Genomic DNA, 55374 nt, shown 5'->3' with positions numbered 1-55374 from the left:
AAGTTGAACGTGATGATCGAGTACGGCGTGGTCGGTGGCCGTTGCGGTTGCCGCAGCGAGCAGGAAGTCATCGCACTGGCCCAGGCGATCAACGCGCAACCGGCGCTGGCCCTGACCGGCATCGAAGGTTACGAAGGGGTGATCCACGGTGATCACGCGGTCAGCGGCATTCGCGAATTTGCTGCGTCGCTGGTGCGGCTGGCGGTGCAGTTGCAGGACAGCGGCGCGTTTGCCATTGCCAAGCCGATCATCACTGCCTCGGGTTCGGCGTGGTACGACCTGATCGCCGAGTCGTTTGAGACGCAGAATGCGAGCGGACGCTTCCTCAGCGTGCTGCGCCCGGGCAGTTATGTCGCCCATGACCATGGCATCTACAAGGATGCGCAATGCTGCGTGCTGGATCGTCGCAGTGATCTGCACGAAGGCCTGCGTCCGGCGCTGGAAGTCTGGGCCCACGTGCAATCGCTGCCGGAGCCGGGTTTTGCGGTGATCGCCCTCGGCAAGCGCGACGTGGCATTCGATGCCGGTTTGCCGGTGCCGTTGCTGCGCTACAAGGCCGGCGTTGTGCCGGCGGTCGGCGACGATGTCGGCACGTGCAAGGTGACGGCGGTGATGGACCAGCATGCGTTCATGAGTGTGGCGCCGGGGGTTGAGTTGCGGGTCGGCGATATCATTTCCTTCGGCACCTCGCACCCGTGTCTGACCTTCGACAAGTGGCGGGTGGGGTTGTTGGTGGATGAGCAGTTGGCGGTGGTCGAGAACATGGAGACTTGTTTCTAAGGCTTGAGACCGCGTTGCGGCGATTCGCTGGCAAGCCAGCTCCCACAGGAATCTCATGAGTTGTGAAGATTGTGTGGGAGCTGGCTTGCCAGCGAAGAGGCCAGATCAAACACCACCGAATCAGCAGAGACGCCACCCGATGACCACCCTCAGCCCCCTGGGCCCGAACACCCCGCGCATCGCCCTGATCGGCGAATGCATGATCGAACTCCAGCACCGCGCCGACGGCAGCCTGCAGCAAAGCTTCGGCGGCGATACCTTGAACACGGCGGTGTATCTGTCCCGCGCCCTCGGCGACAGCGCCCAGGTCGATTACGTCACTGCGCTGGGCGATGACAGCTTCAGCGACGCCATGTGCCAGAGCTGGGCCGATGAAGGCATTGGCCTTGATCTCGTGCAGCGTCTGCCCGGTCGTTTGCCGGGCCTGTACTGCATTCAGACCGACGCCAACGGCGAGCGACGTTTCCTCTACTGGCGCAATGAGGCGGCGGTGCGCGATTGCTTTACCACTCCGGCGGCGGAGCCGATTCTTGCAGCGCTGCCGGATTACGACGTGCTGTATTTCAGCGGCATCACCCTCGCTGTGCTTGGCGCCAATGGCCGTGAGCGTTTGATCCAGACCCTCATCGAAGCCCGGCAGCGCGATGCGCGGATCGTCTTCGATAACAACTATCGGCCACGTTTGTGGGCGTCACAGGAAGAGGCGCGGGCGGCCTATCGCAGTGTGTTGCCGCATGTCGATCTGGCATTGCTGACCGTCGATGACGAGCAGGCGCTGTTCCACTTTGCCGATTGCGACACGGTGTTTGAGGCGTACGCGCAGATCGGCACGCCGGAAGTGGTGCTCAAACGTGGCGCCGAGGCGTGCCTGATTCGTTGTGATGGCGAGGCGTTCGAAGTGCCGGCGCAGCAGGTCGAGAAGGTCGTGGATACTACGGCGGCGGGGGATTCGTTCAGTGCGGCGTATCTGGCCAGGCGTTTGCTGGGTGGCAGTCCGGTGGAAGCGGCGCAGGCTGGGCATTGGCTGGCGAGTAGGGTGATTCAGGTGCCGGGAGCCCTGATCCCCAGATAATCGGCGAATGGCCGATTGCTGCGCAATCGGTTCGCGGGCAAGCCCGCTCCCACAGGGTACGCATTCCAAACTGTGGGAGCGAGCTTGCTCGCGAAGAGGCCCTGAGGCCAAGCACTCAATCGCGGAAAAACACCTGCACCAGGTGATAGCCAAACTTGCTCTTGATCGGTCCGTGCACTGTGCGCAACGGTTTCTTGAAAATCACCGCATCAATCGCGCCGACCATCTGGCCCGGCCGCACTTCACCCAGATCGCCGCCGCGCTTGCCGGACGGGCAGGTCGAGTATTTCTTCGCCAGCACATCAAACGCTTCGCCCTTGGCAATGCGTTGTTTGAGCTGTTCGGCCTCTTCGGCGGTTTTCACCAGAATGTGGCGGGCTTGGGCTTTCATCGTGCGATACCTGTAACGGGGTGACGGCGGGGCGCGGGATTATGCCTCAAGTGACGGCGTTTGGTTGATCATCTCGCGGATCTTGTTCGCCAGCACTTCAATCGAAAACGGCTTGGCCACCATGTCCATGCCGTCCTCGAGAAAACCCTGACGCTCGGCGGCTTTCTGCGCATAACCGGTCATGAACAGCACCTTCAGTCCCGGGCGATGCTGGCGGGCGATTTCCGCCAGTTGCCGGCCGTTCATCCCCGGCAGACCAACGTCGGTCACCAGCAAGTCCACACGCAACTCCGATTCCAGCAGCGGCAGGGCGGCGCTGGCATCGGCCGCTTCGTGGGCGAGGTAACCCAGCTCCTTGAGCAGGTCGAGCACCAGCATGCGCACCGCCGGGTCATCTTCGACCACGACCACGGTTTCCCCGCAAGTGGCCGTCGGCGCTGCACTGAGGGTTTCCACGACTGGCCGTTCGGGCTCCAGCAGGTTCAGGCGCGGCAAGTACAGGCGCACACAGGTGCCCTGATTCGGCAAACTGTCGAGGCTGACATGGCCACCCGATTGCTGGGCGAAGCCATAAATCATCGACAGCCCGAGACCCGTACCCTGACCAATCGGTTTGGTGGTGAAGAACGGATCGAAGGCCTTGGCGCGCACTGATGGCGTCATGCCGGTGCCGTTGTCGCTGACCGCCAGCATCAGGTACTCGCCGGCCTTGACCGGTTCGAGGGTGGTGATGTCGTTGCCGTCGAGGTAGACGTTGGCGGTTTCGATCAGCAGTTCGCCGCCGTCGGGCATGGCGTCGCGGGCATTGATCACCAGGTTGAGCAGGGCGTTTTCCAGTTGGCTGACGTCGGTGCTGATCGGCCACACATCGTCGGCCAGGCGCAGCGTGAGTTCGATCGGGTCACCCTTGGTGCGGCGGATCAAATCTTCCAGCGAATGAATCAGTTCGTTGACGTTGAGGGTCTTGCGATCCAGCGACTGCCGACGGGAGAACGCCAGCAGGCGATGGGTCAGGGCGGCTGCACGGTTGGCCGACGACACCGCCGCTTCGGTGAAACGGCCGATTTCCTCGGCGCGGCCGTCGGCGATGTAACGCTGCATCAGGTCGAGGCTGCCGATGATCCCGGTGAGCATGTTGTTGAAGTCGTGGGCGATACCGCCGGTGAGCTGGCCGACCGCTTCCATTTTCTGCGCATGGCGCAACGCATCTTCGGCGCGCTCGCGTTCGAACATCTCGTTCTGCAGGCGCTGATTGGCCTGGGCCAGTTGTTCGGTACGGGCGCTGACTCGTTCCTCAAGGGTTTCATTGAGGTTGCGCAGTGCCTCTTCGGTCTTTTTCCGTTCACTCTCGTCGATCACGAAAATATAGAAACCGTTGACTGAGCCATCGGCGCCGTGGCGCGGCAGGTAATTCATCAGCGCATGACGGCTGCTGCCGTCACGGTGCGGGGTGTACAGGCTGAACGAGCAGGGACGCCCGGCCAGCGCCTCGGCGATGTACGGCGCGCGCAGGAAATAGGCTTCTTCGCCGATCACTTCGCGAATGGTGCGGCCATACAATTCCTGAGGCGTGAGGCCGTACCAGTCCAGATACGCGGCGTTGTTCAAGCGGAAGCGCTCTTCGTGGTCGACGTAACTGATGAGGATCGGCATCGCGTTGATGATCAGCTGCAATTCGGTCTGGCTCTGACGCAGCGCCTGCTCGGTGTGTTTGCGCTCGGTCAGGTCCAGCGCGGCGCCGAGGAAACGCACGGGTCGCCCGTGGTGGTCCTTGTAACAGCGGCCACGGGCAAACACCCAGCGCAGTTCGCCGTCGGCTTTGAGCAGCCTGTATTCCTCGGCGTATTCGGTACCGTGGGTAATGCAATGCTTGATGCTGCGGGCGATCAACGCGCGGTCTTCGGGGTGCACCCCTTGCAGGTAATCGCTGATCGGCAGTTGACTGGCCAGCGCCGGATCAATGCCGTGCAGTTGGGCGAAATGGGCATCGGCGATGAAGCGGTCTTCACCGATGTCCCAGTCCCAGGTGCCGACGGCATCGGTAGCGGCCAGCGCCAGTTGCAGGCGTTCCTCGGTGTCGCGCTGGGCCTTGAGGCTTTCTTCGGAACGACGTTGCAGTTCAAGGGCGATACGCCGGCGCTCATTGGTTTCGATGGCCGTGACCAGAATTCCGGCCACTTGCGCATCTTCATCGCGGATGGGGCTGTAAGTCAGGTCCAGCCAGAAGTCGGACTCCTTTCCTTCGCGTTGCAGGGTAAATCGCCGTTCGCTGTAGGTGCGCACCTGGCCTTGTAGGACGGCTCGATAAATCGGGTCGGTAAAGTCCTGAAGTTCTGGCCATATCAGGTGCGCCGGCTGTCCGAAAGCGTGCGGATGCTTGCTGCCGGCGAGCATCGCGAAGCCATTGTTGTAGATCTGCGTGAGCTGCGGCCCCCACAACAGCAGCATTGGCATCGGCGAGTGAATCACTATATCCACCGCGGTGCGCAGGCTTTGCGGCCAAGTGCCGGCGGCGCCCAGCGGAGTGCGGGCCCAGTCGATACGGGCGATCAGGGCTTGAGCGTCATCGGGGGTGGGTGCTGCGTTCATCACATCTATCCTGAGCGTCGGTCAGTGCGTTGGCATCTACTATTCTTGCACTTGCGGTAGACGCTGTATGACCCGTTACGTCACGACAGCGGGTCATTTCTGTTCATTGAATGCTTCGCGGGTGCTTATTGCCATGGAAATCGATGCACTGTTGCTCCGTCTGTCGAGCCAGCACGGCTCGGATCTGTTTCTGTCCACGGGAGCGCCACCCAGTGCGCGTATCGATGGCGTGCTGACGCCGTTCAGCGAGCAGCCATTCAAACCCGGTGAGGTCGAGGCCATCGCCAACTCCCTGATGGACGCCGAGCAGCGGCGTGAGTTCGATCGGGAACTGGAAATGAACCTGGCGATTTCCCGCACCGGTGTCGGACGTTTTCGCCTGAACATCTTCAAGCAACGCAACGATGTGTCAATCGTGATCCGCAACGTCAAACTCGATATCCCGCGCTTCGAAGACCTCAAACTGCCGCCGGTGCTGATGGATACAGTGATGCTCAAACAAGGGCTGATCCTGTTCGTGGGCGCCACCGACTCCGGCAAGTCGACCTCGCTGGCCGCACTGATCGACCATCGCAATCGCCACAGCAGCGGGCACATCATCACCATTGAAGACCCGGTGGAGTATATCCATCGACACAAGCGCTCGATCATCAATCAACGCGAAGTCGGCGTCGATACCCGCAGTTTCCATGCGGCGCTGAAAAACACCCTGCGCCAGGCCCCGGACGTGGTGCTGATCGGTGAAATCCGTGACCGCGAAACCATGGAGCATGCGCTGACATTTGCCGACACCGGGCACCTGGTGCTATCGACGCTGCATGCGCACAACGCCAATCAGGCGCTGGACCGCATCGTCAATCTGTTCCCCGAAGAGCGCCGCCCGCAGTTGCTGCACGCGCTGGGCAACAATCTCAAGGCGTTCGTCTCGCAACGGCTGGTGCGCACATTGGACGGTCAGCGCCGCGCCGCGGTCGAAGTGATGCTCGGCACGCCGACCATTGCCGACTTGATCCGCCGCAACGAATTGGGCGAACTCAAAGGCATCATGGAGAAGTCCGGCGAGGTCGGCATGCAGACCTTCGACGCGGCGCTGTATGCGCTGGTGGTGGAGGGCGTGATCAATGAGGACGAAGCGCTTAAGCATGCCGATTCACAAAACAATCTGCGCCTGCGTTTGAAACTGCATGCCGAAGCGGGCCCGGCGCCCGCGCCCACCACATCAGGCGACTGGGGCTTGATGGATTAACACCTCACCCCTGTGGGAACGAGCTTGCTCGCGAAAGCGGTGTATCAGTCACATTACTATCGACTGCCGGGTGGCATTCGCGAGCAAGCTCGCTCCCACAGGAGGAACGTTTAGTCCGACAGCTCCGGGCGATTGCGAAACTGCTCCAGCGCTTCAGGATTGGCCAGCGCATCAGTGTTCTTCACCGGTTCGCCATGCACCACATTGCGCACCGCAAGTTCGACCACTTTGCCACTGATGGTGCGCGGAATATCGGTCACCGCGACGATCTTCGCCGGCACATGACGCGGTGTGGTATTGGCGCGGATCACCTGGCGGATCTGTAGTTGCAGGTTGTCATCGAGCGTCACGCCCTCCTGCACACGCACAAACAGCACCACGCGCACATCGTCCTGCCATTGCTGCCCGATCGCCACGCTGTCCAGCACCTGCGGGACTTTCTCGACCTGACGATAAATTTCCGCCGTACCGATGCGCACGCCGCCGGGGTTGAGCACGGCGTCGGAGCGACCGTGGATCAGCATCCCGCCGTGGGTCAATTGTTCGGCGTAATCGCCTTGGGCCCAGACGCCGGGGAACAGGCTGAAATAGGATTTGCGCAGCTTTTCGCCGTCAGGGTCGTGCCACAGACCGACGGGCATGGCCGGGAAGTGCCGGGTGCAGACCAGTTCACCTTTTTCGCCGACCACTGCAACGCCGGCGTCGTTCCACACTTCAACCGCCATGCCCAGGCTCTTGCCCATGATTTCGCCGCGGCGCACGGGCGACAGCGGGTTGCCGTTGACGAAGCACGAGACCACATCGGTGCCGCCGGACATCGACGCCAGGCACACGTCGCGCTTGAAGTCGCGGTAGACGAAGTCATAGCTCTGCGGCGACAGCGCGGAGCCCGTGCAGAGCAAGGTCTTCAGGCTACTCAGATCATGGCTTTGCACAGGCTTCAAACCACTGCTTTCCAGTGTCGCGAGAAACTTGGGGCTGGTGCCGAACACGCTGATGCGCTCGTCGTCGATCAGATCCAGCAGTCGCTCATGGCCGGGGTGAAACGGCGAGCCGTCATACAACACTACCGCGCTGCCGACCGCGAGAGCCGAGACCAGCCAGTTCCACATCATCCAGCCGCAAGTGGTGTAGTAGAACAATCGGTCACCGGGGCCGAGATCGACGTGCAGGCCATGCTCCTTGGCATGCTGCAACAGCACGCCGCCGGTGCTGTGCACGATGCATTTCGGTACGCCGGTGGTGCCGCTGGAATACAGCACGTACAGCGGGTGATTGAACGGCACCGGGACAAACCGCGGTTCGCCGCCGGGTTGGTAGAAGTCGTTCCACAACGTCACGTTGGCACGGGTGTGGAAATCCTCGGCACGGGTCTGCGCGCGAGCGTAGGGCACGATGATCAACTGCTGCAGCGATGGCAGTTGCGCGAGGATTTCGTTGACCTTGGTGGTTTGATCAATGTCTTTGCCGGCGTAACGGTAGCCGGCGCAAGTGATCAACACTTTGGGTTCGATCTGGCCGAAGCGGTCGATCACGCCGTGGGTGCCGAAGTCCGGCGACGAGCACGACCAGATCGCCCCGAGGCTGGTGGTCGCGAGCATCGCCACCAGGGTCTGCCAGGTGTTGGGCATGCACGCGGCCACTCGGTCGCCGAGGCTGACACCGGCGGCTTGCAGGCTGGCCTGAAAACCGGCGACGTGCTCGGCGAGTTCGGCCCAGGTCAGTTGTTCGCGCTGACCGTTTTCCGCCACGGCGATCACCGCAACTGCATCGTCACGACGGCGCAGCAAGTGTTCGGCAAAGTTCAGGGTCGCGCCGGGGAACCATTCGGCACTGGGCATTTGCGCGCCTTCACGCAGGACGGCGTCGGGTCGGGTGTGAAAGCGGATATCGAAGAAATCGACGATCGCCTGCCAGAACGCTTCGCGCTGATCCACGCTCCAGCGGTGCAGATCGGTGTAGCTGCTCAGCGCCAGACCATGACGCTGATTGATATCGCGGCGGAACTGATCCATGCGCGATTGGGCGATACGCTCGGCATCGGGTTGCCAGAGGAGGTCGGACATTGGTTTGCCTCTTGTTTTATTGTTCAAGCACACAGGTCAGCGTGCAGCACTTAATTCTGTGGCGAGGGAGCTTGCTCCCGATCGGCTGCGCAGCAGTCGTAAATTGCCGCGGGCGGCTTCGCCACCCAGCGGGAGCAAGCTCCCTCGCCACAGGGGGCTTGCGCTGTTTACTGCGCCAACCAGCCCCCATCAATATTCCACGCCGCCCCCCGCACCTGACTGCCAGCCTCACTGCACAGAAACAACACCAGTTCCCCCAGATGCTGCGGTGTGACGAATTCCAGCGACGGCTGTTTTTCCGCCAGCAAATCATGCTGCGCCTGCTGCGGATCAACGCCTTTGGCGGCGCGGTCATCGATCTGTTTCTGCACCAGCGGCGTCAACACCCAACCCGGGCAGATCGCGTTGCAGGTCACATTGCTGGTGGCCGTTTCCAACCCGACCACTTTGGTCAAACCGATTACCCCATGCTTGGCCGCCACATACGCAGCCTTACCGGTCGAACCCACCTGACCGTGTACCGAGGCAATGTTGACGATCCGCCCCCAACCCTTGGCGCGCATGCCCGGCAGACTCAGGCGGGTGCTGTGAAACACCGAGGACAGGTTGATCGCGATGATCGAATCCCAGCGCTCCACCGGAAATTCCTCCACGGCCGCCACATGCTGAATCCCGGCGTTGTTGACCAGAATGTCGACGCCGCCGAATTCGCGTTCGGCGTAAGCGATCATGTCGGCAATCTGCGCCGGATCGCTGACGTCCGCCGGGTGGTGACCGACCTTGCCGCCGAACTGGCCGACCTCGGCGATCACGCTCGAGGCATCACCGAAACCGTTGAGAATCAGGTTGGCGCCGGCCTTGGCCAGGCTCAGGGCGATGCCCAGACCGATGCCGCTGGTAGAACCGGTAACCAGTGCGGTCTTGCCCGAAAGAGTCGTCATGAATACCTCACACAATGCCAGTGGCGTAGAAAGTACCGATCACTACGAAGACCGCGAGGGTCTTGATCAGCGTAATACAGAAAATGTCTTTATAGGCTTCGCGGTGGGTCAGGCCAGTGACTGCCAGCAAGGTGATCACCGCGCCGTTATGCGGCAAGGTGTCCATGCCGCCGCTGGCCATCGCGGCCACGCGGTGCAGCACTTCCAGCGGAATGTTCGCCGCGTGCGCCGCGGCGATGAACTGCTCGGACATCGCCGCCAGCGCAATGCTCATGCCACCCGATGCCGAACCGGTGATACCCGCCAACAAGGTCACGGTAATCGCTTCGTTGACCAGTGGATTGGGGATTTGCTTGAGCCAGTCGGCCAGCACCAGGAACCCCGGCAACGAGGCGATTACCGCACCGAAACCGTATTCCGAGGCGGTGTTCATCGCCGCCAGCAATGCGCCGCTGACCGCACTTTTGCTGCCTTCGGCGAGTTTGCTGCGGATCGCCTTGAAGCCGAACACCAGCACCATCAGGATACCGATCAGCAATGCCGCCTGCACCGCCCAGATTGCGGTGAGCTTGGCGATTTCCGTGGTTACCGGCGTGGCCATGCCGGGCAGCGCGAGGCTGTGGGTCTTGCCGTACCACTGCGGAATCCACTGGGTGAACAGCAGGTTCATGATGCCCACCGCCAGCAGCGGTGAGAGGGCGATCCATGGATTCGGCAGTTTCAGGTCTTCGGCGGTTTCCGGTTCGTTACGCAGTTCGGTGCCATAGCCCTCACCAGCCCGCTGGGCCTTGTTGCGTTGGCGCTGCAAGAACAGCATGCCGACGCAGAACACGAAAATCGTGCCGATCACGCCCAGCCACGGCGCGGCCCATGCGGTGGTGTTGAAGAACGTGCTGGGGATGATGTTCTGAATCTGCGGCGTACCGGGCAGGGCGTCCATGGTGAACGAGAACGCGCCGAGGGCGATGGTCGCCGGGATCAGGCGCTTGGGGATGTTGCTCTGGCGGAACATTTCCGCGGCAAACGGATACACCGCGAATACCACCACGAACAACGACACGCCGCCGTAGGTGAGCAGGGCGCAGACCAGCACGATCACCAGCATCGCCTGACGGGTGCCGAGCAAGCGAATCGCTGCGGCCACGATCGAACGGGAGAACCCCGACAACTCGATCAACTTGCCGAACACGGCGCCAAGCAGAAACACCGGGAAGTACAGCTTGATGAAGCCGACCATTTTCTCCATGAACACCCCGGTGAAGGCAGGGGCGACGGCGGAGGGGTCGGTCAGCAGGACAGCGCCGAGGGCGGCAATCGGGGCGAAGAGAATGACGCTGTAGCCACGGTAGGCGGCGAGCATCAGCAGCGCAAGGGCTGCCAAGGCAATGATCACACTCATGGAGTGTCTCCAGGGATTGTTATTTTTGTGGGTGTTGCGGGTGCAGGAGAGGCGTTAGCGAGATCTGTGCCAGATATTCAACTTGTTGAAATATAAGGTTTTTATAGAGTTTTTCGATCAGCTATTCGAAGCAATGTCTCGATAGTGAGACTTTTTTTGAGGCGAAAAGATCGCAGCCTTCGGCAGCTCCTACATGGGATTTTCGTATCAACCCCGTAGGAGCTGCCGAAGGCTGCGATCTTTTGATCTTGAAGTGAATATCTCGCTAGCGAGACTCAATCTCTTTATTGAGACTCGGCGATGCCCAAGGCCAGCATCTTCTTGTACAGCGTCGACCGCCCCAGCCCCAGACGAGCCGCCGCCTCCGGCACCTTGCCCGCACATTGCGCGAGCGCCGACTGGATCAGTTGCCGGTCAAACCGCTGCCGCGCCTGGGCAAAACTCTCTTCCGCCAACGGCTCCAGCGTCGGCACCGATGGGCGCTCCACCGGGGTAAAGGTGCCAATGGCCGCGCGAATATCCTCGTCGGTGAGGACCAGGTCATCGCTGAGCAGCGCTGCGCGTTCCAGCACGTTGCGCAATTCACGAATGTTTCCCGGCCACGCATGTTGTCCAAGCAACTCCAGCGCTGTACGGCTCAGCTCATGCTGGCTGCGTAACTCTTCAAGGATCGCTTCGCTGAGCGCCGGCAAGTCATCGAGACGTTCGCGCAGCGGCGGAACATGGATCGGCAGCACATTGAGGCGGTAATACAGGTCGGCGCGGAACTCACCGCGCTTGATCGCCGCTTGCAGATCGGTCGACGTCGCTGCGATCACCCGTACATCGCTCTGGATCACGTCGTTGGAGCCAACCGGTTCGAATTCCTTTTCCTGCAATACCCGCAGCAGTTTGCTTTGCAGCGGTAACGGCATGTCGCCAATCTCGTCGAGAAACAGCGTCCCGCCCTGAGCAATCTGCAACTTGCCGGTACGCCCCTTGCGATCAGCGCCGGTAAACGCGCCAGGTGCAGTGCCGAAGAACTCGGCTTCCAGCAGCGCTTCGGGAATCGCCGCGCTGTTGATGCTGACGAACGCCTTGTGCGCCCGGGGCGAGGCGCTGTGAATCGCCTGGGCCAGCAGCTCTTTACCAGTGCCGGTCTCACCGAGCAGCAACACCGGGGATTCGGCGCTGGCACTGCGCCGGGCGCGGCGTTTGACGTCGAGGCTGGCGCTGCTGGTGCCGATGAAATGGGCGAAGTTGTATTTGGTCTGCCGGGCCCGCAGCAGCGAGCGGGTTGAGGCCAGCTCTTCCTGCATGCTCAGGTAGCGCTTGAGCATCGGCGACAGCGTGCGCAACTCATCGAACAGGGCAAAACCGATAGCGCCAATCACCGCGCCGGCGTCGTCGTGGATCGGCAGGCGCATGACCACCAACGGCTCTTTTGGCGTGTCCTGCATATCCAGCAGAATGGGGCGGCCGGTACGCACCACTTCACGCAGCAGGCTGCCGGGGATCACGCTTTCGCAGGGTTTGCCGATGGCTTTTTTCGCCGACTCCAGCCCAAAACGCCGGGCATAGCGCTCGTTCATCCAGACGATATTGGCATCGCGATCGACAATCACCGTGCCTTCGCTGGACTGCTCGATGATCTCGAACAGCGAGCGGATCGCCAGCGTGCGCACGCGTTGGTAGTCCTTGAGGCTTTCGGTGGTGTTCATGGGTGAGTTGATCCGGAGTTTGGGTTGTCTGTTCGGGCCTCCTCGCTGGCAAGCCAGCTCCCACAGGTTTCTCTGGGGTACCCCATATTTGGGTACAACCCGAATCCCTGTGGGAGCTGGCTTGCCAGCGAAGGTCGCGACCCGGTATCAAGGCAAGCGCCGATTATGCCTACCCCGGATGCGCCGCTGCCAACAGCTCTTTGGTGTAAGGGTGCTGCGGCGAGTCGAACACTTCGTGACTGGCGCCGCGCTCGACCACCTTGCCGTCCTTGATCACGATCATGTCGTGCGCCAGCGCCCGTACCACCGCCAGATCGTGACTGATGAACAGGTAGGTCAGGCCGTGTTTTTCCTGAAGGTCGCGCAGCAGGGCGACCACCTGCTTCTGTACGGTCCGATCGAGCGCCGAGGTCGGCTCATCGAGCAGGATCAGCGCCGGCTTCAGCACCAGGGCCCGGGCGATAGCGATGCGCTGGCGTTGACCGCCGGAAAATTCGTGCGGATAGCGATGACGACTTTCCGGATCGAGACCTACTTCCTTGAGCACGCGGATCACCTGGGCATCGCACTCTTCGGCGCTGGACTGACAATGCACCTCCAGCCCCTCGCTGATGATCTGCGCCACCGACATCCGTGGGCTGAGACTGCCGAACGGGTCCTGGAACACTACCTGCATCTGCCGGCGCCACGGCCGCAACTGCTTCTGGTCGAGGCCATCAAGGGCGGTGCCCTGAAAGCGAATGCTGCCCTCGGAATCGAGCAGCCGCAGAATCGCCTGGCCCAGGGTCGATTTCCCCGAGCCGGATTCGCCGACAATGCCCAGGGTCTTGCCGCGCTGGATATTCAGGCTGATGCCGTCCACTGCACGCAGGTATTGCTTGCGCTGGAACAGCCCGCCACCGACGACGAACTCGACGCGCAGATCATCCACCTCCAGCACGTTCTCGCGTTCGTCCCGGGGCAGGGCTTCGCCTTCCGGCTCGGCGTTGAGCAGCACGCAGCTGTAGGGATGCTTTGGCTCGGTAAACAGGGTTTCGCACGGCGCCTGCTCGACGATTTCACCCGCCTTCATCACGCACACCCGTTGCGCGATGCTGCGCACCAGATTGAGGTCGTGACTGATCAGCAGCAGCGACATGCCCAAGCGCTGCTGCAAGGATTTGAGCAGCAGCAGGATCTTGCGCTGCACCGTCACATCCAGTGCCGTGGTTGGCTCGTCGGCAATCAGCAGTTCCGGCTCGCAGGCCAGGGCCATGGCGATCATCACCCGTTGCCGCTGACCACCGGACAGCTGATGCGGATAGGCTTTGAGGCGCTCTTTGGGTTTTTGAATACCCACCAGTTCCAGCAGTTCCAGAATGCGTAGTTGCGCTGCTTTACCGCCCAGGCCGCGATGCACCAGCAGCGTTTCGCCGATCTGTTTTTCAATGGTGTGCAGCGGATTGAGCGAGGTCATCGGTTCCTGAAAGATCATCGCGATGCGGTTGCCGCGCAGTTCCCGCAGCACCTTCGGATCGGCACCGAGCAGTTCCTGGCCGCGATAGCGAATGCTGCCAGTGGTTTGCGCATCACTTTCGGGGAGCAATTGCAGAATCGAATGTGCGGTCACCGACTTGCCCGAGCCCGATTCACCTACCAGTGCCAGGCACTCGCCGGGGCGAATGTCCAGGCACAGGTTGCGCACTGCCGGCTGGCCATGGAAGGCGACATTGAGGTCACGGATTTCGATCAGGTTATCAGTCATGGTCACACTTCAGGATCGAGGGTCGAACGCGTCACGTAACGCTTCGCCGATGAACACCAGTAAAGAAAGAATCAGCGCCAGGGTGAAAAACGCCGTCAGCCCGAGCCACGGTGCTTGCAGGTTCTGTTTGCCCTGACCGATCAGTTCGCCCAGCGAAGCGCTGCCGGCGGGCATGCCGAAACCAAGGAAGTCGAGGGCGGTGAGGGTGGAAATCGCTCCGGTCAGAATGAACGGCAGGTAACTCAGCGTTGCGTTCATCGCATTGGGCAGGATGTGCCGGACAATCACCTTGCGGTCGCTCAGGCCCAGGGCGCGAGCGGCTTTGACGTATTCCAGGTTGCGCCCGCGCAGAAACTCGGCGCGCACCACATCCACCAGCGCCAGCCAGGAAAACAGCGCCATGATCCCCAGCAGCCACCAGAAATTCGGCTCGACGAAACCCGACAGGATAATCAGCAGATACAACACCGGTAACCCGGTCCAGACTTCCAGCAGGCGTTGCCCGAGCAAATCGACCCAGCCGCCGTAATAGCCTTGCAGGGCCCCGGCGGCAATCCCGATCAGTGCACTGATGGCGGTGAGCATCAAGGCAAACAGGATCGACACCCGGGCGCCGAAAATCACCCGCGCCAACACATCGCGCGCTTGATCGTCAGTGCCCAGCCAGTTGACCTTGGAAGGCGGGCTCGGCGCAGGTTGATTGAGGTCGTAGTTGGGCGTGTCGTCGCTGAACGGAATCGGCGGAAACAGCAGCCAGCCACCGTCCTTGCGGATCAGGTTCTGCACGTAATCACTGCGATAATCGGCCTGGAACGGCAGCTGGCCGCCAAATTCCTGCTCGGTGTAACGCTTGAACACCGGGAAGTAGAGCTGGCCCTGATAGCTGACCACCAACGGTTTGTCGTTGGCGATCAGTTCACCGCCCAGCGTTACCACGAACAGTCCGATGAACAGCCACAGCGACCACCAGCCTCGGCGGTTTTTCTTGAAGCGTGCGAAACGGCGTCGGCCCAGGGGCGAGAGCTTGAACATCAGGCGTTCCTCGCGGCGAAGTCGATACGCGGATCGACCAGGGTGTAGCACAGGTCGCCGATCAGTTTTATCAAGAGTCCGAACAGGGTGAAGATGAACAGCGAACCGAATACGACCGGGTAGTCTCGGGAAACCGCCGCTTCGTAACTCATGCGGCCGAGGCCGTCGAGGGAGAAGATCACTTCGATCAGCAGCGATCCGGCAAAGAACACACTGATGAACGCCTGTGGAATCCCCGAGACCACCAGCAGCATCGCGTTGCGAAACACGTGACCGTAGAGCACGCGGCGCTCGCTCAGGCCTTTGGCGCGGGCGGTGACCACATACTGGCGGGTGATTTCATTGAGGAACGAGTTCTTGGTGAGGATCGTCAGCGTGGCGAAACCGCCGATCACCAGCGCCGTCACCGGCAACACCAGGTGCCAGAAATAATCGGCAATCTTGCCCAGGGTCGACAGCGATTCGAAGTTGTCCGAGACCAGTCCGCGCACCGGAAACCAGTTCAGCGAGGTGCCGCCGGCAAACACCACGATCAGAAACATCGCAAACAGAAACGCCGGCATCGCATAGCCGATGATGATCGCGGTGCTGCTCCAGATATCGAAATGGCTGCCGTGATGCACGGCCTTGCGAATGCCCAGCGGGATCGACACCAGATAGGTGATCAGTGTCGCCCACAGGCCGAGGGAAATGGTCACCGGCATTTTTTCCAGAATCAGATCGGTGACGGTGGCGCCGCGGAAAAAGCTTTTGCCGAAGTCCAGCTGCGCGTAGTTCTTCAGCATCAGCCACAAGCGTTCATGCGCCGGCTTGTCGAAACCGTACTGTTTTTCGATGTCCTTGATCAGTTGCGGGTCGAGGCCACGGCTGGCACGCGAAGTGCTGCTCATGGTCTCGCTGGCACTGCCGCCGACGCTCGTTCCGCCGATGCCTTGCAGATGCGCGATGGCCTGTTCGACCGGGCCGCCGGGGGCCGCCTGGATGATCACGAAATTCACCAGCAGGATGATCACCAGCGTCGGAATGATCAGCAGCAAGCGCCGCAGAATGTAAGCCCACATCAGTGCGGTCCTCCGGGTCTGCCACGACCGATTTTTTCGGCGGTCATCTGCTGGTTGGTCAGCGGCGTGCTGCTGATTTCCCACCAACTCTCGATGGCTTCGTCATTGCTGGCTTGTGTCGCCGGCATGCCGAACCGGTTCCACCAGACGGTAGAGGTGCCCGGCGGATAATAGTTGGGAATCCAGTAGTAGTTCCATTGCAACACCCGATCCAGCGCGTGGGCGTAGTGCAGCATGTCGCTCTGGGTCGAGGCGCGGATCAGGCCGTTGATCAAGGTGTCGACTGCGGGATTCTTCAGCACCATGTAGTTGTTGGCGCCGGGGTCGTTGGCCGAAATCGAGCCGAAGTAGTTCAGCAACTCGCCCCCCGGAGATGTGCTGACCGGGTAGCCGGTGACGATCATGTCGTAGTCGCGGCTCATCAGGCGATTGACGTATTGCGAGGAGTCGATGCGGCGGATATTCAGGTCGATGCCGATCTGTTTCAGCGTGCGTTTGTAAGGCAGCAGCAGGCGATCCATGCCGTTCTGGCTGACCAGAAAGGTGAAACTCAGCGGTTCGCCCTCGGCGTTGACCAGTTGGTCGCCATCGGGGTTCCAGCCTGCCTGTTCGAGCAACTCCAGAGCCTGCAACTGTTTATCGCGGATCAAGCCGCTACCGTCGGTTTTCGGCGCCTCGAAGACCTGGGTGAAGACCTCGTCGGGAACCTGCCCGCGCAGCGGCTCAAGGATTTTCAGCTCCGCCGCATCCGGCAGCTCGCGGGCGGCCAGGGCGGTGTTGGAGAAATAGCTCTGCTGGCGGATGTACATGTTGCGCATCATCTGCCGGTTGCTCCACTCGAAATCCCAGAGCATCGCCAGTGCCTGACGCACCCGACGATCCTGGAACATCGGTTTCTGCAGGTTAAACACGAAGCCCTGTGCCGATTGCGGGGCCTCGGTGGCCAGGTGGGCTTTCTGCAAGCGGCCGTCACTCAGCGCCGGGCTGTCGTAACCGATCGAATAGCCGGTGGCGGAAAACTCGCGATTGTAATCATAGGCGCCGCCGCGCAGCACCTGGCGTGCGACATCGGTGTCGCCGAAATACTCGATGCTGAAGTGATCGAAGTTGTACAGGCCGCGACTGACCGGCAGGTCCTTGCCCCACCAGTCGGGATTGCGCTCGAATGTGATGCTGCGCCCGGAGTCGACCTTGCCCACCCGATACGGGCCGCTGCCCAGCGGCGGTTCATAGCCGCCGCCACCGGCGAAGTCGCGGGTTTTCCACCAATGCTCGGGAAACACCGGCAGGGTGGCGATGTCCAGCGGCAAGGTGCGGTTCTCGTTGCTCTTGAAGTCGAAGCGCACGGTCAGCGGCGCTTCCACTTCGACACCTTTGACATCGGCGAACTGCGTGCGATAGCGCAGGCTGCCCTGGGTCATCAGCAAGTCATAGGTGTAGCGTACGTCTTCGGCTGTGATCGGCTGGCCGTCGGCGAAACGCGCCTTGGGGTTGATGAAGAAGCGCAGGGACAGGCCGTCCTCCGCGCGTTCCATTTTTTGTGCCACCAGGCCATAGACGGTGTAAGGCTCGTCCATCGAACGCTGGGCCAGCGGCGAATAGAGCATGCCGTCAATCTGGGTGACGCCAATGCCCTTATCGATATAAGGCAGGATGTGATCGAAATGCCCGATCTCAATCGCCGAGCGGCGCATGGTGCCGCCCTTGGGCGCCTGCGGGTTGGTGTAGTCGAAGTGGCTGAAACCGGCCGGGTATTTGGCCGGTTCGCCATAGACGGTCAACGCGTGTTGCGGAGTGGCGTCCACGCCGGCGGCGCCCAACAGCAGGGCCACGGCAGTGAACAGCAGATAAGGGAAAGCCAGTCGCATTGTCAGCCTTAAAGCCGGGTGATCGATAAGCGCAATTTGTACGCGAGCGGCGCGTCAGTCGCCAGCCGTAACCTGTAACCAAAACACAACGGCCCACCAGAAGGCGGGCCGTTGGGGCAGCAATCAGGCGACGGATCAGTCCTGGCGGCTGGTGACTTCGAGCAAGTGATAACCGAACTGGGTCTTCACCGGGCCTTGCACGACGTTGATCGGCGCGCTGAAGACCACGGTGTCGAACTCCTTGACCATCTGGCCAGGACCGAAAGAACCCAGGTCGCCGCCCTGACGACTGGACGGGCAGGTGGAGTTGGCCTTGGCGACTTCGGCGAAATCAGCACCGCCTTCGATCTGGGCCTTGAGTTCGTTGCACTTGTCTTCGCTGGAAACCAGGATGTGGCGGGCAGTGGCTTTAGCCATGGGGAAAATCTCCAATCTATTTCAGTAAAGTGTGGAGCCTACCGGAATCAGTAAGCGATTTCTTGGCAAAGTTCCGCTCGGTGCGCTGGCGCACGCTTACAGCTGCGCAGCCCGCAGGCGAGCAGCATGCTCGACGTAGAGGGCGATCGGATCCTGGCCGGTTTTTTTCACTCCGTCGGGGCGACGCAGACTGCCCAGGTGGCTGAAAGGATAGTCGGAACGGATGACCCGGCCCAGATGGGAACTGTAGCGTCCCACGAAGCCATCGTTCTGCCCGGCCTCTGCGACAAAATGCTCTGATAATCCCCGGCAGACGATATGCACCGGATCAAGTGCCTGCAATAAGTTGTCCTGCAGCGTGCCGCTCCAGGAATAGTAGTGAACGTCATTGACCCGCTCCGCACCCTGGCCGCCCCAGCTGGAAGGCAGACCTTGCGGATACTTTCTGTTGAATTGCCCAACACCTGCGGTCGTCAGGGCATTGAGTGCGGCGACAGCGTTCTGCGGCAGGCCCGGTTGCCCGCTGAGCAGCGAGAGGAAGCGGGCAAACTGTGTTGCAGCGTGCTCCGCCACCTGCTCCGGCAGGCCACCCGGTATCAGGGCCTGGCGTAAGGCGTCAGCCAGTTCCGAACCGTGATTGGGGCCACTTACCGACGTGACCGAGGCGACTTTCTCCGGTGCCAGCGCAGCGGCGTAACGGCACGCCAGCGCGCCCTGGCTATGCCCGATCAGGTTGACCTTGCCGGCTCCTGTTCCTCGCAGAACGCTTTCGATCTGGAACATCAATTGCTGGCCGCGTACTTCGTTGTCATGGGTCGCAGACAGCTGCGGCACAAACACTTGGCCGCCTGCTTCCCTCAGCGCTTGCTTGACATCATGAAAAAGCTCGAAATGGCCGATACGGTCAAACCCGAACAGGCCATGGACCAAAAGGATGGGGTAGCGGGTTGTCGCATTCCGTTGCATGTTTCTGCCTCTTTCTGCAGATGCTTGTCAGTGGTTGGTGCGTGCCACTGTAAAACAGGCCTGCGGGTCGGCGATGTCTGAAAGCTCCTCGGTACTGAAAGGAAACTGGACTAAAAGCGGTACGAATATTCGCTTCTGCTTGAGGGGGTAGTCGGAACATTTGGCAATCTTTTGAGCGGTATCGCTTGATTCTGCTTCGTATGCCTACGTCATGCGGTGCATTTACCCTCCTGATGGGAGGCATTGTGCTGACTTCTGGCGATTGCTGGATGGTGTTCAATGGAGTTCGTTCGACGCTGCCTTCATGGCGGCGTTTTATCCAAGGAATGGAGCTACGAATGTCTATATACGAAGTCAACGGCGACGCCTCTGTGGCGCCCGCGTCAAATACCTCTCCCGTAGCGGATGACTCCGGTGGACGCGGTCTTCTGAGTTTGAAGGTGGACGGCGAGAACTTCGAGTTCTGCTATCGACCTGCGTCTGCACCGGCACCCGCTCCAGTCTCGTGGCTGCCTGCGCCCATGATTGAAGTTATGGAGGGCGGAATGCTTGATCCTACACTGAACCAGGCATTCGTCAGGGTTGCGCCTTACCCGAACATGGTGTGCGGCGACAAACTTGTGCTGCACTGGCAAGGGCTGGATGACGAAGGCTTGTCCTACATCCACGAAATCACTCGCACGGTCAGTGAAGGCCAGGTGGGGCAGGAACTTGTCTTTGTCGTGAAGGGATTGCACATAGCAGCGCTGGAGCGTGGCTCACTGGAGGTTTTCTGGACGCTGTACAGCGTCGCGCTGCCGGAGCCGCTGTCATCCAGGCGCTTGCAGCTGGATGTGGGCGATCCGGAACCCGATCTGCTGGCGCCGATCCTTGAAGACACGGTGGGTGGGACGCTTGATCCGGACCGTGTTCCGCAAGGGACTGGCGTGATCGTGCGACCTTACGCCCGGATGGCTGTCGGGGACCGGGTCATCCTGTCCTGGCAAGGTGATGAAGGACTGCCGGTCATCAATGATGTATTGCTCGTAGAACAGTTTGCAGTGAGCGAAGCGCTGTCTTTCTGGATCCCCGCGCATTGCATCGCCCCGCATCGTATGCACGAGGTGAGCGTCAGCTACCGAGTGGAGTCAGGCTCGGCTCAGGTAAGGCAATCTGCAAACCTGCGCGTTCTGATCGCACCCTTGATGCGAGGTGATCTCGCAGCTCCGCAGGTACTGGAGGCGCAAGACGGCGAGCTGGAGGTAGTGGATGCCGAGGATGGCATTACCGTAGTGATCGACAATGCCCAGGCTGAGGAGGGGGAGCTGGTTTACTTGAAATGTGATGGTGAGTATTTCAGTCATCGCGATGATCGGGATATCACCCGGGAAACCGCAGGCCAGCCCGTGGTATTCATCGTGCCTTACCGTTTCTGGCGAGAGCATCGGGAAACTGTGGTGCAGGTGTCGTATTCGGTGGAACGGCTGGATGATGTCAGCCAGGCCTCTGAGGTGACCCGTATCCGGGTGCGGGCATAACCTGTGGTGAAAGCTGAACGATGATTCAGCCTTTGCGGGATTTTGACAATCCCGCAAAGGCTGTTCAGCTCATCAGGCTCGAAGACGTTCGGCTGCGTTCGATAGCAACAGCTCTGTCGCACTGAACCCAAGGCAACCATCGGTCACCGACACGCCGTAACGCAGGGCGGGGCCTAGAGGCTGGCAGCCTTCGAACAGGTGGGACTCAATCATCATCCCGATCAAGGAACGATCCCCCTGCAGACGCTGTTCGAGCACCGCATTGAACACCTCGGGCTGGCGCAGAGGATCCTTGCCGCTGTTGGCGTGGCTGCAGTCAACCATGATCCGCGCCGGAATCTTCAGGCGTTTCAAGTCGGCACGGACCTGGGCAATGCTTTCGTGGCCGTAGTTCGGGCCGTGATGGCCACCACGCAGCACCATATGCGTGTCAGGGTTGCCCGGGGTCTGAATGATCGCCGGGTGCCCCTGGCTGTCGACACCAAAGTGTCGATGCGGGTGGGCTGCTGAGCGCATGGCATCGACAGCTACAGCGACGCCGCCGTCAGTGCCGTTCTTGAAGCCGACGGGCATGTTCAGACCACTGGCCATTTCCCGGTGGATCTGCGATTCGGTGGTGCGTGCACCGATGGCAACCCAACTGAGCAGGTCGTCGAAGTAGCCGGCGGCCATGGGCTGCAGGAGTTCGGTAGCGACAGGCAAGCCCAGGCGGATCATCTCGATCATCAATTCGCGCGACAGGGTCAGGCCCGCAGCCATGTCGTCGCTGCCATCCAGATGCGGGTCGTAGGCCAGACCTTTCCAGCCGACGGTGGTCCGTGGTTTTTCGACGTAAGCGCGCATCACCAGCAGCATCTCGTCGCTGACTTGATGTGCGAGGCGGGAAAGCTTTTCGGCGTATTCGAGTGCGGAGCGCGGGTCATGAATCGAGCAAGGGCCGACGACGACCAGCAGGCGATGGTCTTCGCCATTGAGAATCGCGCGGACCGCCTGGCGGTGGGCTGCGACTTGCTGGGCGAGGGCATTGCTCAGGGGCAATTGCTGTTTGAGTTGCAACGCGCTGGACAGACGCAGGGTCAGCGCTTCGTTGGCAGAATCGAGGGTGGACAGTGGCAGAGCAGAAACAGACGAGTTCATATTCAGGATTCCTGGGCTGGTGGCGGGTGCTTCCCGCTCACTCGGCCCTACTGGGGTGTTCGACAATTGGCCGTATTGGCTGCGTGTGTGTGCTTGCCACCTGTGGGTGACCGATCGGAGGCGGCAGGCTGTCCCGAGCGGAGGCTGCTAAATCGCCAGGCGCTAAAAGTGTCGTAACGGTAATAAGTGGCGTAGTTCATGTCGTAATTCCTCAAAGTGTCTGGTGTGTTGCTGAAAAAGTTGGGGCCTGAAAAAACAAAACCCCCGGTCGGGAGGCCGACCGGGGGTGAGAATTCTCTGGTAGGCGACCCGTTTTCATGGGCGCCGTTTGGGTATCAGGCGCGCCAGTGGCTAAACCAATACCCAAAATAAAAGCTGGCAGGAGCACAAGCGTCATTCACCCGCGCAGCCGCAACCGAGCGCAAGGCGCTGGCGGAACGAAGCTGTGAGAGGGCATTGAGCATGGTTTGTCTCCAATGGATGCGCCGAGCTTACTCGAGGCCCATGCGCCTGAGCAATCAGAAATTGCTATCGCGCCTACATGACATTTCCTATTGCTTGAGTGCCGCAGGCGTTGTGACACACTGCGTATTTGGCACAATCCCAAGGATGAATAATGTCAACGTTCACCATCGCTGCAGCTCAATCGTTCTCCGTTGCCGGTGATCTGGCGGCGAACATCGCCCGTCATTTGCGCTTCATGGCCGTGGCAGCGGAGCAGGGCGTCGAGTTGCTGGTGTTTCCGGAGCTGTCGCTGACAGGTTACGAAGGCCAGATGGCTGCAGACATGGCAATCGATCCGCAGGATTCGGTGCTGCAACCCTTGCGCGATTGCGCGCGCGAGCTGGGTCTCATAGCGGTGGTCGGGATGCCGATTCGCCTGAAGGGTAGCTCCAAGGTATGGATCGGCGCGCTGACGTTAGGCAGGGATGGTTCTCTCGAGGTGTACAGCAAACAACATCTGCACAGTGGCGAAGAGCTGTTCTATGCCACAGGTGCTGGTGGTTCGTCCTTGCGCATAGGCAACGATACCGTCGCGCTGGCGGTCTGCGCTGATTTTTCCCACGCCAGCCACGCGGCAGCGGCTGCCGTTGCTGGCGCCGACCTGTACGCAGCAGGCGTGCTGATTGGCGAGAAAGGCTATGACGTGGATAGCGCGATATTGCAGGGCTACGCCCATAAGCACTCGATGGCGGTTCTGATGGCCAATCACGCCGGGCTCACGGGTGGATGGCAATCGGCGGGTCGCAGTGCCGTCTGGTCTGAAGACGGCACGCTGGTTGCCGCCGCGCCAGGGCCTGGTGAGCTGTTGGTCGTTGCGCGACGTGATGCCGGCGCATGGCAGGGGCGGGTAGTTCCGGTGGTGGCGGGGCAATGACCTACCAATTGCGTCGCGCCGAACTGGCTGATCGGGTATTTGCCCGAGAGCTGACGTGCCAGAACATGCTGCGCTATTACATTGGCCACGATCTGCTGTGGCAGGACCAAGCGTTCGAGGTTGCCTGGGATGGACGGGACAATTGGCTGATCATTCTTGGCCAGATTCCTGTGGGATTTTTCAGCCTCAGTCGCGATCGCCGGGCGTTGTATATCCGCGAGCTGCAAATAGTCGAGGCGTTTCGCGGGCAGGGGGCTGGATCCTGGGCGATTGATCAGGTTATCGCCATAGCCCGCGCTGAAGGACTGCCGGCGCTGCGTCTGACCGTATTCAAAAATAATCCTGCGCAAAGCCTGTATAAGAGAAAAGGCTTGAATGTGTGTGGTGAGGACGAGTGTTTCCTGAGGATGCAGCTTGATTTCGGTACACCTGTGCTCTGAAACCCACGGCTGGCAAGCCTTCAATGATGAATTGAAACTTTTTAAATGACGCTTGCCGCTAGGTCTGTCTGGCACTTTTTGCTAAGGTGTCCGGCATCCCAATAAGACCATATCGCGAGGTGTCTGCTTGATTAGGGTGCTAGTGGTCGATGACCATGATCTCGTTCGTACAGGCATTACACGTATGCTGGCCGATATCGATGGCTTGCAGGTGGTTGGACAGGCCGAGTCCGGGGAAGAGTCCCTGATCAAGGCCCGTGAGTTGAAACCCGATGTGGTCCTGATGGACGTAAAAATGCCCGGTATCGGTGGTCTCGAGGCCACGCGCAAGCTGTTGCGCAGCCATCCGGACATCAAGGTTGTCGCTGTCACGGTGTGTGAGGAGGATCCATTCCCTACACGTCTGTTGCAGGCAGGTGCCGCCGGCTACCTGACCAAGGGCGCGGGTCTGCCGGAAATGGTTCAGGCCATCCGCTTGGTGTTTGCCGGCCAGCGTTACATCAGCCCGCAGATTGCCCAGCAACTGGCGATCAAATCGTTCCAGCCAACCAATGACTCACCGTTCGATGCCTTGTCCGAACGGGAAATCCAGATTGCGTTGATGATTGTCGGCTGCCAGAAGGTGCAGATCATCTCCGACAAGCTCTGTCTGTCGCCAAAAACCGTGAATACCTATCGCTACCGGATCTTCGAAAAACTGTCGATCAGCAGCGATGTCGAGTTGACGTTGCTGGCCGTGCGCCACGGCATGGTTGACGCCAGCGCCTGATCATGACTGAAATATTCGATTCCGGCGCCTTCCTGGCGACTGTCAGCGGGCGTCCCGGCGTCTATCGCATGTTCGACAACGAGGCACGCCTGCTGTATGTCGGCAAGGCCAAGAACCTCAAGAAGCGACTGGCCAGCTATTTCCGCAAGACCGGACTGGCGCCGAAGACCGCTGCGCTGGTCGGGCGTATCGCACAGGTCGAAACGACCATTACCGCCAATGAAACCGAGGCGTTGCTGCTTGAGCAGACGCTGATCAAGGAGTGGCGGCCGCCGTACAACATTCTGTTGCGCGACGATAAGTCCTATCCCTATGTATTTCTGTCTGACGGCCAGTTCCCACGGCTGAGCATCCATCGTGGCGCGAAGAAGGCGAAGGGCAAGTATTTCGGCCCGTATCCGAGCGCCGGGGCCATTCGAGAAAGCCTCAGCCTGCTGCAAAAGACCTTTTTCGTCCGGCAGTGTGAGGACAGTTACTACAAGAACCGTACGCGCCCTTGTCTTCAGTATCAGATCAAACGCTGCAAGGCACCTTGTGTCGGTTTGGTTGAGCCGGAAGTTTATGCCGAGGATGTGCGCCACTCGGTGATGTTTCTTGAAGGGCGCAGTCACGCGCTGACCAATGAGCTGTCAACGGCGATGGAAGAGGCGGCGATCAATCTCGAGTTCGAACGCGCCGCCGAGTTGCGTGACCAGATTGCCTTGCTGCGCCGGGTCCAGGATCAGCAAAGCATGGAAGGCGGTACCGGCGACATCGATGTCATCGCAGCCTTCGTCAACCCGGGCGGTGCGTGCGTTCATTTGATCAGCGTGCGCGGCGGGCGTGTGCTGGGCAGCAAAAACTTCTTTCCACAGGTGGGTATTGAAGAGGAGGTTGCCGAAGTCATGGCGGCGTTCCTCGGCCAGTACTATATCAGCAGCCCGGAACGCGACTTGCCGAGCGAACTGATCGTCAACGTCGTGCCCGAAGACGCCACGGCCCTGATCGACGCCATCCACGAGTTGCGTGGTCGCGAGCTGAGCATCAGCCACCGGGTGCGTGGCACGCGGGCGCGCTGGCAGCAGTTGGCGGTCACCAATGCCGAGCAAGCGCTGGGTGCGCGCCTGGCCAACCGTCAACACACGGCTGCGCGCTTCGACGCGCTGGCAGAAGTACTGAACCTGGATGAACCACCGCAGCGCCTCGAATGCTATGACATCAGCCACTCCAGTGGCGAGGCGACTGTCGCCTCTTGCGTCGTGTTTGGTCCGGAAGGTGCGATCAAATCCGACTATCGTCGTTACAACATCGAGGGCGTCACAGCGGGCGATGACTATGCGGCCATGCATCAGGCCCTGACCCGGCGCTTCAGCAAGCTGAAGGACGGGGAGGGCAAACTGCCGGATATTCTGCTGGTGGACGGCGGCAAGGGACAATTGTCGATGGCCCGCGACGTGCTCAACGAATTGGCGGTGCCGGACCTGATCCTGCTGGGTGTGGCCAAGGGCGCAACCCGCAAGGCAGGGTTCGAAACTTTGTATCTTAATGATGCCGCCCATGAGTTCACTTTGCGTGGCGACTCACCCGCGTTGCACCTGATCCAGCAGATTCGCGACGAGGCACACCGGTTCGCGATCACTGGCCACCGTGCGCGGCGCGGCAAAACCCGCCGTACGTCGACGCTGGAAGGTGTTGCAGGTGTAGGGCCGACCCGGCGTCGGGACTTGTTGAAACATTTTGGTGGATTGCAGGAGCTGTCTCGTGCAAGCATCGAAGAGATCGCCAAAGCACCGGGGATCAGTAAAAAGCTCGCAGAGTCGATTTATGCAAACCTGCATAGCGAGTAGAATGCCAACTCACCTCGTAGCCAGTTGTGCCGATGAATATCCCGAATCTGATTACCGTTCTACGCGTCCTGCTCATCCCGATCTTCATTTTGCTGTTTTATCTGCCTTATCAGTGGAGCTACATGGCCTCCGCCTCGGTGTTCGCCTTTGCGGCGGCCACTGACTGGCTCGACGGCTATCTGGCTCGTCGCCTGGAGCAAAGCACGCCGTTCGGAGCCTTTCTCGATCCGGTTGCCGATAAGCTGATGGTGGCTGTCGCTTTGGTACTGCTGGTTCAGGAACACGGCAATTTGTGGCTGACACTTCCCGCAGCCGTCATCATTGGCCGTGAGATTGTCGTATCGGCCTTGCGTGAATGGATGGCCGAACTGGGTGCCCGCGCGCATGTAGCAGTGTCCAATCTCGGCAAGTGGAAAACCGCAGCGCAGATGCTGGCGCTGGTGATCCTGCTGGCCAATCCAAGAGACTTCAGTTTCTGGGTCTTGCTGGGTTATGCCTTGTTGATGATCTCGGCAGGCCTGACGTTGTGGTCGATGGTTCAATACTTGCGGGCCGCCTGGCCGCATCTGAAAACCGACGTTGAAAAGAAATAAAACTTTTTTGAATCAAAGGGTTGACGGGGCATCTGAAATCTATAGAATGCGCCACACCAAGCGGGAATAGCTCAGTTGGTAGAGCACGACCTTGCCAAGGTCGGGGTCGCGAGTTCGAGTCTCGTTTCCCGCTCCAAGTTTGTACGCGGTTGTTGTGGTGCTACTAAACAGCAATCGTTTGAGGCCGAGTAGCAAAATGGTTATGCAGCGGATTGCAAATCCGCCTACGCCGGTTCGATTCCGACCTCGGCCTCCACTCTAAACAAGCTCCGTAGATCCATGATTTACGGAGCTTTTTTATTTCCAGTGCGCTGCAAGATTTAGTCTTGAAATCAACCACTGTGAACTTGCTTCACCGGGACGTGATGTATATATTTCCCGCTCTGCTTTACAAGGCTTAACGCTGTCGGGTTTGCTGATCGACTGCTTTGAGCACTACACCGCGCTACCGCCCGAATGGCGAAACTGGTAGACGCATGGGACTTAAAATCCCCCGCTCGTAAGGGCGTGCCGGTTCGATTCCGGCTTCGGGCACCATCTAAAATCAAGGGTTTGCGGGCGAAAGCTGATGCAAGCCCTTGTTTGTTTTCAGATCGCCATTTTTAAATGGCTTCTCGCCAATTCTTCCGTTTCCCTTTTCCTCCTGTGTGCAAAGACCGTTGGTCACTTCTTGATGCAATCAATCCTGCGAGCGTCTACGTTTGTGGCTTGGTCGAAGATATCAACAGTCATTGAGTGAACATTTGAGCTTGACCCGATGGCGTTGATATCAGGATGGATCTTGATCAAGGCGCGGTGCATCGCTCAGGCGATGGGCATTCGGACGGCCTGTCTGTCACGCCAGACCCGCCATTTTTGACGTGTTAAGGAGAACACCGATGGCAATCAATCAAGTGCACGCAGCAACCGATAAAACCGCTCTCGTCGAAGCCGAGGTGTACCGTTGGTACAATCTCTTCTTTCCGTGGTCGCGCGGTATGTCTTCCCGGTCGGAAGGCGCCATCAAACCCCTGTACGACGCGTTGGCGAATGACTTTCGTGTGGTACTCACCGATGGACAGATCATGAGTCGAGCGGATTATTGGGAGCGACTTTGGGGGTTGTACGGCGAGCGTGCTGGAAGCCCTGAATCGCACATCACCAACCTCTCGATCACAGCGCTTCCAGGGGACTGCTTCCTGGCCGTCTTCGACCTTGTCAAAGACGGCATCACCAAGAAGAAAGTCGATTCGGCGCTTATGCGCCTCGACCAGACCTCGCCATCCGGAATTTCATGGGTTTACGTGCATGAAAGCGAGCACGAAAGGGCTCTTGCGTAAGTCACTTGAGTTCTACTCTTGTGGCTGAAAAGCCTGGATGTTTTTAATGTTGGCAAAAAATCAGGCCCAGCCCCGTGCTGGGCTTTTTTGTATCTGCTGTTTGGTCAGAAAACAACAAGCCCAGGCATGCCCGGGCCGGTTTAGGGAATACATTCAGCGCGAATCAACCTCTTTTGCAGCCTGGGCGTTTAATCGTTCCTTGCGCCTGCGCAGCCAACTGAAGAATGCATGAGCCGGGTGTAAAAACGCCGCACCTGCGCATAGCAGCAAGATGATGAAAATGGCAATCAGCGGGAGGCTTTCGTGCGAGAACATGGTGGGGTACTCCTGTAGGCACTATGTTGGAACCCGCAGGCTAGACGCTTCTAGCCATGCTTGCGATGAACGTATATTCATCCTCGGGCGCTTGAACTGTGCTACGGAGGGTTCACCAAAATGATCAAGTCCAGAGGTGCGCAGGCACCGGCCTCAGCTGAGGCCAGCGCCGTGCGTGGAGTGATTACGCAGATGTGTTTTCAGCTGCGTTTCGGCAGTTTCCAGTTCGGGCGGATGAAATGGCAGGTGTAACCATTCGGTATCCGCTCCAGATAGTCCTGGTGCTCGGGTTCCGCTTCCCAGAAGGGGCCCGCCGGTTCGATTTCAGTGACCACGCGCCCCGGCCACAGCCCGGATGCATCGACATCGGCAGCGGTGTCTTCAGCAATGTCGCGTTGCTGTTCGTTAAGGTAGTAAATCGCCGAGCGATAACTGGGGCCGAGATCGTTGCCTTGTCGGTTGGGAGTGCTGGGATCGTGGATCTGGAAGAAGAACTCAAGGATTTGCCGGTAACTGATCACGGCAGGGTCGAAGACGATTTCGATGGCCTCGGCGTGGTTGCCGTGGTTGCGGTAGGTCGCATTCGGCACATCGCCACCGCTGTAGCCGACTCGCGTCTGCAGCACCCCGGGATAGCGTCGCAGCAGGTCCTGCATGCCCCAGAAGCAGCCCCCGGCGAGAATCGCGGTTTCGGTTTTTCCGGTCATGATCGTTTTTGCCTCTCGGTGACGGTGGATACGGGTTCTGGTTATGAGGGCGCGTTGGCTATTTGCAAGCTTGACTCAGGGTGAAGGGCTGCTCGAAACGGTGTTTTCAATAAAATGCCCTGACGATAAGGTCAGGGCATTGAGGGTTTCGAGCGGTGAACTCGTGGCAATTCGCGCTGAGTGATGGACGAAAACCAAGACATCAAGCGATTACACAAACGCTTGCCCGAAAAAGCCCCGTGGCAGGCGTTGCGGACCCGCCAGAGCGGTCAAGCGTGCGATCCATTCCGAGCGCCAGTTCGATGCACCATGATCAGCCTGTGTGTGGCGCGCTGCGCGCCGAGCAGCATTGCGCTGGGTTTTGCGCGCATTTTTGTAGGCATCGGTATTTCGGCAGCTGCGGCATTTAACGCGATTGAGTTCCTGGCTCGAGGCAAGGTTATTGCCTTTGTGACCACAAGCCAGGTGTCCGTCTACTTTGAAATGGATAACCATGGATCAGTCTCCTGGTGACGTGTACAGGTTATGACCTGCCACGACTGCAGGTGTTCGCCGGATCGGCCAGGCGGTACGCGTTGAGACTGTCGTTATTGCCATCCGGTCATCTGAAACGAGGCAGAGGCCGCTCGACGGGTTGCAACGAAGACAGCGTACTGCGAATCAGCGGCGTATCTTTTTCGATGTCGTTCAGGCGATCGCGTATGCGCAGGGCGGTCGGATGGCCGCCTTGATGATCGACCCAGTCGGCAATTTCCTTGCAGGCCGCAGCCAGGCGCGCCTGACGGGAGTCGAGCAGGGTGAGGAGGGTGGTGATGGACTCTTTTTCGGACATGGAGCACCTCCGTTCAGACAAACCGTTGAGAGGCAGCAAAAAGCCCGCGGGCTGCGAGCTCTCTGCCGTTGGGGCGCTGGTCCGTCAGCTGCTTTGAGTATAGACCCCGCCTGTCAATTACATCAGCCGGCCGATTGTCGCGCCGGTCGCGGCGAGCTGGCCGCATTGAGCCTTTGGCATTCGCGCCGGGCATCTTCCTCAAGATCATAGCCGTCACCGATGAAGCCTCCGGTTCGGGTGTCATTGATCCGAAACCAGCTGCTGGATTCGGCAGGTTCATGCTGACTTTCCCCGGCGCGGCGGCCGTGAATGATGATCTTGTTGCAGCGCTTCACGACAAAGATGTCTTCCATGGCGTCACCACAGCAAATAGGTGTCAGATCAACTATAGAAGCCTTGGCCAATCGTGCAAAAAATAGCCAGTCAGTTCGTCGGTTGCAGCCACTCGGTGGCGCGCCAATCCAGGCGATGCGTCGGCTTCAACGCCTGTAGAAACTCTGGAACCTGGGAAACCGCGATTGATTGCTCGGCTACCAGCGCGATCAAGACGCGTCGATCATTTGCTCGAGAAACATCGCCAGCGCCACTTCCTCAGCGCGCAGGCCTTTGCGCACCCTCGGGCGTGGCAGTTCGGCCAGCGCACCGAGCAGGAAGCGCTCGACCACGGCGGGATGGATGTAGCATTTGCGGCACACCGCCGGGGTGTTGCCCAGCTGTTTGGACACGCTCTTGACCATCTCCACCACATGCCGTTTCGCCTCGGCTTCGGACTCCCATTGCAGTTCGCGCAATACCGCCAGGGCCAGCGCGCTGCCGGCCCAGGTGCGGTAATCCTTGGCGGTGAAGTCGGCACCGGTGAGGGTTTGCAGGTAGCTATTGACGTCGTGGGAGCTGACGGTGTGCCGCTCACCATTTTCATCCAGATACTGAAACAGATTCTGTCCCGGGATTTCCAGGCAGCGCTTGATGATGCGCGCCAGGCGACGATCCTTGACGGTGATCTGGTGTTCAATGCCGCTTTTACCGCGAAACTGGAACAGGATCGCGCTGCCGTTGACCTCAACATGCCGGCTGCGCAGGGTGGTCAGGCCATAGGAGCGGTTGTCCCGCGCGTACTGGGTGTTGCCGACGCGGATCAGTGTGGCGTCGAGCAACGTGATGACCGTGGCCATGACCTTGTCGCGGCTGAAGCCGGGTGCGTCGAGCAGGGTTTCAAGCTGTTTACGCAACTTCGGCAGCGCCAGGCCGAACTCCCGCAGGCGCGAGTACTTGTCGGCGTCGCGCACCTCGCGCCAGCGCGGGTGATAGCGATACTGCTTGCGGCCCCGGGCATCGCGGCCGGTGGCCTGCAAGTGGCCACGCGGATCGGCGCAGATCCACACGTCGGTGTAGGCCGGCGGCACTGCCAGCGCGTTGATCCGCTTGATCTCATCGGGGTCGTTGATGCGTTGTCCGGCCGGATCGAAGTAGGCGAATTTGCCACGCAGTTTTTTACGGCGGATGCCGGGTTGGGTATCGTCGACGTAATGCAGGTCGGGCGGTAAGACGTCGGCTATTGCGGTGTCGGGCATGGCGGTGTCCTTGGCGAATCGCTCTGTTACAGCGATTGACCGCAGGCCGTGGCCGTCGTGCCAACCAATTCAGGCCAGCACGGCGACGGCCTTGATCTGCGCCCACAAATGCTGGCCCGGGTGGATGCCGAGCTGATCCCGGGAAAACCGCGTGATCCGCGCCAGCAGCGGTGTGCCGCCGGCATCCAGACGAATCAGCACATGCGCGGCGTTGTCCGCCGCCAGCTCGCTGACCACGGTCACCGGCAAGCGATTGAGGATGCTGCTGGCTTCGCTGTTGTGCAGGGCCAGACTGATGTCGCGGGCGTGCACCTTGCAGCGCAAGGCCTGACCGACCGCCATCGGCGCGTGCGTCACGCGGATGTTCATGGCCGTGGCCGGCAATTGCAGACTCAGCAACTGGTACTCGGCATCGTAGGCGCTGACCTGGCCTTCGATGATCACCCCGGCTTCATCGCCCAGCGCCATTGGCAGGTCCAGCCGGGCGAGGGTCTCGCCAATCGGGCCGCTGGCAAGGGCCTTGCCGTCGCTGAGCAACACCAGATGATCGGCCAGCCGCGCCACCTCATCCTGCGCGTGGCTGACATAGAGCACCGGAATGTCCAGTTCATCATGCAGGCGTTGCAGGTATGGCAGGATTTCGTTTTTGCGCTGGCTGTCGAGGGCCGCCAACGGCTCATCCATCAGCAGCAGTTTCGGGCTGGTCAACAGCGCGCGGGCGATACCGACACGCTGGCGTTCGCCGCCGGACAGATGCTGCGGATGGCGTTCCAGCAGATGGCCGATGCCCAGTAGCTCGGTGGCTTGTGCCATGTCGACCCGGCGCTGGGCCTTGGCAATGCGTTTGAGGCCGAACTGCAGATTGGCCAGCACTGACAGATGCGGGAACAGACTGGCTTCCTGGAACACGTAACCCAGCGCACGTTTGTGCGGCGGGACAAAAAACCGACGCTCGCTGTCCTGCCAGACTTCGTCGTTGATCTGGATGAAACCTTGCTCGGCGCGCTCAAGCCCGGCGATACAGCGCAGGCAGGTGGTTTTGCCCGAACCGGAATGACCGTACAGCGCAGTCACGCCACGCCCCGGCAAATGCAGATCAATATCCAGGCTGAAACCCGAATAAGCGATTTTCAGACGTGCATCAATCATCGATCAGCTCCAGCCCGCGCGGGTCTTGCGGCTGGAGTAGAGCGCCAGCAACACCAGAAACGAAAACACCAGCATCGCCCCGGCCAGCCAATGGGCTTGAGCATATTCCATCGCCTCGACATGGTCGTAGATCTGCACCGAGACCACGCGGGTCTTGTCGGGAATGTTGCCGCCGATCATCAGCACTACACCGAATTCACCGACGGTATGCGCGAACCCGAGGATCGCCGCGGTTACGAAACCGGGACGGGCCAACGGCAGGATCACGCTGAAAAAAGTGTCCCAGGGATTGGCGCGCAAGGTCGCGGCCACTTCCAGTGGGCGGGTGCCGATGGCCGCGAACGCGTTCTGCAACGGTTGCACCACAAACGGCATGGAATAGATCACCGAACCGATCACCAGCCCGGTAAAGCTGAAGGTCAGCGTGCCCAGGCCCAGCCATTGCGTGAAGTGGCCGAGAAAGCCATTGGGCCCCATTGCCAACAGCAGATAGAAGCCGATCACAGTCGGCGGCAGCACGAGGGGCAGGGCGACGATTGCGCCGATGGGGCCGCGCAGCCAGGAACGACTGCGCGCCAGCCACAGGGCAATCGGAGTGCCGACGACCAGCAGGATCGCGGTGGTCAGGGACGCCAGTTTCAGGGTCAGCCAGATCGCCGCGAAGTCGGCACTCGAGAGCGACATTTAGAGCTGGTAACCGTAGGACTTGATCACCGCAGCGGCTTTCGGGCCTTTGAGGTAGTCAACCAGCGCTTTGGCGGCGGCGCTGTCTTTGCCTTTGTTGAGGATTACCGCGTCCTGTTTGATCGGGTCGTGCATGTTCGCTGGAACGACCCACGCCGATCCGCTGGTGACCTTGCCGTCCTTGTAGATTTGCGACAGTGCTACGAAGCCCAGTTCCGCATTACCGGTGGACACGAACTGGTAAGCCTGGGTGATGTTCTGGCCTTCGACGATTTTGGCTTTGGTCGCTTCCGTCAGCTTGAGTTTTTCCAGCACCTGAGTGGCGGCCAGCCCGTACGGTGCGGCTTTCGGATTGGCGATGGACAGGTGCTGATATTCATTTTTCTTCAGCACTTCGCCTTTGCCATCGACGTAACCTTCTTTCGCCGACCACAGCGCCAGAGTGCCGATGGCGTAGGTGAAGCGCGAGCCCTTGACGGTATCGCCTTCTTTTTCCAGTTTTTCCGGAGTGGTGTCGTCCGCCGAGAGGAACACTTCGAACGGCGCGCCGTTCTTGATCTGGGTGTAGAACTGGCCGGTGGCCCCGTAGGCGGCGACCAGTTTGTGCCCGGTGTCTTTTTCGAAGTCGGCAGCAATGGCCTGGATCGGCGCGGTGAAGTTGGCGGCAACCGCCACCTGCACTTCATCGGCGTGAGCGGCGCCCAAGGCAAAAACCGACAGCAAGGAAGCCAGGCAAGCGGGGGCAAAACGTGAGGCACGAATGGTCATAACAGCTCCGTTATTGGCGAGTGCAGAGGGCAGTTATTGTTGGAGGTGGACTGCACCGATGCGAAGGGTGAAACGCTATATAGCGAAATATATAGCGAAATGCCGCTAAACAGGAAGTGCTGTTGTATACAGGATGAGGCTGTATCGAGCCTCATCCTGGATCGGATCAGTGTCGGACCAGTTTTGCCAGTGCGCCTTGCGCCAGTTCCCGGGTCAGTTCGGCGCTGCTCAGCTCCTTGCCCAACGGAAAAGCCTGCCCGGCCCAGAGGTTGCTGAACTGCGCTTCGCTTTTTGCCCGCAACGGCATCAGCGCTCCGCCGGCCAGCGGGAAGGCCGGGGCTTTCGCTGACATCGGGCCGATTTCGCGCATCACCCGATTGAGAATGCCGCGAGCCGGGCGGCCGGTGAACAGGTTGGTAATCGCGGTTTCGCTTTCCTTGGCGGTGCGCAGCGCCTGATGATGGGAGGCGCTGACTTTCGCTTCCGGGGTGAACAGATACGCGGTGCCAACCTGCGCTGCCGATGCTCCGAGCATCAATGCCGCGGCCACCCCGCGCGCATCGGCAATGGCGCCGGCAGCGATCACCGGTACTTTCACCGCATCGACAATCTGCGGCACCAGGGCAAAGGTACCGACCTGACTGCTCAGGTCATCGCTGAGAAACATCCCGCGATGACCACCTGCCTCATAGCCCATGGCGATGATCGCGTCGCAACCGTTTTGTTCAAGCCACACTGCTTCATCGACAGTCGTGGCAGACGAGAGGATTTTCGCACCCGTGGCCTTGACCCGATCCAGCAGGGATTTCTCCGGCAGGCCAAAGTGAAAACTCACGACTTCAGGACGAAACTCTTCCAGCACGGCGCACGCTGCCGCATCGAAGGGGGCCCGGTTGGACACCGGCGTCGGTGCATCGAAATCGACACCCAGTTCGCGGTAGTACGGCTCCAGCAGGCTTTTCCAGTCCCGTGCGCGCTGTTCATCGGCAGCCGGTGGCTGATGGCAGAAGAAATTGACGTTGAACGGTTTGCGAGTGTGCTCGCGAATGGTCTGCAGTTCTTCGCGCAGTTGCTCGATACTCAGCATTGCGGCGGGCATCGAACCCAGGCCGCCGGCGTTGCACACGGCGATCACCATGGCCGAATTCGTGGCACCGGCCATGGGGCCCTGGATGATCGGCAGCTCGATGCCGAGCAGGTCAAGAATGCGAGTGTCAGGCCATTGGCTCATGGAAGCGGTTCTCCGAACGATGAAACGGGGCAGGGACGGCAGAGCCGGTTTTTTAACAGCAAAACCGGACTCAGGGCCAGCGCGAATTTTCCGCGCACGGACAGCCATGCGCCGTCAGCGTCGATGAAAACCGCCGCCACCGCCACCAAATGAACGGTTCATGACTTGCGAGGAGTTGTGAAAGTTGTTGGTGCGCTGGTTGCCGAAGTTGCGCGCTGCAGATTCACGATTGAGGTTCTGCAGTTGAGCAGTGTTGTTGACCGGTGCCGTGCGGGTCGGGCTGCCCTTGACCATTGATTGCCAACCGTTGTCGGTTTTCTTGTAGACGTTACCGTCGTGCCCGGCATAGACGTTGTCGCCGACCCGTGCAGCGCCGCCGTTGCGGCCCCTGACGCCAGCATATTGCGTGGTCTTGTCGGTGTTGGGGGTGTACACCGCGCCACGGTTGGCGGTGACTTGCGTGCCGTTGCGTGCGTTGCCCGCTGTCACTCGGCCGCCGGCGATGGCGCCACCGTTCGGCCCGACCACCTCACCGCTGCGTCCGGCCGCGTAGTTGCCGTTGTAGGCATTGTGTACGGCACCGCGCTGGCCCGCCGCGGCAATCCCGGTGCGCGAGTTATAGGACGAGCCGACCTGACCGGCCCAGCGATTACCGGTCCAGGCGTTGTAGCCGGCGCCGTAACGGCTGACGGTCGCGCGGTCGCCCCACTGACGATAAATGTTGCCGGTGGTGCCGGCCCAGCCACCGGGCCCCCAGGCCACGGCACCGCCGCGATAGCCGTAAGCGGCGCCGCCCCAGGCCAGCGGCGCCGGATACAGGCGCGGCCCCCAGGCATAACCCCAGCCGTAATTGCCCCACCACGGATAAGCACCCCAGCCCCAACCCATTGCCACGGTGTTGCCGCCCCAGCTCCAGCCGAAGCCGAAACCGAAGGTCCAGCCGGTCCAGGGTGTATAGCGAATCGCGACACCGAAACCGTAGGTCACGGGCGGCCCATACCAGACACTGCCAACCCACGGCGTGTACGGATATCCGGTGCCGTAAACCACCACACCCGTGGCCGGATCCAGGTTCGACCCTTGATACCCCGGGGTGTAGCCAACCACCACCGTGTCGCCGCTGGACTCATAGACTTTGACGTAAGTGAGGTAATGCATCGGTGAACTCGGCGGGATGGAATAGATCACCGACGGTACCGAACTGGCGACGACCCACGGTCCGCTGACTGTCGTTGCGGTGAACCAGATGCCGTTCTCCACGGCATACCAGCTGTCGTTGTCGACACGAATGATCGGCGTCGCGCTGTTGACCACATATTGCAGCGACGTGGTGTTGATCGGTTTGAGTTGCGGCTCGCCGTCGAACTGCGGCGCGGTCATTTTCACTGCACTTTTCTTGATCGCCGAGGTTTGCGGGATGGCGGCGGCAATCGCGGCTTCCTTGGCCTGCGGCGTACCGGCGACGGAGGCCTTGACGTTCTCTTTCGGGCTGTCGTCGGGGATGTTGGCGAAGTCGGCAGGCAATTTGTCCGCCGGGATAAACGTCCACGGCCCGTTCATGTCGGCGGCCCGGAACCAGCGTCCGGAAATCAACACGTAGCTGTTCTGGTCGCCGATTTCCTTGAAGATGTGTCCGGTGGTGTTGCTCACGTAGAGCAGGCTGGTGCCCTGAATCGGCGACCACTGCGCAGCCCCGTCGGTAACGATCAGCTCGGTGGGGGTAGTGGCGATGAAAATTTTCGGCTGCGGCGGTTTGGCCAGATTTGGCACCTTGTCTTTCGGATCACTCTGCCCGGTCAGCAGATCGACCTGGCGGCTCTGGATCGCCGCCTGTTTGGCCTTCTCCAGATCGGCAGGCGGTGCGGTCAGACGGGTGTACTCGCCGCTGAGGTTGTCAGCGACCATCCAGCCATCAAACACATGCAAGTAGTGCTTGCCCTCGGCGTCCTTGAGCAATAACGGGCGGGTGTTGATCACCCGCTGCAGCCCGGTGCCCTCGACCGCGCGATACGCCGCGTCGCCATCAATATAGACAAGCAGGGCGGGGACGTCGGAACTGATGATCGCCGGCGGGGTATTTTCCAGCGGTGCGCTGTCGGCTTTCTGCTCTGCCGACAGCACACCGACGGCGGCCTCGAGTTGATCGAGGGAAATGGTCTTCTTGCGGCTCTGGGCATCCTTTTGCAGTGCCGCGAGCCAGACATCCGCCTGGCTGGCATCGGCGGGGAAGTCGGCCTTGATGATCTTGTATTGATCCAGTGCGACCCAGCGCGTGGCCTTGTCGACCAGCGTGTGCGCACTGAACTGGACAATGCCGTAAGTGGGTTTGCCATCGGCGCCGGTGGCTTCGACCGCCGCCCGGGCATTGAGTGTGTAGCCATCCCAGCTGTCGAGTTGCGGCTGGTACACGGTCAGCCTGGCCTTGCCGCTGGTGATCACTTGCGGCCACGTCGGCGCGCTGGGGGCGGCGTCGGCAGCGGCGGGTTTGTCGGCAGTGGCCGGGGCGGCCCACAGGTTGCCGGCGGTCAGCAGGCACAGCATCAGGATTGCAAGCCATGAGCGCGGGTAAGGCATTGTCAGCTCCATCGACAGAGGCCGCTTTCAGCAGGGGGGGCAGCGAAAGCACGACCGTCGAAAAAGCATAGTCGCCCGCTCTGGAATGACTGGACGGATTTGCGAATTGGCGCAAAGTCGGCTGGGGCAATGTGTTGCTTTGTGTTATTTCAAGGCGCGAGGATTTGAATCCACTGAGTGAGAGGCAGCCATGTTCAACGGCATTTTGATCGACAAAGACGACAGCGGTTACCGCGCCAGCCTGCAGCAGATCGATGAAGCGCAGTTGCCCGAAGGCGACGTAACGGTGCGGGTGGCGTACAGCACGCTGAACTTCAAGGATGGTCTGGCGATTACCGGCAGCAGCCCGGTGGTACGCCAGTTTCCGATGGTGCCTGGGATCGACCTGGCGGGCACGGTCGAGGTCAGCTCGCATCCTGACTACAACGTTGGTGATCAGGTGCTGCTCAATGGCTGGGGCGTGGGCGAAAGTCACTGGGGTGGCCTGGCACAGAAGGCGCGCCTCCGTGGCGACTGGCTGATTCCCTTGCCCGAGGCCTTCAGCGCCGCGCAAGCGATGGCCATCGGTACCGCCGGCTACACGGCGATGCTGTGCATTCTGGCGCTGGAGCGCAACGGCGTGACGCCGGATCAGGGCGAAGTGCTGGTGACCGGCGCCAACGGAGGGGTGGGCAGTTTCGCCATCGCCTTGCTCAGCAAACTCGGGTATCGCGTGGTGGCATCCACCGGCCGGGTGTCCGAGCACGAGTACCTGGAGCAACTGGGCGCCAGCGAGATCATCGACCGCGCAACCTTGTCGGAACCGGGCAAACCGCTGGCCAGGGAACGCTGGGCCGGCGTGATCGACTCGGTCGGCAGCCACACCTTGGCCAACGCCTGTGCCAGCACCCGCGCCGAAGGCACGGTGGCGGCCTGCGGTCTGGCCCAGGGTATGGATTTTCCTGCGTCGGTGGCGCCGTTCATTCTGCGCGGTGTGACCCTGGCGGGCATCAACAGCGTGACCCAACCCAAGGCCCGGCGGATCGAGGCCTGGAAACGTCTGGCCAAGGATCTGGACTTCGCCTTGTTGCCTTTGATCAGCCACGAAATCGCCCTGAGCGAAGCCATCGACGCGGCACCCAAATTGCTCGCCGGACAGCTGCGCGGCAGGGTTGTGGTCGACGTCAATCGCTGACAGAGTAAGCGCCATTGCGGCCCTGTGTGGCCGCACTTCTATGACAGGGAGCGGCACTTTCGATGGATTTGAAACGACAGCAAATCGACGCCTTCACCGTGGCCGGCCTGCGTGTGCGCACGACCAACGCCGCAGAGCACCAGCCCCAGAGCGCAAAGATCGGCCCGATGTGGGGCCGGTTTTTCAGTGAAGAACAGGCCGAGAGTATTCCCGGCAAGATCCCGGGCTCTGCAATTTATGGTGTGTATTCGGCCTATGAATCCGACGCCTCGGGTGCATTCGATGTCACCGCGGGGGTCGCGGTCAATGCACGACCCAAAGGCTATGAGACCGTACAGATCGAAGCCGGCGAATATCTGGTGTTCGAGGCGCAGGGGCCGTTGCCTGACGCGGTCATTGCGACCTGGGGACGGATCTGGACCTTCTTTGAGGAGAACCCTCAGATTCAGCGTCGCTATGCCACCGACTACGAGGCCTATACCGGCCCCGAGTCCGTGGCGGTCTGCATCGGGATTCGCTAAGGCTGGGTTTCGCGATCCAGCAACTGGCGCTTGCGCTCCACACCCCAGCGATACCCCGAGAGATTGCCATCGCTGCGCACCACGCGGTGGCAAGGAATTGCCACGGCCAGACGGTTGGCGCCGCAGGCTTGCGCCACCGCGCGCATGGAAGTCGGTGCGCCAATGCGTTGGGCGATTTCGGCGTAACTGGCGGTGCGACCCACCGGGATTTCCCGCAACGCCTGCCAGACGCGCTCCTGAAACGCGGTGCCGCGCACATCCAGTGGCAAGTCGAGGCCCAGTGCCGGGGCTTCGATGAAGCCCACCACTTTGGCAATCAACTGTTCGAACCCGGCGTCGGCGCCAATCAGGTTGGCCTGACGGAACTGATCCTGCAGATCACACACCAGTTGGTGCGGATCGTCGCCCAACAGGATCGCGCACACCCCGCGTTCGCTTTGCGCCACCAGAATCGCCCCGAGCGAACATTGGCCAACGGCAAAGCGTATGTCGTTATTGCGCCCGGCAGCGCGATAGTCACCGGGCTTCATGCCCAGCAGCTTGTCGGCCGATTCGTAAAAGCGGCTGTTGGAATTGAAGCCGGCGTCGTACAGCGCATCGGTCACCGAACCGCCATTCGCGAGCCGTTCCCGCACCCGGCGCGAGCGATGCGCCGCCGCGTAACCCTTTGGCGTCAGACCGGTAGCGGCCTTGAATACGCGATGAAAATGGAAGGGACTGAGGCCGGCGGTCGCGGCGAGCTGGTTAAGCGCCGGCGCAGTTTCGCAGGTTTCGATCTGCCGGCAGGCCAGCGCCACCGTCGCGGCATGTTGAGCGGCGACGTCGGTCTGATCCTTGCGAGTGCGTTTGCTCGGACGATAACCCGCCGCCTCGGCTGCTTCGGCACTGTCGAAAAACTCGACGTTGTGCGGCTTGGGCAATCGCGAAAGGCTGCTCGGGCGGCAATAGATACCGGTGGTTTTCACCGCGTAGACAAACTGCCCGTCGGCTCGCGGATCCCGCGCGATCACGGCGGCCCAGCGTGGATCGGTTTCAACATTGATGATCGGCGAAAGCTTTTTCATGACGAGTAGTCCGTTGACCTGTTTGATTCAGGTTAACCAGCAGCAATGTGGGTAACACTCCGGGCCTTGCGGTCAAACTTTTCAGATCACCCGGCGACCCGGAAGGTCAGATTGATCCGCCGCTCGCCCAGACGCGGATGCTGGCCGGGCTTGATCGGCAGCACACCGTGAAAACGCAGGCGATCGACCCCGCCCCAGACCACCATGTCGCCGTGCAGCAGAGGAATGCGCTGGCTCTTGTCGCTGCGGACAAAACCACCGAACAGGAACATTGCCGGCAACCCCAAGGACAACGAAACGATCGGCGCCGCGTAGGCATGTTCGTCCTTGTCCTGGTGCAAAGACATCTTGGCGCCGGGGACGTATTGGTTGATCAGGCACGAATCGGCGTGAAATCCGGCAAATCCTGCGCGCAGCGCCGCTCTCTGTGCCAGTTCGGACAACACTTGGGGCATTGCCGGCCACGGCCTGCCGCTCAGCGGATCCACGGTGCTGTAGCGATAACCGCTGCGATCGGTGATCCAGCCCAGCGCTCCGCAGCTGCTGGTGCCCACTGACATGCTGAAACCGCCCGGGGTCATCATGTGACGCAATGGCGCTGCGGCGAGAACGCCCTCCAGCGCCGGCAACAGTTGATCGATCATCGGCAGGGCGAAACCGCGCAAAACCCACGATTGTTCGCCGATTTGCTCGGCGCGGGGTTGTTGCTCGGGTTCGTGGTCGGCGAACAGGTCGAAGTGGCTTGGTTGCATGCTGCTCATACTGCGTCGTGGAAGATGATGCCCAGAGTATGCCGGTTTCCGCTGTGCAGGCGACTGACGCCATGACGCATGGTCACTCGATAATCGCCGCGTGTGCCGCTGACCGGGCGCTGGTTGACCGCGAATATAACCGCGTCACCCTTTTGCAGATCCACGACGTGTGCTCGCGACTGCAGGCGTGGACGCTGCTCGGTCAGGACGAACTCTCCACCGGTAAAATCCTCTCCGGGCTCCGACAGAAGAATCGCCACTTGCAGTGGGAAAACCAGTTCTCCGTACAGATCCTGATGCAGGCAGTTGTAGTCCTGCGGGCCGTATTGCAACAGCAAGGGTGTCGGCCGCAGTTGGCCGGCATCGTGACAGCGCTGCACAAACCCGGCATGGGTTGCGGGAAAGCGTACAGGCACCTTCATGCGTTCGTACCAGCGGTTGGCCAGCGGCACCAGGCGCGGGTAAAGCGCAGTGCGCAGACGTTCGATGGTTGTCGGCAGGGGATAGCTGAAGTACTTGTATTCCCCGCGACCGAAACCGTGGCGGGCCATGATGACCTGCGAACGAAACGGTTCGGTCTGCGAATACAGGGCGCTCAAGCGCTCACAGGTTTGCGCCGACAGCAGCGAGCGGACGATGGCATAGCCATATTGATCCAGATGCTGTTCGAGGCTCGCCCAATCGAGCGCATCCAGCCGAGACGGGGACATTGACATTCTGACTCCTGAACCCTTTGGTCGAGGCTGTCAGTCTGGGCAAATCCCGGCGGCAGAACACTCCGCCGCTTGCGGTCGAATCCGGGGTGTTGCGTTACAGGGCTTTGCTGACGGCGATATCGCTGATCACATCTTCGGTCTGGCCGTGGATGGCATCCAGTGCAGCCCTGGCTTCTTCCACGGTGCCGTTTTGCAGTTGCGCGAACTCGAAGCGGCGCTCGCCGTTGAGCTTGTATTTGATGACGTATTTGGTCGTTTGGGCCACGGTCATGCTTACCTTGCGTTGGGGCGACTCAGCTCAGTTTGGAGCTGGAGCGGCGGATGATCTTGATCGAGTGGGTCAGGGTCGGTTTGCGCGTGACGCTGATGGCGCGCCGGCTGACGGTGTCGATGGTGATGTTCCAGAAACCGGTGCTCGGCGCGGTGATGCGCGCCGGAAACGTGTCGAAAGCGCCGCCGTGGTAGGTGTGGCGGCCGCCGTTCTTGAACGCGCGGAAGTTGGCGTCGTTCATCAAGCGGATGTTGCAGGTTTGCGAGCATTGGATGACGACAATGTCGTCTTCGTTGAGGTGCTCGCGCTGGTGAATGAATTTCATGGGCGCCTCCAGAAGGGCTTTTTCTACTAAATCAAAACGATAGCATGTGCGATTGGCGCAGTTTATCAGCCCGAACGGGTTATTATCCCGCCGTCGAGCGCTGCTTTGACAATTAAAAACGGTTATTCGCGATTCGCTGCGGGTTTAATGGAGTAAGCCTCGGAGAAAAATGGCATTACTGCTGTCCGAGGGTCTTTATGGGAGGTATTTGTATGAAGTGGGGTGTGGTGTGTCTGCCGTTGATGTTGGTCATGGGTGGTTGCGCGAGTGTTTCCGAAATCAATGAAACCTTGCCCACCATGAGCGTGATTTCCGGCAAGAAACCCCATGAGTATGCGCAGTGCCTGGCGGACAAGCTGGCTAACAGTCGCGGCGCACTGCAGATGCAGCCGCACAAGGATGGCGTGCGGGTGATTGTTCCCGGGAAATTTTCCACTGGCGCGGCAGCGGTGTTTGATATCGACGACCGTTCCGGCGGCAGCAGCATCAAGTTGCATGAGCGCATGTCCAATGTGCCGATTCGTCCTCGCGACGTGCAAAACGCCGCCAATGCCTGCATTTCCGGCTGATAGAATAGCGGTCATCAGCACCAGTGCCGCCACAGTCATGCTGTGGCGGCATTTTCATTTCTGGAGTCGCGCATGAAGCGAGAGCAAGTACGGGAACGGCATGCAGAGGGCCTTATCTCTGCCACGCATGTGATTCAGAATCCGGCGAACTCGGGTGAGTGGATCGTGTTTTTCAAGAAGAGCGCCGGTCGCAGCTATTTTCTGGTCGACGATAACGACGAAGTCGAATCCTTCGCCCGGCTCGACGATCTGATCGAGATCGTGCGCGGGCTCGGGATCAAGTTCGCCGAGATCCACATGTAGGGTCTATTTGCAGACCACCACCACGCTGCGGTTTTTATAGTTGCCGACATCGACCCCCAGGGTCTTTTCGCTTTCCTTGGGTGCCGGTGTGCCGTCGGTACCGACAATGCGATAACCGGTGCCCGCGCAGGAAGCATCGGCTTTTTCGTAGCAGGTGGCCCAGGAGTTGGCTTCCCCGGAGCAGTCGATACTCAAACCCTGTTCGCCGTTGTTCAGGTAGGTGGTTTGCGAGGTGGCACAGCCACCCAGGGCCAATACCGCGATCAGCGGCAGCATTTTGTTCATGTTCATAAGTGTGTCGTCTTCAGCGAGGGAGGGGCTAAACGCTCTGACAGCGCCGGAGTGAAAAGGTTATAGCGATTGGCCACTTGTTTTTATCGGGTTGCGAGCGGCCACAAAAAAGCCCTGCGCAAGGGCAGGGCTCGGCGCGTGTCGCAACCGGTCAGTCCTGATCTTTGCCACGGCGTTTGGACGACGCAGGGGTGTCAGTGAACACCGACGCCACATCAGTCGCCAGCTGCTCGCTGTCGAAAGGCCCGGCGATGTGTTCGCCATTGGTCGTGGTCAGGTTCCACTTGCCGTCTTTCTTGTCGATCACATACCCGTTGATGATTTTTACCGCGGCCATCTATCTGTCTCGTTCGCTGGTTCAAAGGCGCCATGATACCGACAAATCCTCACATTGGGGGATGATGAGCGTAGAGTGATGCAGCGCATTTGCGTGTTTGAGCTACTCTGTTTTCGCGGGTCGAAGTTGCCAGCGGAACTATCGGCGAGAATATTTCTCTATGTTGGCATCGGTTAGCCAGTGCGGGGCATTGTAAGGTGCACGCCGCCTGATTAGACTGCGCCGAAACTCGTACACACAGCCCTTTCAAGGACTTATATGATCAAGAAATGCTTGTTCCCAGCAGCCGGTTACGGTACTCGCTTCCTGCCAGCGACTAAAGCCATGCCCAAAGAAATGCTGCCGGTGGTAAACAAGCCACTGATCCAGTACGGCGTTGAAGAAGCTCTGGACGCTGGCCTGACTGAAATCTCGATCGTGACCGGTCGTGGCAAGCGCGCTCTGGAAGACCACTTCGACATCAGCTATGAGCTGGAAAACCAGATCAAGGGCACCGACAAGGAAAAATACCTGGTCGGCATCCGCAAGCTGCTCGATGAGTGCTCGTTCTCCTACACCCGTCAGACCGAAATGAAAGGTCTGGGCCACGCGATCCTCACCGGTCGCCCGCTGATCGGTGACGAACCCTTCGCCGTGGTACTGGCGGACGACCTGTGCGTCAACCTCGAAGGCGACGGCGTACTGACCCAGATGGTCAAGCTGTACAAGCAGTTCCGCTGCTCGATCATCGCCATTCAGGAAGTCGACCCGCAGGAAACCAGCAAGTACGGCGTGATCGCCGGCGAGATGATCCGCGACGACATCTACCGCGTCCACAGCATGGTCGAGAAGCCAAAGCCGGAAGACGCACCGTCGAACCTGGCGATCATTGGTCGTTACATCCTGACGCCGGACATCTTCGACCTGATCGAACAGACCGAGCCAGGCAAGGGCGGTGAAATCCAGATCACCGACGCTCTGATGAAGCAGGCCCAGAACGGCTGCGTCATGGCCTACAAGTTCAAGGGCAAGCGTTTTGACTGCGGTGGCGCCGAAGGCTACATCGAAGCGACCAACTTCTGCTTCGAGAACTTCTACAAGACCGGCAAGGCTTACTGATCGCGCCGGATCTGCAACGCGAAGGGTGTGAGCACCCAAGCGAATGCACCCACAAACGCCCCGACTTGTTCGGGGCGTTTGTTTTTGTGCTGGAAAAAACCTTGGGTCCGGCGGCGCGATTAGCTGACGCCTTCTGAGCGTGCTGGCTGCTATTTAGCGGGGGAGGGTGCGGGCATGCTTGCTCGCTGCCCCGATTCCCTTCAGGCGGCACTGCAGGGCCCCGGGCAAACGGGCAACCCGTCCGCCCAGAACGAAAAAAGCTCCGTATCTTGCGATACGGAGCTTTTTCTTTATGCGTTACTCCGATTGCGATCTCTCGAAACCGGCGCCTTCCAGGCGGTTACTGCTGCACGACATTCGCTGCGGTGGGCTCGACCTTCTTCGGCTTCATCAGGCTGAAGTCGATCAGGGCGCGCTGCTCGCGTTCGTACGGGTTGCCGATCATCAGCGGACGCGGTTTGAAGCTGTCGCTGACCAGGCTCTTGCTGCGGTCCAGTTCATCGAAACTCAAACCGGCCATGTCTGCCCAAGTGTGGATCAGATGCGAGCTGCTGTACGGCCGGCTCAGGTCGGCGGCAAAGTTCCAGTCATGGTTCTCGCGCCATTTCGGCGATGCCCAGGCCATGAACGGGATGGTGTACATCGGTGCCGTCGGTTTGTTCTCGTTACGGCCGAGGGTGTTGTGGCCGACCGAGTCAAACACATCTTCACCGTGGTCGGAGAGGTACAGCAGGAAACCATTCGGATCGGACTTGGCGTAGTCCTTGATCAGGCTCGATACCACGAAATCGTTATACAACACGGCGTTGTCGTAGCTGTTGTAGGTCGGCACCTGATCGTCACGCACGCCGGCTGGCACGCCGGCACGGTCCTGGAACTTGTCGAAGGTCGGCGGATAGCGGTACTGATAGCTCATGTGCGTGCCGAGCAGATGCACGACGATCAACTTGCGCTGCGCCGGGTCACTCAGGGCCTTGTTGAACGGCTCAATCACGTCACCGTCGTACTGCGCGGCGTTCTGGTTGCGGTTGTTGTTCAGGTACACCTGCTCGTCGGCCTGTTCGGAGAAGGTCGTGAGCATGGTGTTGCGCTTGGTCATGGTCTGCTGGTTGGTGATCCAGAAGGTCTTGTAGCCGGCCTGTTTCATCATGCTGACCAGTGACGGCGTGGACAGGTACAAGTCCGGATTTTCTTCGTCGGCGAAGGTCAGCACCTGCTGCAACGCCTCAATGGTATACGGGCGCGGGGTGATGACGTTGTCGAACACCGCGAGCTGATCCTTGAGTTTGTCCAGTTCCGGCGTGGTCTCGCGGCCATAGCCATACAGGCTCATACGCTGGCGGTTGGTCGATTCGCCGATCACCAGCACCAGCGTCGACGGTTTATCCGCGTCGGCAGCCTTGAGGTTATGCAGCGGCGGGACCTTGCTTGCACTGTGCAGCATGTCCTGCATGCCGGCCAGAGTGTCGAGGTATCGGTGGTAAGCCACGGCCATTTGCCAAGGCACCGCCGGCTCGATGCGGTCTTCGAACTTCTCGAAGCCGCCGGCGAAACTGCCGGTGCGCTGGGTCTGCTTGATCAGCGGATAGCCGACCACGGCAATCAGGATTGCCAGCGCCGCAACGTAGGCGCGGCCACGGGGCATGTACACCGGGCGCAGGCGTGTCCAGAGAAAGTAGGCGAAAGCGGTATGCGCGAGGAACGCCGGGATCATCCACCAGGCAAAGTACTGGGTCATGTACTCGCCGGCTTCCGACACGTTCGACTCGAACATGATGAAGATGACGCTTTGCGAGAACTCCTGCTGATAGATGAAGAAGTAGCCCAGGCTGGCCATGGAACAGGCCCACAGGACAATACCGATCAGCGCAGCCAGCAGTTTGGTGCGTTTGGGAAACGCCAGCATCGGGGCGAGCCACAGCGCACTCATCACGAAGGCCTGACGGAAACCGCTGAAACCGGAGGTGCCGGTCAGTTGGATCAACAGTTGGGTGATGCCCGAGAAGTACCAGAAAAAAGCAAAGAGCCAGAGAACCCCGGCCCAGTCGAAACCTGTCGCAGTCGTTTTGCTGCGTTTGAACAATGACATTCAGCACTCCAGCTCATCGTCACTAACCACCGTCGGAACACTACAGCAAACCGACGAACGGAAGCCGCGCGCAAACGCACGGCCAGAATGGGCGCGAGTATCACGAACGTAATGTGAAAACTTCGTTAGTTGCTGATTGCTGGCGGGAGCGGATCATGACGGGAACGACAGGCGCCGTTCCCGATGCTGGCGGGGCAGGTCAGGCGTGCGGTTGACGCTGGACAACCGGCAGAGGTTTGGGCTGAGCGCCCTGGGTCAGCGAGCGCAATTGCGCCAGCTCCTGCTTCAACTGGTCGCGCTCGTCCTTCAACTGGCGCAATTCATCGCGACGGATCGTGACATACAGGGTTTGTGGCGGCATTGCTGTGTGTACTGTGCCCATTGCTCACCTCGCAAATGGCGTGTCTCAACTGCAGATTGTCCCGGTGCCGGGCTACAGATCTGCTATCGGCGCCAATTTTGATTTCTTTTGCCCGTGAATGGAACTTTTTTATTTTTCATGGTCGGTGTGTCTTCGGCATGATTCGGGGCGTTATCAGTCTGGATCGGGCACAATGCCCGGAAACTTCGGCCCGACGCTCTGGACTAACCTCCATTAGTCGCGTTGGGCTATAACCAATGACACACATTTATTTGTAGTAAGGAGCATCAGCACATGCAACTCGGGATTATTGGACTGGGCCGCATGGGCGGCAACATTGCGCGGCGTCTGATGCTCAACGGTCACACCACCGTTGTTTACGACCGCAATACCGCCTTTGTCGACACCCTGGCCGCCGAGGGCGCCACGGGCGTTGCCGATCTGCCTGCGCTGGTCGCCGGCCTGGCCAAGCCACGTGCCGTGTGGGTCATGCTGCCGGCCGGTGCGCCGACCGAAGACACCATCAACACCCTGAGCGATTTGCTGGAAGCCGGCGACACCATCATCGATGGCGGCAACACCAACTATAAGGATGACATTCGCCGGGCCAAGACCCTCGCCGAAAAAGGTCTGCACTACATCGATGTTGGCACTTCCGGCGGCGTCTGGGGCCTGGAGCGCGGTTACTGCATGATGATCGGCGGCGATGCCGAGACCGTGAACCGTCTCGACCCGCTGTTCGCCGCTCTGGCGCCGGGCATGGGCGAGATTCCGCGCACCAAGGATCGCAAGTCCGAGGATCACCGCGCCGAACACGGCTACATCCACGCCGGTCCCGCCGGTGCCGGGCACTTCGTGAAGATGATTCACAACGGCATCGAATACGGCATGATGGCCGCGTTTGCCGAAGGCTTCGACATTCTCAAAACCAAGTCCAGCGAACGCCTGCCGGAAGATCAGCGTTTCGACCTGAACGTGGCCGACATCGCTGAAGTCTGGCGTCGTGGCAGCGTCGTTTCCTCGTGGCTGCTCGACCTGACCGCCGACGCGCTGGCCAGCGATCCGAAGCTCGACGGGTTCTCCGGTTCGGTGGCGGACAGCGGCGAAGGTCAATGGACCATCGAAGCGGCCATGGAACAAGCGGTGCCGGTTCCGGTGCTGTCGAACTCGCTGTTCTCGCGCTACCGCTCGCGTGGCCAGGGCACCTTTGGCGACAAGATCCTCTCGGCCCAGCGCTTCGGCTTCGGCGGCCACGTGGAGACACCGAAGAAATGACCCATACGATCCGCAGAAAATCCAAGGCAGAACCCGCACCACCGACCACGCTGTTTCTGTTCGGTGCCCACGGCGACCTGGTCAAGCGCTTGCTGATGCCGGCGCTGTACAACCTCAGTCGCGACGGCTTGCTTGACGAAAATCTGCGGATCGTTGGCGTTGATCACAACGCCATTACCGATGAGGCCTTCGCGCAAAAACTCGAAGACTTCATTCGTACCGAAGTGGCGGCGAAGGTCGGCAAGGGCGATCAGATGCTTGATCCGGCCTTGTGGGCCAAGCTCGCCAAAGGTATCAGCTACGTCCAGGGCGATTTCCTGGACGACAGCACCTATTCCGCGCTGGCGGCAAAAATCGCCGACAGCGGCACGGGCAACGCGGTGTTCTACCTGGCCACCGCGCCACGTTTTTTCAGTGAAGTGGTACGCCGTCTCGGCGCCGCCAAACTGCTCGAAGAAACCCCCGAAGCGTTCAGAAGGGTGGTGATCGAGAAACCGTTCGGTTCCGACCTGCACACTGCCGAAGCCTTGAACGCCTGCCTGCTCAAGGTCATGTCCGAGAAACAGATCTATCGGATCGACCATTATCTGGGCAAGGAAACCGTGCAGAACATTCTGGTCAGCCGGTTCTCCAACAGCTTGTTCGAAGCGTTCTGGAACAACCATTACATCGACCACGTGCAAATCACCGCCGCGGAAACCGTCGGCGTTGAAACCCGTGGCAGTTTTTACGAGCACACCGGTGCGCTGCGCGACATGGTGCCCAATCATCTGTTCCAGTTGCTGGCAATGGTCGCCATGGAACCGCCGGCCGCGTTTGGCGCTGACGCTGTGCGCGGTGAAAAGGCCAAAGTGGTCGGCGCGATCCGCCCTTGGAGCGTCGAAGAGGCGCGGGCCAATTCGGTACGCGGTCAGTACAGCGCCGGCGAAGTCGATGGCAAAGCGTTGAATGGCTATCGCCAGGAAGCCAACGTGTCGCCTGACAGCAACACCGAAACCTATGTCGCGTTGAAAGTCATGATCGACAACTGGCGCTGGGTTGGCGTGCCGTTCTACCTGCGCACCGGCAAACGCATGAGCGTGCGCGACACCGAAATCGTCATCTGCTTCAAACCGGCGCCGTATGCGCAGTTCCGCGACACCGAAGTCGATGAACTGCAGCCGACTTATCTGCGTATCCAGATCCAGCCCAACGAAGGCATGTGGTTCGACCTGCTGGCCAAACGGCCGGGGCCGGCGTTGAACATGGCCAACATCGAGCTGGGGTTCGCGTACAAGGATTTCTTCGAAATGCAGCCATCCACCGGTTACGAAACGCTGATCTACGACTGCCTGACCGGCGACCAGACGCTGTTCCAGCGCGCCGACAACATCGAGAACGGCTGGCGCGCAGTGCAACCGTTCCTTGATGCCTGGCAGCAGGACGCGAGCGTGCAGACATACGCCGCCGGGGAAGACGGTCCACAAGCTGCCAACGATCTGCTGACTCGCGATGGTCGCGTCTGGCATGGCCTGGGATGAGGGAGTCGATCCGTTTTTTATTGAGTGACATGGACGGCACGCTGTTGCTGCCCGATCACAGCCTGAGTCAGCGCACCATTGATGCAGTGCGCTCGCTGCGCGAGGCGGGTGTGTTGTTCAGCCTGGCCACCGGACGCCCACCCAAGGCCATGTTGCAGCAGATCGAAGCCTTGGGGGTCGACCTGCCGACCGCCGCCTTCAATGGCGGCACCATCGTCAATCCGGACGGCAGCGTGCTGGTGGCGCATTACTTGCCGGTGCCGACGGCGTTGATTGCTTTGGCGTTGTTCGCCGACCAGCCGGAAGTGGAAATCTGGGTGTTCAGCGGTGGCGACTGGCTGCTCAAGGATCCACACGGGCCGATGGTGCCGCGCGAACAGCACGGCCTCGGTTATCCGCCGGTGGTGGTCGAGAGTTTCGAGCCGTATCTGGAGCGCATCGACAAGATCGTCGCGACCAGCAACAACACGGATTTGCTGATTGAACTTGAGGCGCGCCTGCTGCCCAAGGTCAACGGCATGGCTCAGGTCTCGCGTTCACAACCGGTTTATCTGGATGTGACGGCGCTGGAGGCCAACAAGGGCACCGCGCTGTCGACGATTGCTGCGCATCTGGGCATCGCGCTGGAGCAGACGGCGGCGATTGGCGATGGCGGTAACGACCCGGCGATGTTCCATTGCGCGGGATTGTCGATAGCCATGGGGCAGGCGGAAGAGGCAGTGAAGCGTCAGGCTGATGTGGTGACTGCGCCAAACACCGAAGATGGCGTAGCCTTGGCGATCGAGAAGTACATCCTCAAGTAACATTTGTAGGAGCTGCCGCAGGCTGCGATCTTTTGATCTTGTTTTTTATGCAGCAAGATCGACAGATCGCAGCCTTCGGCAGCTCCTGCATGAGGTAGTTGTCAGAGCCAGTAGCTGACGGCGTACCAGCCCAGCAAGCCCATCACCACGGTGTATGGCAATGCCATCCACACCATCCGCCCGTACGACAGGCGTACCAGCGGGGCAATCGCCGAGGTCAGCAGGAACAGGAACGCAGCCTGACCGTTTGGCGTCGCCACGCTCGGCAGGTTGGTGCCGGTGTTGATCGCGATGGCGAGCGTCTCGAAATGCTCGCGGCTCATGTGCCCGGACAGGAAAGCCTGTTTCACTTCGGTGATGTAGATCGTGGCGACGAACACGTTATCGCTGATCGCCGAGAGCAGACCGTTGGCGATGAACAGCATGCCCGGCTGTTGCTCCGCCGGCAGCGCCAGCACCCACTGGATCAGCGGCGCGAACAGTTGTTGATCGTGAATCACCGCGACCACGGCGAAGAACACCACCAGCAACGCGGTGAACGGCATGGCGTCCTTGAATGCGTTGCCCAGACGGTGTTCGTCGGTGATGCCGGTAAACGCGGTGATCAACACGATCACCATCAGGCCGATCAAGCCGACTTCGGCAACGTGAAACGCCAGGCAGCCAATCAGAATCAACGCAGCAGTGCCTTGCACCAGCAGCGCGGCACGCTGACGTGGAGTGCGTTCGGCGTCATCTTCGGCAGCGTAATTGGCCAGCACGGCGCGGACGTTGTCCGGCAGCAGGGTGCCATAGCCAAACCAGCGCAGTTTTTCCAGCAGTACGCACGTCGCCAGCCCAGCCACCAGCACCGGCAACGAGACCGGCGCGACTTTCTGGAAAAATGCCGCGAAGTGCCAACCCATCTCATGGCCGATCAACAGGTTCTGCGGTTCGCCCACCAAGGTGCAGACGCCACCGAGTGCGGTGCCCACAGCGCCATGCATCAGCAGGCTGCGCAGAAACGCCCGAAACTGTTCCAGGTCGTCATGGTGCAGCACCGGCAAGTGTCGGTCGTCGCTGAACTCGCTTTCCTGACGCGGATCGTTGCCCGAGGCCACACGGTGGTAGACCGAATAGAAGCCGACGGCGGCGCTGATGATCACCGCCGTCACAGTCAGGGCATCGAGAAACGCCGACAGAAACGCCGAGAGGAAGCAGAACATCAGCGCCAGAATCGCCTTGGAGCGTACGCCCAGCAGCAGCCGCGAGAACAGAAACAGCAGCAGATCCTTCATGAAGTAAATGCCGGCGACCATGAACATCAGCAACAGGATCACCGGGAAGTTGTGCACCAACTCATCGTATAGCGCCTGCGGCGTGGTCATCTTCAGCAGCAGGGCTTCAATCAACAACAAGCCGCCGGGCATCAACGGATAGCACTTGAGGGCCATGGCCAGTGTGAAAATGAATTCGATCACCAGCAGCCAGCCAGCGGCGACCGGGCCGACGGTAAATAGCACCACGGCATTGAGGATCAGGAAGCCGACGATGCTCGCCTTGTACCAGCGGGGCGAGTGCCCGAGGAAATTATGCGCGAAGGCCTGGGCCAGTGAACCGGACATCGGTTGCTCCTTGTATTAAGAAGCGCGCAAAGTGCCGCAAGTGACTGGCAAGTTCAAGTCTCGGGGGATTATTGATTCATATAGCGGGCAATCATGGCCCGGTAGTTGCCGTCCAGAGAATAGCCGCCGACCAGAATGTGTCCATCGGCCTGCACCGCCAGTGAGTTGGCGATATCCAGGCTGCGTCCCAGTCGCGTGCGCAACCAGCCGTGGCCGTTACCGAACTCGCGGTCGAGTTGGCCGTCGGCCAGATAGCGCGCAACGATGAAATCGGCCTCGATACCGCCAATCGTCGCGCCCACCGCAATGATGCGGCCATCGGTCATGCACTGCGCCGCGCTCCACTGGCAGCCACTGGGGCCGATCTCCAGCAGATGCGGGTGGCCGGCATGGTTGCGCAACTCCGGGCGACCGTTGGGGTGCAGGCTCAGCGCCATGCAGCGGATCGGGTCGCGGCTGCTGCCAAAACAATGCAGATGCTCCATCGAATGCAGCACCTGACTGACCATCGCGCTTTGTCCGTGGGCCTTAAAGGCGAGGAAACCGTCCACCGCAAAGCGCTCATCCAGACGTCCGTCGGGCAGATAACGTGCCACCAGACCTTCCTGAGGAAAGTCGATGGCGCCGGCAACGATGATGCGCCCATCCTCTTGCAGCAGCAGGCAGTTGAGCCAGGTGTTGAGCAGCAGGTGACGGATCATCACGAAACCACGGCCATTGAAGCCGGGATCGAGGGTGCCGTCTGGAGTCAGACGAATCAGCATGCCGGCATGGTCGGCCAATTCGAAGTGGTGATTGGCAATCAGCAGAATGTGCCCGTCGTCCTGCACCGCGAAGTCGCATGCTTCGGCCCCCGGCACACCGGGCGGAAGCCAGCTATCCCGAGAGCCGACGGACAGGTCACCCGGCAGGCGCACGACTTGTCGACCATTGTCACCAAACGATGGGTCAGGCAAGCCGTCAGCCGTGAATCGGGCGCAGGCGGGCAGGGTACGGTGAGCGTTCTCATAATGCAGGCCGGCCAGCAGAATGCGTCCGTCTGGCAACACTTGCACCTTGGCACCCATGGCTTCGAATCCGGGGGCGAATTCGCCGATCACGCTGCCTTGAGCGCCGAAGCCGAGATCGGCAGAACCGTCGGGAAGCATTCGCGCCAACCCGAAACGGCTGCCTGCGGCAGTGCCAATCTTCGCAGCCACCAACACCCGGCCTTGTGGATCGAGGGCCAGGCCTTGAGTCATGCTCGACACGCTGCCGGCGAAATACACTTGGGCAATGCCGGAGTGGGCAAAATCTCTGTCGAGTTGCCCGGCGTGAGTCTTTGACGGCGGGAGCGCAACGGCGTTCTCGGGGGACATGCATGCTTCTCCTTGCAAGTTGACCAGGCCCGAATCGGGCGGGTAACTGCATGAGCGAAACATTCAATCCCTGAATACGCCGAAGTACAACTGACATAACTAACAGGTGGAGGGTCGCACTGTGCCAGAACAGTGTCTTTTTGAACCAAATGAAAGCCTGCCAAGCAGTGTCGCCTGACGCTTTAAAGAAAGTTGTACAAACGTACTGGAGATAAACAGCAACAGATAAATAAAAAGAGCAGGGCGGACGACTGGATGTCGTCCGCATTACCTTCTGATCAGTGCGGCATCGACCACGATTGCAACAGGTAACCTTCTTCGCTCAGTTCGGCGCGTGCCTGCTGCAGCAGTTGTTCCAGTTGCGCCGGGTCGGAGTAAGCGCTGCTTGGAATCTGCTTGCGGCCGATATGCGAGTTGGTACGGTCGATGACGGTCAGGTTCAGTTCGCCGTTGCCGTCTTGTGGGGCCCAGGCCACGCACTGGAAAGGTTTAAATGCGTGGTTGGCAATCAAAAGAGCTTCGTTGATACGGAGCGGGGCGGTCATGGGGTCTTCTCTCTGTCGTGCCCAATCAAGTGATGTGCCGTCGGTTGGGCTTACCGTTCGGCTGGTTACTTGTACTGATGCACGCAACCCCGAAGCAGGTCACACACGAAACGGAGAAATTTCAACTTTATTGCTAATGCTCAGGATTTCGACAGTTTTTGAAAGCCTGGCGAAAGAGCGCAACTCGATAGCTAACTAATAACCCGGCTTCTTATAACTCTTTAGCTTGTACGCCTATAAGCAATCGATACAAGCCCCTGTCAATTTCTTGCTAATGTTACAGTCGGGTCTGCCAAATGACTGTTTTTACAATAAT

Annotated in this window: 54 protein-coding genes and 3 tRNA genes (1 of these 57 running past the window's edge); 21 read left to right on the top strand and 36 right to left on the bottom strand. The window is 60.2% G+C overall.

Going from position 1 to position 55374, the window contains the following annotated elements; translation table 11 throughout:
- Positions 1-780, top strand: the 3' portion of a protein-coding gene (locus tag GTQ41_RS14655; RefSeq protein WP_047294797.1) for an amino acid deaminase. 435 nt of this gene lie to the left of the window's left edge; the window shows 780 of its 1215 coding nt (coding positions 436-1215); its start codon lies beyond the left edge, outside the window; it ends in the stop codon at positions 778-780.
- A gap of 139 nt (positions 781-919) precedes the next feature.
- Positions 920-1852 (top strand): sugar kinase, encoded by a 933-nt coding sequence (locus GTQ41_RS14650; protein WP_047294795.1) that lies wholly within the window; start codon positions 920-922, stop codon positions 1850-1852.
- Between the two features lie 115 nt (positions 1853-1967).
- On the opposite strand, the gene GTQ41_RS14645 is transcribed toward GTQ41_RS14650, so the two are convergent.
- Together GTQ41_RS14645 and GTQ41_RS14640 are read right to left on the bottom strand one after the other, a co-directional pair.
- Positions 1968-2243 (bottom strand): peptidylprolyl isomerase, encoded by a 276-nt coding sequence (locus tag GTQ41_RS14645; RefSeq protein ID WP_003225447.1) that lies wholly within the window; start codon positions 2241-2243, stop codon positions 1968-1970.
- A gap of 39 nt (positions 2244-2282) precedes the next feature.
- A complete protein-coding gene (locus tag GTQ41_RS14640) occupies positions 2283-4832 on the bottom strand; it encodes a PAS domain-containing sensor histidine kinase (protein WP_047294793.1) in 2550 nt (849 codons plus the stop codon).
- A gap of 133 nt (positions 4833-4965) precedes the next feature.
- On the opposite strand from GTQ41_RS14640, the gene GTQ41_RS14635 reads away from it, so the two are divergent.
- Positions 4966-6078 carry a PilT/PilU family type 4a pilus ATPase gene (locus GTQ41_RS14635; protein WP_047294791.1) on the top strand — a complete coding sequence of 371 codons (1113 nt, stop codon included), beginning with the start codon at positions 4966-4968 and terminating at the stop codon, positions 6076-6078.
- A 110-nt stretch (positions 6079-6188) separates the two neighbouring features.
- Here GTQ41_RS14635 and GTQ41_RS14630 read toward each other — a convergent pair whose 3' ends face one another.
- From GTQ41_RS14630 to GTQ41_RS14585, 10 genes are all read right to left on the bottom strand, one after another.
- Complete coding sequence (locus GTQ41_RS14630; protein WP_047294789.1) at positions 6189-8144, bottom strand: acetoacetate--CoA ligase; 1956 nt, start codon at positions 8142-8144, stop codon at positions 6189-6191.
- A 167-nt stretch (positions 8145-8311) separates the two neighbouring features.
- Entirely contained in the window at positions 8312-9085 is a 774-nt protein-coding gene (gene hbdH / locus GTQ41_RS14625) for a 3-hydroxybutyrate dehydrogenase (RefSeq protein ID WP_047294787.1), read from the bottom strand.
- A 7-nt stretch (positions 9086-9092) separates the two neighbouring features.
- Positions 9093-10484, bottom strand: a complete 1392-nt coding sequence (locus GTQ41_RS14620) for a GntP family permease (protein ID WP_047294785.1) — start codon at positions 10482-10484, stop codon at positions 9093-9095.
- A gap of 284 nt (positions 10485-10768) precedes the next feature.
- On the bottom strand, positions 10769-12184 hold the full coding sequence (locus tag GTQ41_RS14615) for a sigma-54-dependent Fis family transcriptional regulator (RefSeq protein WP_047294783.1): 1416 nt from the start codon (positions 12182-12184) through the stop codon (positions 10769-10771).
- Positions 12185-12353: 169 nt separating this feature from the next.
- The gene (locus GTQ41_RS14610) at positions 12354-13928 is read right to left on the bottom strand and encodes an ABC transporter ATP-binding protein (RefSeq protein WP_047294781.1); all 1575 of its coding nucleotides are present in this window, start codon (positions 13926-13928) and stop codon (positions 12354-12356) included.
- Positions 13929-13937: 9 nt separating this feature from the next.
- On the bottom strand, positions 13938-14960 hold the full coding sequence (locus GTQ41_RS14605; protein WP_041064553.1) for an ABC transporter permease: 1023 nt from the start codon (positions 14958-14960) through the stop codon (positions 13938-13940).
- Positions 14960-16021, bottom strand: a complete 1062-nt coding sequence (locus GTQ41_RS14600; protein WP_047294779.1) for a microcin C ABC transporter permease YejB — start codon at positions 16019-16021, stop codon at positions 14960-14962. The genes GTQ41_RS14605 and GTQ41_RS14600 overlap by 1 nt, the downstream gene beginning before the upstream one ends.
- Entirely contained in the window at positions 16021-17889 is a 1869-nt protein-coding gene (locus GTQ41_RS14595) for an extracellular solute-binding protein (RefSeq protein ID WP_047294777.1), read from the bottom strand. Before GTQ41_RS14595 ends, GTQ41_RS14600 begins: the two co-directional genes overlap by 1 nt.
- A gap of 135 nt (positions 17890-18024) precedes the next feature.
- On the bottom strand, positions 18025-18306 hold the full coding sequence (locus tag GTQ41_RS14590) for a peptidylprolyl isomerase (protein ID WP_007912303.1): 282 nt from the start codon (positions 18304-18306) through the stop codon (positions 18025-18027).
- A 96-nt stretch (positions 18307-18402) separates the two neighbouring features.
- Positions 18403-19272 (bottom strand): triacylglycerol lipase, encoded by an 870-nt coding sequence (locus GTQ41_RS14585; RefSeq protein WP_047294775.1) that lies wholly within the window; start codon positions 19270-19272, stop codon positions 18403-18405.
- A 338-nt stretch (positions 19273-19610) separates the two neighbouring features.
- Between GTQ41_RS14585 and GTQ41_RS14580 the strand changes: the two genes are divergently transcribed.
- Positions 19611-20789 carry a hypothetical protein gene (locus GTQ41_RS14580; RefSeq protein ID WP_080963284.1) on the top strand — a complete coding sequence of 393 codons (1179 nt, stop codon included), beginning with the start codon at positions 19611-19613 and terminating at the stop codon, positions 20787-20789.
- A gap of 72 nt (positions 20790-20861) precedes the next feature.
- Here the strand turns inward: GTQ41_RS14580 and GTQ41_RS14575 are convergent, their stop codons facing one another.
- A complete protein-coding gene (locus tag GTQ41_RS14575) occupies positions 20862-21926 on the bottom strand; it encodes a 3-deoxy-7-phosphoheptulonate synthase (protein ID WP_217325293.1) in 1065 nt (354 codons plus the stop codon).
- Positions 21927-22542: 616 nt separating this feature from the next.
- Here GTQ41_RS14575 and GTQ41_RS14570 point away from each other — a divergent pair.
- The 9 genes from GTQ41_RS14570 (at position 22543) to GTQ41_RS14530 (ending at position 28251) form a co-directional block, all read left to right on the top strand.
- Positions 22543-23304, top strand: a complete 762-nt coding sequence (locus GTQ41_RS14570; protein WP_047294771.1) for a carbon-nitrogen hydrolase family protein — start codon at positions 22543-22545, stop codon at positions 23302-23304.
- Positions 23301-23744 carry an N-acetyltransferase gene (locus tag GTQ41_RS14565; protein WP_047294769.1) on the top strand — a complete coding sequence of 148 codons (444 nt, stop codon included), beginning with the start codon at positions 23301-23303 and terminating at the stop codon, positions 23742-23744. Before GTQ41_RS14570 ends, GTQ41_RS14565 begins: the two co-directional genes overlap by 4 nt.
- A 127-nt stretch (positions 23745-23871) precedes the next feature.
- Positions 23872-24513 carry a UvrY/SirA/GacA family response regulator transcription factor gene (uvrY, locus tag GTQ41_RS14560; RefSeq protein WP_024012761.1) on the top strand — a complete coding sequence of 214 codons (642 nt, stop codon included), beginning with the start codon at positions 23872-23874 and terminating at the stop codon, positions 24511-24513.
- Between the two features lie 2 nt (positions 24514-24515).
- A complete protein-coding gene (gene uvrC / locus GTQ41_RS14555) occupies positions 24516-26339 on the top strand; it encodes an excinuclease ABC subunit UvrC (RefSeq protein ID WP_041064521.1) in 1824 nt (607 codons plus the stop codon).
- A gap of 32 nt (positions 26340-26371) precedes the next feature.
- The gene (pgsA, locus tag GTQ41_RS14550) at positions 26372-26932 is read left to right on the top strand and encodes a CDP-diacylglycerol--glycerol-3-phosphate 3-phosphatidyltransferase (protein WP_003225417.1); all 561 of its coding nucleotides are present in this window, start codon (positions 26372-26374) and stop codon (positions 26930-26932) included.
- Positions 26933-26992: 60 nt separating this feature from the next.
- A tRNA-Gly gene (locus GTQ41_RS14545) sits at positions 26993-27068 on the top strand.
- A 46-nt stretch (positions 27069-27114) separates the two neighbouring features.
- Positions 27115-27188, top strand: a tRNA-Cys gene (locus GTQ41_RS14540).
- A 194-nt stretch (positions 27189-27382) separates the two neighbouring features.
- Positions 27383-27469: transfer RNA gene (locus GTQ41_RS14535), tRNA-Leu, on the top strand.
- A 341-nt stretch (positions 27470-27810) separates the two neighbouring features.
- A complete protein-coding gene (locus tag GTQ41_RS14530) occupies positions 27811-28251 on the top strand; it encodes a hypothetical protein (protein WP_047294767.1) in 441 nt (146 codons plus the stop codon).
- A gap of 153 nt (positions 28252-28404) precedes the next feature.
- Here GTQ41_RS14530 and GTQ41_RS14525 read toward each other — a convergent pair whose 3' ends face one another.
- The 11 genes from GTQ41_RS14525 to GTQ41_RS14475 all read right to left on the bottom strand — a co-directional run bounded on the left by GTQ41_RS14525 (position 28405) and on the right by GTQ41_RS14475 (position 38082).
- The gene (locus tag GTQ41_RS14525) at positions 28405-28566 is read right to left on the bottom strand and encodes a hypothetical protein (protein ID WP_182401375.1); all 162 of its coding nucleotides are present in this window, start codon (positions 28564-28566) and stop codon (positions 28405-28407) included.
- A gap of 200 nt (positions 28567-28766) precedes the next feature.
- Positions 28767-29273, bottom strand: coding sequence for a peptide-methionine (S)-S-oxide reductase MsrA (msrA, locus tag GTQ41_RS14520; protein WP_041064515.1), 507 nt, complete (start codon positions 29271-29273; stop codon positions 28767-28769).
- Between the two features lie 210 nt (positions 29274-29483).
- Positions 29484-29768, bottom strand: coding sequence for a hypothetical protein (locus tag GTQ41_RS28645; protein WP_047294765.1), 285 nt, complete (start codon positions 29766-29768; stop codon positions 29484-29486).
- A 106-nt stretch (positions 29769-29874) separates the two neighbouring features.
- The gene (locus GTQ41_RS14510; RefSeq protein WP_007964939.1) at positions 29875-30105 is read right to left on the bottom strand and encodes a hypothetical protein; all 231 of its coding nucleotides are present in this window, start codon (positions 30103-30105) and stop codon (positions 29875-29877) included.
- A gap of 122 nt (positions 30106-30227) precedes the next feature.
- Positions 30228-30458, bottom strand: a complete 231-nt coding sequence (locus GTQ41_RS14505; RefSeq protein WP_041064505.1) for a hypothetical protein — start codon at positions 30456-30458, stop codon at positions 30228-30230.
- A gap of 189 nt (positions 30459-30647) precedes the next feature.
- Entirely contained in the window at positions 30648-31676 is a 1029-nt protein-coding gene (locus GTQ41_RS14500; RefSeq protein WP_047294763.1) for a DNA topoisomerase IB, read from the bottom strand.
- 69 nt (positions 31677-31745) lie between these two features.
- Positions 31746-32825, bottom strand: coding sequence for a molybdenum ABC transporter ATP-binding protein (gene modC, locus GTQ41_RS14495; protein ID WP_047294761.1), 1080 nt, complete (start codon positions 32823-32825; stop codon positions 31746-31748).
- 3 nt (positions 32826-32828) lie between these two features.
- A complete protein-coding gene (modB, locus tag GTQ41_RS14490) occupies positions 32829-33509 on the bottom strand; it encodes a molybdate ABC transporter permease subunit (RefSeq protein ID WP_041064496.1) in 681 nt (226 codons plus the stop codon).
- Complete coding sequence (gene modA, locus GTQ41_RS14485) at positions 33510-34277, bottom strand: molybdate ABC transporter substrate-binding protein (protein WP_047294759.1); 768 nt, start codon at positions 34275-34277, stop codon at positions 33510-33512.
- Between the two features lie 166 nt (positions 34278-34443).
- Positions 34444-35508, bottom strand: a complete 1065-nt coding sequence (locus GTQ41_RS14480) for a nitronate monooxygenase family protein (RefSeq protein ID WP_047294757.1) — start codon at positions 35506-35508, stop codon at positions 34444-34446.
- 114 nt (positions 35509-35622) lie between these two features.
- On the bottom strand, positions 35623-38082 hold the full coding sequence (locus GTQ41_RS14475; RefSeq protein ID WP_047294755.1) for a hypothetical protein: 2460 nt from the start codon (positions 38080-38082) through the stop codon (positions 35623-35625).
- 190 nt (positions 38083-38272) lie between these two features.
- Here GTQ41_RS14475 and GTQ41_RS14470 point away from each other — a divergent pair, with 190 nt between their 5' ends.
- Positions 38273-39256: an MDR family oxidoreductase gene (locus GTQ41_RS14470; RefSeq protein WP_047294753.1), complete on the top strand. Its 984-nt coding sequence runs from the start codon at positions 38273-38275 to the stop codon at positions 39254-39256.
- Positions 39257-39318: 62 nt separating this feature from the next.
- Positions 39319-39777 (top strand): GyrI-like domain-containing protein, encoded by a 459-nt coding sequence (locus tag GTQ41_RS14465; RefSeq protein ID WP_047294751.1) that lies wholly within the window; start codon positions 39319-39321, stop codon positions 39775-39777.
- Here the strand turns inward: GTQ41_RS14465 and ada are convergent.
- The 5 genes from ada to GTQ41_RS14440 all read right to left on the bottom strand — a co-directional run bounded on the left by ada (position 39774) and on the right by GTQ41_RS14440 (position 42905).
- Entirely contained in the window at positions 39774-40841 is a 1068-nt protein-coding gene (gene ada, locus GTQ41_RS14460) for a bifunctional DNA-binding transcriptional regulator/O6-methylguanine-DNA methyltransferase Ada (RefSeq protein ID WP_047294749.1), read from the bottom strand. The two genes, GTQ41_RS14465 and ada, sit on opposite strands and share 4 nt — an antisense overlap.
- A gap of 86 nt (positions 40842-40927) precedes the next feature.
- Positions 40928-41593, bottom strand: a complete 666-nt coding sequence (alkB, locus tag GTQ41_RS14455; protein ID WP_047294815.1) for a DNA oxidative demethylase AlkB — start codon at positions 41591-41593, stop codon at positions 40928-40930.
- 5 nt (positions 41594-41598) lie between these two features.
- Positions 41599-42309: a 2OG-Fe(II) oxygenase gene (locus GTQ41_RS14450; protein WP_047294747.1), complete on the bottom strand. Its 711-nt coding sequence runs from the start codon at positions 42307-42309 to the stop codon at positions 41599-41601.
- Positions 42310-42403: 94 nt separating this feature from the next.
- Positions 42404-42580 carry a hypothetical protein gene (locus tag GTQ41_RS14445; protein WP_155416817.1) on the bottom strand — a complete coding sequence of 59 codons (177 nt, stop codon included), beginning with the start codon at positions 42578-42580 and terminating at the stop codon, positions 42404-42406.
- A gap of 22 nt (positions 42581-42602) precedes the next feature.
- On the bottom strand, positions 42603-42905 hold the full coding sequence (locus GTQ41_RS14440) for a DUF1883 domain-containing protein (protein WP_041064472.1): 303 nt from the start codon (positions 42903-42905) through the stop codon (positions 42603-42605).
- A 212-nt stretch (positions 42906-43117) separates the two neighbouring features.
- On the opposite strand from GTQ41_RS14440, the gene GTQ41_RS14435 reads away from it, so the two are divergent.
- Both GTQ41_RS14435 and GTQ41_RS14430 read left to right on the top strand, forming a co-directional pair.
- On the top strand, positions 43118-43474 hold the full coding sequence (locus GTQ41_RS14435; protein ID WP_003225393.1) for a hypothetical protein: 357 nt from the start codon (positions 43118-43120) through the stop codon (positions 43472-43474).
- Between the two features lie 72 nt (positions 43475-43546).
- The gene (locus GTQ41_RS14430) at positions 43547-43777 is read left to right on the top strand and encodes a hypothetical protein (RefSeq protein WP_027612691.1); all 231 of its coding nucleotides are present in this window, start codon (positions 43547-43549) and stop codon (positions 43775-43777) included.
- 3 nt (positions 43778-43780) lie between these two features.
- Here GTQ41_RS14430 and GTQ41_RS14425 read toward each other — a convergent pair whose 3' ends face one another.
- A complete protein-coding gene (locus GTQ41_RS14425; RefSeq protein ID WP_080963283.1) occupies positions 43781-44068 on the bottom strand; it encodes a hypothetical protein in 288 nt (95 codons plus the stop codon).
- Positions 44069-44219: 151 nt separating this feature from the next.
- Positions 44220-44405: a hypothetical protein gene (locus GTQ41_RS14420; RefSeq protein ID WP_007964653.1), complete on the bottom strand. Its 186-nt coding sequence runs from the start codon at positions 44403-44405 to the stop codon at positions 44220-44222.
- A gap of 258 nt (positions 44406-44663) precedes the next feature.
- Here GTQ41_RS14420 and galU point away from each other — a divergent pair, with 258 nt between their 5' ends.
- Positions 44664-45503 (top strand): UTP--glucose-1-phosphate uridylyltransferase GalU, encoded by an 840-nt coding sequence (gene galU / locus GTQ41_RS14415; protein ID WP_007912230.1) that lies wholly within the window; start codon positions 44664-44666, stop codon positions 45501-45503.
- 340 nt (positions 45504-45843) lie between these two features.
- Here the strand turns inward: galU and GTQ41_RS14410 are convergent, their stop codons facing one another.
- Positions 45844-47592: a phosphoethanolamine transferase CptA gene (locus GTQ41_RS14410; RefSeq protein WP_217325292.1), complete on the bottom strand. Its 1749-nt coding sequence runs from the start codon at positions 47590-47592 to the stop codon at positions 45844-45846.
- 199 nt (positions 47593-47791) lie between these two features.
- Entirely contained in the window at positions 47792-47974 is a 183-nt protein-coding gene (locus GTQ41_RS14405) for a DUF6026 family protein (RefSeq protein WP_041064455.1), read from the bottom strand.
- Positions 47975-48247: 273 nt separating this feature from the next.
- On the opposite strand from GTQ41_RS14405, the gene gnd reads away from it, so the two are divergent.
- Genes gnd through GTQ41_RS14390 form a run of 3 tightly spaced genes read left to right on the top strand, consistent with a single transcriptional unit; the run spans position 48248 to position 51551 of the window.
- Entirely contained in the window at positions 48248-49228 is a 981-nt protein-coding gene (gnd, locus tag GTQ41_RS14400) for a phosphogluconate dehydrogenase (NAD(+)-dependent, decarboxylating) (protein WP_041064453.1), read from the top strand.
- Positions 49225-50748, top strand: a complete 1524-nt coding sequence (gene zwf, locus GTQ41_RS14395; protein WP_041064450.1) for a glucose-6-phosphate dehydrogenase — start codon at positions 49225-49227, stop codon at positions 50746-50748. Before gnd ends, zwf begins: the two co-directional genes overlap by 4 nt.
- A complete protein-coding gene (locus tag GTQ41_RS14390; protein WP_047294741.1) occupies positions 50745-51551 on the top strand; it encodes a Cof-type HAD-IIB family hydrolase in 807 nt (268 codons plus the stop codon). The genes zwf and GTQ41_RS14390 overlap by 4 nt, the downstream gene beginning before the upstream one ends.
- 101 nt (positions 51552-51652) lie before the next feature.
- Here GTQ41_RS14390 and nhaB read toward each other — a convergent pair whose 3' ends face one another.
- The 3 genes from nhaB to GTQ41_RS14375 form a co-directional block, all read right to left on the bottom strand.
- Positions 51653-53155 carry a sodium/proton antiporter NhaB gene (nhaB, locus tag GTQ41_RS14385; protein WP_047294739.1) on the bottom strand — a complete coding sequence of 501 codons (1503 nt, stop codon included), beginning with the start codon at positions 53153-53155 and terminating at the stop codon, positions 51653-51655.
- 68 nt (positions 53156-53223) lie between these two features.
- On the bottom strand, positions 53224-54513 hold the full coding sequence (locus GTQ41_RS14380; RefSeq protein ID WP_047294737.1) for a hypothetical protein: 1290 nt from the start codon (positions 54511-54513) through the stop codon (positions 53224-53226).
- Between the two features lie 278 nt (positions 54514-54791).
- Positions 54792-55058, bottom strand: coding sequence for a hypothetical protein (locus GTQ41_RS14375; protein WP_041064446.1), 267 nt, complete (start codon positions 55056-55058; stop codon positions 54792-54794).
- Positions 55059-55374: the final 316 nt, after the last annotated feature.

The sequence above is a fragment of the Pseudomonas sp. AN-B15 genome, assembly GCF_019056475.1.
Taxonomy (GTDB): domain Bacteria; phylum Pseudomonadota; class Gammaproteobacteria; order Pseudomonadales; family Pseudomonadaceae; genus Aquipseudomonas; species Aquipseudomonas parakoreensis.
The sequence above is the reverse complement of the archived record's forward strand: the minus strand, read 5'-3'. Positions and strand labels throughout refer to the sequence as shown.

Bases quoted from the DNA above. Each gene is read 5' to 3' on its own strand.
- GTQ41_RS14650 (WP_047294795.1), top strand. From the start codon at position 920: ATGACCACCCTCAGCCCCCTGGGCCCGAACACCCCGCGCATCGCCCTG.
- GTQ41_RS14645 (WP_003225447.1), bottom strand. From the start codon at position 2,243: ATGAAAGCCCAAGCCCGCCACATTCTGGTGAAAACCGCCGAAGAGGCC.
- GTQ41_RS14640 (WP_047294793.1), bottom strand. From the start codon at position 4,832: ATGAACGCAGCACCCACCCCCGATGACGCTCAAGCCCTGATCGCCCGT.
- GTQ41_RS14635 (WP_047294791.1), top strand. From the start codon at position 4,966: ATGGAAATCGATGCACTGTTGCTCCGTCTGTCGAGCCAGCACGGCTCG.
- GTQ41_RS14630 (WP_047294789.1), bottom strand. From the start codon at position 8,144: ATGTCCGACCTCCTCTGGCAACCCGATGCCGAGCGTATCGCCCAATCG.
- hbdH (WP_047294787.1), bottom strand. From the start codon at position 9,085: ATGACGACTCTTTCGGGCAAGACCGCACTGGTTACCGGTTCTACCAGC.
- GTQ41_RS14620 (WP_047294785.1), bottom strand. From the start codon at position 10,484: ATGAGTGTGATCATTGCCTTGGCAGCCCTTGCGCTGCTGATGCTCGCC.
- GTQ41_RS14615 (WP_047294783.1), bottom strand. From the start codon at position 12,184: ATGAACACCACCGAAAGCCTCAAGGACTACCAACGCGTGCGCACGCTG.
- GTQ41_RS14610 (WP_047294781.1), bottom strand. From the start codon at position 13,928: ATGACTGATAACCTGATCGAAATCCGTGACCTCAATGTCGCCTTCCAT.
- GTQ41_RS14605 (WP_041064553.1), bottom strand. From the start codon at position 14,960: ATGTTCAAGCTCTCGCCCCTGGGCCGACGCCGTTTCGCACGCTTCAAG.
- GTQ41_RS14600 (WP_047294779.1), bottom strand. From the start codon at position 16,021: ATGTGGGCTTACATTCTGCGGCGCTTGCTGCTGATCATTCCGACGCTG.
- GTQ41_RS14595 (WP_047294777.1), bottom strand. From the start codon at position 17,889: ATGCGACTGGCTTTCCCTTATCTGCTGTTCACTGCCGTGGCCCTGCTG.
- GTQ41_RS14590 (WP_007912303.1), bottom strand. From the start codon at position 18,306: ATGGCTAAAGCCACTGCCCGCCACATCCTGGTTTCCAGCGAAGACAAG.
- GTQ41_RS14585 (WP_047294775.1), bottom strand. From the start codon at position 19,272: ATGCAACGGAATGCGACAACCCGCTACCCCATCCTTTTGGTCCATGGC.
- GTQ41_RS14580 (WP_080963284.1), top strand. From the start codon at position 19,611: ATGTCTATATACGAAGTCAACGGCGACGCCTCTGTGGCGCCCGCGTCA.
- GTQ41_RS14575 (WP_217325293.1), bottom strand. From the start codon at position 21,926: ATGAACTCGTCTGTTTCTGCTCTGCCACTGTCCACCCTCGATTCTGCC.
- GTQ41_RS14570 (WP_047294771.1), top strand. From the start codon at position 22,543: ATGTCAACGTTCACCATCGCTGCAGCTCAATCGTTCTCCGTTGCCGGT.
- GTQ41_RS14565 (WP_047294769.1), top strand. From the start codon at position 23,301: ATGACCTACCAATTGCGTCGCGCCGAACTGGCTGATCGGGTATTTGCC.
- uvrC (WP_041064521.1), top strand. From the start codon at position 24,516: ATGACTGAAATATTCGATTCCGGCGCCTTCCTGGCGACTGTCAGCGGG.
- pgsA (WP_003225417.1), top strand. From the start codon at position 26,372: ATGAATATCCCGAATCTGATTACCGTTCTACGCGTCCTGCTCATCCCG.
- GTQ41_RS14530 (WP_047294767.1), top strand. From the start codon at position 27,811: ATGGCAATCAATCAAGTGCACGCAGCAACCGATAAAACCGCTCTCGTC.
- GTQ41_RS14525 (WP_182401375.1), bottom strand. From the start codon at position 28,566: ATGTTCTCGCACGAAAGCCTCCCGCTGATTGCCATTTTCATCATCTTG.
- msrA (WP_041064515.1), bottom strand. From the start codon at position 29,273: ATGACCGGAAAAACCGAAACCGCGATTCTCGCCGGGGGCTGCTTCTGG.
- GTQ41_RS28645 (WP_047294765.1), bottom strand. From the start codon at position 29,768: ATGGTTATCCATTTCAAAGTAGACGGACACCTGGCTTGTGGTCACAAA.
- GTQ41_RS14510 (WP_007964939.1), bottom strand. From the start codon at position 30,105: ATGTCCGAAAAAGAGTCCATCACCACCCTCCTCACCCTGCTCGACTCC.
- GTQ41_RS14505 (WP_041064505.1), bottom strand. From the start codon at position 30,458: ATGGAAGACATCTTTGTCGTGAAGCGCTGCAACAAGATCATCATTCAC.
- GTQ41_RS14500 (WP_047294763.1), bottom strand. From the start codon at position 31,676: ATGCCCGACACCGCAATAGCCGACGTCTTACCGCCCGACCTGCATTAC.
- modC (WP_047294761.1), bottom strand. From the start codon at position 32,825: ATGATTGATGCACGTCTGAAAATCGCTTATTCGGGTTTCAGCCTGGAT.
- modB (WP_041064496.1), bottom strand. From the start codon at position 33,509: ATGTCGCTCTCGAGTGCCGACTTCGCGGCGATCTGGCTGACCCTGAAA.
- modA (WP_047294759.1), bottom strand. From the start codon at position 34,277: ATGACCATTCGTGCCTCACGTTTTGCCCCCGCTTGCCTGGCTTCCTTG.
- GTQ41_RS14480 (WP_047294757.1), bottom strand. From the start codon at position 35,508: ATGAGCCAATGGCCTGACACTCGCATTCTTGACCTGCTCGGCATCGAG.
- GTQ41_RS14475 (WP_047294755.1), bottom strand. From the start codon at position 38,082: ATGCCTTACCCGCGCTCATGGCTTGCAATCCTGATGCTGTGCCTGCTG.
- GTQ41_RS14470 (WP_047294753.1), top strand. From the start codon at position 38,273: ATGTTCAACGGCATTTTGATCGACAAAGACGACAGCGGTTACCGCGCC.
- GTQ41_RS14465 (WP_047294751.1), top strand. From the start codon at position 39,319: ATGGATTTGAAACGACAGCAAATCGACGCCTTCACCGTGGCCGGCCTG.
- ada (WP_047294749.1), bottom strand. From the start codon at position 40,841: ATGAAAAAGCTTTCGCCGATCATCAATGTTGAAACCGATCCACGCTGG.
- alkB (WP_047294815.1), bottom strand. From the start codon at position 41,593: ATGCAACCAAGCCACTTCGACCTGTTCGCCGACCACGAACCCGAGCAA.
- GTQ41_RS14450 (WP_047294747.1), bottom strand. From the start codon at position 42,309: ATGTCAATGTCCCCGTCTCGGCTGGATGCGCTCGATTGGGCGAGCCTC.
- GTQ41_RS14445 (WP_155416817.1), bottom strand. From the start codon at position 42,580: ATGACCGTGGCCCAAACGACCAAATACGTCATCAAATACAAGCTCAAC.
- GTQ41_RS14440 (WP_041064472.1), bottom strand. From the start codon at position 42,905: ATGAAATTCATTCACCAGCGCGAGCACCTCAACGAAGACGACATTGTC.
- GTQ41_RS14435 (WP_003225393.1), top strand. From the start codon at position 43,118: ATGAAGTGGGGTGTGGTGTGTCTGCCGTTGATGTTGGTCATGGGTGGT.
- GTQ41_RS14430 (WP_027612691.1), top strand. From the start codon at position 43,547: ATGAAGCGAGAGCAAGTACGGGAACGGCATGCAGAGGGCCTTATCTCT.
- GTQ41_RS14425 (WP_080963283.1), bottom strand. From the start codon at position 44,068: ATGAACATGAACAAAATGCTGCCGCTGATCGCGGTATTGGCCCTGGGT.
- GTQ41_RS14420 (WP_007964653.1), bottom strand. From the start codon at position 44,405: ATGGCCGCGGTAAAAATCATCAACGGGTATGTGATCGACAAGAAAGAC.
- galU (WP_007912230.1), top strand. From the start codon at position 44,664: ATGATCAAGAAATGCTTGTTCCCAGCAGCCGGTTACGGTACTCGCTTC.
- GTQ41_RS14410 (WP_217325292.1), bottom strand. From the start codon at position 47,592: ATGTCATTGTTCAAACGCAGCAAAACGACTGCGACAGGTTTCGACTGG.
- GTQ41_RS14405 (WP_041064455.1), bottom strand. From the start codon at position 47,974: ATGGGCACAGTACACACAGCAATGCCGCCACAAACCCTGTATGTCACG.
- gnd (WP_041064453.1), top strand. From the start codon at position 48,248: ATGCAACTCGGGATTATTGGACTGGGCCGCATGGGCGGCAACATTGCG.
- zwf (WP_041064450.1), top strand. From the start codon at position 49,225: ATGACCCATACGATCCGCAGAAAATCCAAGGCAGAACCCGCACCACCG.
- GTQ41_RS14390 (WP_047294741.1), top strand. From the start codon at position 50,745: ATGAGGGAGTCGATCCGTTTTTTATTGAGTGACATGGACGGCACGCTG.
- nhaB (WP_047294739.1), bottom strand. From the start codon at position 53,155: ATGTCCGGTTCACTGGCCCAGGCCTTCGCGCATAATTTCCTCGGGCAC.
- GTQ41_RS14380 (WP_047294737.1), bottom strand. From the start codon at position 54,513: ATGTCCCCCGAGAACGCCGTTGCGCTCCCGCCGTCAAAGACTCACGCC.
- GTQ41_RS14375 (WP_041064446.1), bottom strand. From the start codon at position 55,058: ATGACCGCCCCGCTCCGTATCAACGAAGCTCTTTTGATTGCCAACCAC.